The sequence below is a fragment of the Acinetobacter genomosp. 33YU genome (assembly GCF_001990725.1).
Classification (GTDB): Bacteria; Pseudomonadota; Gammaproteobacteria; order Pseudomonadales; family Moraxellaceae; genus Acinetobacter; species Acinetobacter seifertii.
Genome location: NZ_LFZQ01000017.1, coordinates 57,493 through 115,163, shown reverse-complemented (window position 1 = coordinate 115,163; position 57,671 = coordinate 57,493). Strand labels below are relative to the sequence as shown.

The window sequence follows — 57,671 nt, the reverse complement described above, 5'->3', positions numbered from 1 at the left end:
CTATGGCATAGAACATCCTAAATTAGGAAATGATTTTAAACAGTTGATTCAAGAACTTAAATTATAAATTTTGTAGCTCAACTTAAGTATTTGTAAAAAATAATGAATATTTGAGCTGTTCAACATATTCTCTTCCCATAATGGGAAGAGAATTCTATATAATATTAAAATCAGGTGTACAATGAAAATCGCGGTATTTGGAACCACCTTGCACGCTGGTGTAATGGCAGCGTTACTAGCTGAATATGGTAATCAGATCTATTGGTGTACAAGTGTCACCTGTGAAGAAAATATATCTGTACTTTCATATCAAGATCAAGAAGTTAATCATTATTTAAATAAACAAAGAAAGGCAGGTTTTTTAACAGAAAGTCCTTTTTCTGAAATTCCTTTAGATATTGAAGTCTATTTATTTTGTTTTAGCCCAACACAAATAGAACTTGCCTTAAAAACGGTTGAGAAGTTAAGTGAACGTCCAATTGTTCATCCAAAGTTAATGGTTAATGGATCTACTTTTGGTTTACATGGGACAGAAAAATTAAAGCAATATTTACCTAAAGATGAGTGGGTCTATTTTCCTGATGTAATTCAAGAAGGGAATGCAATTAATAGTGTACTCAATGTAAAGCATGTCATTGTTGGTGTTGAATCGAGTTATGCTCAAGATACGATGCAAGAATTACTACGACCATTCTTCCGTTTCAGCTATCAATATTTATTCATGCCGATTTTAGATGCCGAATTTACCAAGCTCAGTATTTCAGGTATGTTGGCAACTCGCATCAGCTACATGAATGATCTTGCTCTAGTTGCTGAAAAGCTGGGTATTGATATTGCCAATATAAAACACGGGCTTGCGGCTGATACTCGTATTGGCGCAGCATACCTATCTGCAGGCGTGGGTTTTGGTGGTGAAAATTTTTCACATGATATTTTAACACTCTCAAGTACAGTTTCTGAAACAGGTGTGAAAAGTCAACTTCTAGAACAAGTTTGGGCGATTAACGAACAACAAAAAGAAATTTTATTCCGTAAATTATGGAACTACTATCATTGTGATTTGAGTGGAAAAACTGTTGCAATTTGGGGAGCTTCATTTAAAGAGAATACTCCAAGTACACATAACTCACCTATTCATATTTTATTGGCTGCTTTATGGGCGCAAGATGTAAAGGTTCGGTTACATGACCCACAAGCTCTTAATGAAATTGCAGCTTTATATGGTACCCGTGAAGACCTGATTTTATGCGCTGATCAATATGAAGCAGCACAAGGAGCACATGCTTTATGCTTAGTTACGGCATGGAAGCAGTATTGGAGTCCTGACTTTAAACAGTTACAACAATTGATGCAGCATCCTCTTATTTTGGATGGGCGTAATATTTATGATCCAGCATATGTAAAATCTAAAGGTTTTGCTTATGAAGGAGTAGGTCGATTATGAGTAAATCTATCGAGAAGTTTCCCAAAGAGCTAGTTTCTCCTATCGCGCAGCTTCATTCTTTGGTTGAGAAAAATTCAAACTTACATATAAAAGAATTATTTGCATCAGAGTCTGATCGATTTCAGCAATATTCTGTAAAGTTCGATCAACTGGTTTTTGATTATAGTAAGCACCGTGTGACTAAAAGTGTGTTAGAGCAATTGGTGGCTTTAGCAAAAACTAAACAATTGACTCACTGGATTGAACGATTATTTTCTCAAGATAAAGTCAACTGTACCGAACAGCGTGCTGCAATGCATTGGGCTTTACGTTTACCATTAGAATATTCTAAATTTCCGGAATTAACTGAAAAGGTCCATAGCCAATTGCAGCGTATGTATGCGTTGGTTGAAAAAATCCATGCTGGACAATACCGTGGTGCCACAGGTGAAGTCATTCAAGATGTCGTTAATATTGGGGTAGGAGGATCTGATTTAGGACCTCAAATGGTAACCCATGCATTATCGGATTTTAAAGTAAAAACAGCTAAAGCACTCAATGTTCATTTCGTATCAACAATGGATGGTAGCCAGTTATCGGAATTGCTTCATCAGCTGCGTCCAGAAACAACGTTATTTATTATTTCTTCGAAGTCATTTGGCACTATTGATACTTTATCCAATGCACAAACTGTTCGTCAGTGGCTTGAGAAAGCTTTAGGGAAACACGAACGGGTGGTAAGAAGCCATTTTATTGGTGTTTCTACAAAAGCTAACAAAATGTCAGAGTGGGGGATTGCTCCTGAAAATCAATTATTACTTTGGGATTGGGTTGGTGGACGTTATTCTCTATGGTCATGTATTGGTTTACCTATCGCATTATCAGTTGGGATTGATGGTTTCCAACAGCTTTTAGCTGGTGCCCATGCTGTTGATGAGCATTTCCAAAATACAAGTTTTGAGCAGAATATACCTGTACTTATGGCATTATTAGGAGTCTGGAATAATAACTTTTTAAATATTCAGACCCATGCTGTATTACCTTATGATGGCCGTTTAAAATATTTTGCAGCTTATTTGCAACAGCTCGAAATGGAATCTAATGGTAAATCGGTACAACGAACAGGACAAAAAGTTGAATTAGATACTTGCCCAATTGTATGGGGTGAAGTTGGGCCAAATGCTCAACATGCCTTTTATCAGTTACTCCATCAAGGAACTCAGGCAGTAAGTTGTGATTTTATTGCCCCTATACAACGTTACAATGCAGATCATTTTACTTATGTAGAAAATGCTGAGGCATTAGTTGAGCAACATCATCTTGCGCTTTCAAACTGTTTGGCACAATCACGTTTATTGGCTTTTGGTAACGAAGCTCTAGATACAAAAGAACTAGAGATTTTGCCTATTTATAAGCAATATGAAGGAAATCAGCCAAGTTCAACATTACTTTTAAAAGAGCTTAATCCTTATAGTTTAGGGATGTTGATTGCTTTATATGAGCATAAAGTATTTGTTCAATCTGTGATCTGGAACATTAATCCCTTTGATCAGTGGGGAGTGGAAAAAGGTAAGCAGATCGCTGACCAGTTACTCCCGATTTTAAATGGTGTTCAAAACGATCTTTCAACACTCGATGCTTCAACGCGTGGATTAATTAAAATTTTATTAGGAAAAATAGATGGCTAAAATTCTGGTTACTGGTGGTGCAGGCTATATTGGTTCACATACTTGCGTAGAGCTTTTGAATGCAGGTCATGAAGTCATTGTTTTTGATAATCTTTCAAATAGTTCAGAAGAGTCTTTAAATAGAGTTCAAGAGCTCACTCAAAAAAGTTTAACTTTTGTAGAGGGAGATATTCGGAATGCAGATGAACTTGACCAGGTATTTCAAAATCATACAATCGATGCAGTGATCCATTTTGCAGGTCTAAAAGCGGTTGGTGAAAGCCAGGAAAAACCCCTTATTTATTTTGATAATAATATTGCAGGTAGTATCCAACTAGTTAAGTCAATGGAGAAAGCAGGAGTCTATACACTTGTGTTTAGCTCATCTGCAACAGTATATGATGAAGCGAATACGTCTCCTTTAAATGAAGAAATGCCAACAGGTATGCCAAGTAATAATTATGGTTATACTAAATTGATTGTTGAGCAATTATTACAAAAATTATCTGTTTCTAATTCTAAATGGTCGATTGCTTTACTTCGTTATTTTAACCCAGTAGGTGCACATAAAAGTGGACGTATTGGCGAAGATCCACAAGGTATTCCAAATAATTTAATGCCTTACGTTACGCAAGTTGCTGTTGGTCGCCGTGAAAAACTTTCTATTTATGGCAATGACTATGACACCGTAGATGGAACAGGCGTACGTGATTATATCCATGTTGTTGACTTAGCGAATGCACATTTATGCGCTCTCAATAACCGTTTAAAAGCACAAGGTTGCCGTGCATGGAATATTGGCACAGGTAATGGTTCATCGGTATTACAGGTTAAAAATACCTTTGAACAAGTTAATGGTGTAGCTATTGCTTTTGAATTTGCACCACGTCGAGCGGGTGATGTAGCTACTTCTTTTGCAGATAATGCTCGTGCCGTTGCTGAGCTGGGTTGGAAACCACAATACGGCTTAGAAGATATGTTAAAAGATAGTTGGAATTGGCAAAAACAAAATCCGACAGGGTATAAAAATTGATTATTTAATTTTTCTAAATATCAGTTATATATCTTTCTTAAAGTCAGATAGTATTCTTTTCTAAAAAGAGGCTACAGTTGTTGTGACTACTTTCATGTTAGTATTCGCCACAATCCCCTGTTAGCCTCTTTTTTGTCGTCATGGTTTTTTTACGTCAACAGCTGTTATTTATCTTTATTGCCTTTTTATCCACCTGCGTAGGTGTATATGTTGCATGGGATATGAACTTGACATGGGATAAGTTTTATAGCTATTTGATTTCAGAAAAAGCTATTTTTTCAATTCTCTTTAACTATGCAGTAATTCAACTATTTTTTATTATAGTTGGCCGAAAGTATACAGCTCTTTTTTTAAGCCAATTATTCGTTATATTTTTAAATTTTATTAATAAAAAGAAGCAACAATATTTATTTAGTAATTTAAGTCCGGAAGATATTTTTTTACTTCCAGAGGCTATGAAGGCAACGCCTTGGCACTTACAACTTATCTTTTTTACTCTGATTATTTTCTTTCTTATTGTACTCCTGATTGCCATACGTAAAGAGAGTAAAGCTACTTTTCATACCTATGTTCCCAATATTATTATTTTTGGATTGCTTGGGAGTGGTTTAGTTTACTTAAATTTTATTAAAAACCCTACGGGAGCGTGTTTTTCAGAAAACAAACCCATGATTTGTGCTAGCTTACAGGAATTTCCAAATACGAGAAATGACTGGATTGGAGACTATCGAAAAATTCAAGATTATGGCTTCGTGACTTTTTACGTATCTAAGGTATTGGATAATGTAACCAGTGTTTTATTACCTAACCGTAAAGTATCTGAGCAAGAGATACAGCAGATTTTGCAACAACATCATTCTGTTCAATCTTTAGAAGACAATGAGAAGGAATATCCTAACATTGTTATTGTGATGGAAGAATCTTTTTGGGATTCTCATCATTTAGATAGTGGTTTACCAAAAGACGTACTATCTTTTGTTCATAAAAATCAAGTGTCTAATTTATTGTCTCCTTCTTTTGGAGGGGGTACTGCAAATGTCGAGTTTGAAGTACTTACGAGCCTCAACACAACTTTTTTCCCAAATGAGTTGTTATATGTCTCCAAGTTGAAAAAGCCAATTTATGCTCTGCCTTATTATTTAAACTCAATTGGTTACCAAACGATTGCAATGCATAATAACTATGGATATTACTATAATCGGAATAAGGTATATCCAGATTTAGGCTTCGATAAATTTATATCACTTGAAAATATGATTGCCCAAAAAGATCAGTCTACGGTCTTTAATTTAGGAGGATGGGCCACAGATGATCTTATTTTTGATTCGATTAAGTCTACTTTAGAAGAGAGTGAGCAACAGCCAAAGTTTATTTATGCGATTACTGTTGAAAATCACCCAATGTATAATGATGATCGTTTTGGTAAGCAAAATTATAAATTTAACAAAGAGCTGTCTGAAAATGAAAAGCAAAAATTAAGTACTTATACTGCTGGAACTGCACGTGCTAACCAAAAGCTAACAGAGCTCGCTGAATATTTAAAGACAGTAGATCGACCAACAATTTTAGTGGCTTTTGGCGATCATTTACCGAATCTACAAGAAGTTTATGAGAGTTATGGATTTTTTAAAGATGATCCTGAGCGGACTAATTTAAAAAATTATCAGACACCGTTTGTAGTGTGGAGCAATTATAAATTAGATAAGAAGCCCTTGAATCAGCCTTATATTTCTGCAAGTTTCGTTGCTCCAAAACTATTAAAGTTGGCAGAGTTGCCTTTGTCTGATTACTATCAATTTGTTGATGATGTATCGAGTTGTTTTAGTGCCATTCACCAAAAATTTATTAATGAAAATCAAACGTGTAATTTTGATAAAAAAGCGCTGTTGAAAGGTTATGAAAATCTAAATAAGGATGTATTAGATGGACATAATCATACTTATAGAATTATGCAGAATAGCCAAAAAGAGATGGAACAATAATGTTCCATCTCTTTGAGATGAGCTCTATTAAGACTGAATTAGTCCAGTCAATTCATCTACATAATGCTGCATTGGCTGAGCTTGACGGTCTGTACGGCTTTCAATGTTGAGACGCAGTAAAGGCTCAGTGTTTGAAGCACGTACATTAAAACGCCATGCACCGAAGTCGAGGCTTACACCATCGGTACGGTCAATTTCTGGGTTTTGCTCGGCATAGAAGTCAAAAATCTTTTGAATAGTGATTTGTGTATCAGCTACTTTAAAGTTGATTTCACCACTACAAGGAAATTTGGTAATCATATTTTCAACGAGGGTTGAAAGTGATTGTCCTGTTTCAGAAAGTAGAGCAACAGTAAGTAACCACGGAATCATGCCGCTGTCGCAGTAAGCAAAGTCACGGAAATAGTGATGGGCACTCATTTCACCGCCATATACCGCATTGTGTTCACGCATAACGTCTTTAATGAACGCGTGACCAGATTTTGACTGTACAGCAACACCTTTATATTCATCTACGATATCAAATGTGTTCCACACTAAACGTGGGTCATGCACAATTTTCTCACCTGATTGTTTAATCAAGAAAGCTTGAGCCAGTAGACCAACAATATAGTAGCCTTCAATAAACTGACCTTTTTCATCGAACAAGAAACAGCGGTCAAAGTCGCCGTCCCATGCAATACCCATATCTGCGTTATGCTCAAGAACAGCATTTCGGGTACTGTCACGGTTTTCAATTAAAATTGGGTTAGGAATTCCATTTGGGAAAGTACCATCTGCTTCATGATGAATTTTAATAAATTCAACCGGTACATTCAGCGCTTTAAATTTTTCTTCAATGGCATCAATCACATGACCAGCTGCACCATTTCCCGCGTTTACCACTAACTTTAATGGACGAATTTTTGCTGGTTCGATATAGGTAATTAAGTGATCAACGAACTCAGGCAAGATGTTATAGCTTTGAGTTGTGCCTTTTTGGCTAACTTCTTCAAAATTATTGGTTTCTGCTAAAGCCTGAATTTCTTTTAAACCAGTATCGGCACTAATTGGACGAGCATTTTCTCGAACCAATTTCATACCGTTATAGTCCATTGGGTTATGACTTGCAGTAACTTCTATACCACCTTGTACATCTAAATGAAAAGCAGCGAAATAAACTTCTTCAGTCCCCGTCATGCCCAAATCAAGCACATTGACACCCGCATCATTTAACCCGCGGATGGTCGCTTGTTTTAGGGCCTCACTGCTTAGACGAATATCACAACCTACAACCACGGTCTTTGGTTTATAGATTTGTCCGTATGCGCGGCCAATTTTATAGGCGATTTCTTCATTCAATTCGGTGCCGAGTTTGCCTCGGATATCATAAGCTTTAAAACACGTTAAAGTAGTCATTATTCAATTCAATACATGTGGTTTGAGTTGTGTGCACATTATACATAGATCATGAAACAGGTATGTTTATAGTTTTTATATTCAAATTTTTCACTTCATTTCGGTAATTCATATCTAAATTTATAAGAAAGATTTTTACGACTTTAGTCTAATAAATAAATTTATAAATTAGAAATAGCTTTATTTTTCTTAGTTGTATTGGTCATACCAATTAAGATGTCAATTTAATTATTGATCTTGCCAATATCTGTGTTTATGATGCGATCTGTGGTTTGAGGAACAATATTTGCACTTAAATTTAAATTGGTAATACCAATTGTGCTAAATGTTTAAACTTTTAAAGTACAAAAAATTTCGCCTCGGCATTTCAAGGAGATGACAATGCTCAATATGTGGCAACAACTTTATGACCCTTTAAATAATATTTGGCTGTCCAGTGCGGTTGCACTAATCCCGATTATTTTCTTCTTTTTAGCATTGGCTGTTTTTCGTTTAAAAGGCAGTATCGCGGGTACAGGCACAGTCATTATTGCACTATTGATTGCGCTCTTTTTCTATCAAATGCCGGGTCAAATGGCCTTTGCGTCAATCATTTATGGTTTCTTCTATGGTCTATGGCCAATTTCATGGATCATTATTGGGGCAGTTTTTCTATACAAAATTTCAGTAAAAACAGGCCAGTTTGAGGTTATTCGTTCAAGCATTTTGTCAATTACCGAAGACCAACGTCTGCAAATGTTATTGGTTGGTTTTGCATTTGGTACTTTCCTTGAAGGTGCTGCTGGTTTCGGTGCTCCTGTCGCAATTACTGCTGCACTCCTTGTTGGTTTAGGCTTTAAGCCACTTTACGCAGCTGGTTTATGTTTGATTGTAAATACAGCGCCAGTGGCATTTGGTGCAATGGGTATTCCCATTATTGTGGCAGGGCAGGTGTCAGGCGTAGACACTATGGAAATTAGCCAGATGGTAGGTCGTCAGTTGCCATTCTTAACGCTAATTGTGCTGTTCTGGATTATGGCAATTATGGATGGCTGGCGTGGTGTTAAAGAAACTTGGCCTGCGGTAGTCGTTGGTGGTGGTTCGTTTGCGATAGCCCAATATCTTACATCTAACTTCATTGGTCCTGAGTTACCAGACATTACCGCTGCAATTGCGTCATTGGTTAGCTTGACTGTGTTGTTCCGTTTCTGGAAACCAAAACATATTTTCCGTTTTGAACCTGAAGCTGGTCAAACTTTGACTCAGCAACCTACTACGGTTCAACGTTACAGTATTGGGAAAATTGCTAAGGCGTGGTCTCCATTTGCAATTTTAACGGTAATGGTGACGATCTGGAGCGTTAAGCCATTTAAAGCATTATTTGCAAAAGATGGTGCTCTTGAGCACTGGATTTTTAAGCTTGAAGTGCCGTATTTGCATAAATTGGTCGAAAAAATGCCGCCAATTGTGGCAGAGATGAAACCATACGAGGCGATTTATAAGTTTGACTGGTTCTCTGCAACAGGTACGGCAATTTTTATTGCTGCAATCATCACCGCTATTTTCTTAAAAATGAAAGCAAGTGAGGCAGTAACGACTTTTGGTGAAACACTCAATGAGTTGAAAACACCGATTTACTCGATTGGTATGGTGTTGGCGTTTGCTTTTATTGCGAACTATTCAGGTTTATCTGCTACTTTGGCTTTGGCTCTATCGCATACAGGTCATGCGTTTACTTTCTTCTCGCCATTTTTGGGCTGGCTTGGTGTGTTCCTTACGGGTTCAGATACCTCCTCAAACGCTTTGTTTTCGGCATTACAGGCGACTACAGCACAGCAAATTGGTATTCCAGAAGTGTTGCTTGTGGCTGCAAATACCAGCGGTGGCGTGACAGGTAAGATGATTTCTCCACAGTCGATTGCGATTGCGTGTGCAGCGGTAGGCTTAGTTGGAAAAGAGTCTGACTTGTTCCGTTTCACGGTAAAACATAGCATCATATTCACTGTCTTTGTTGGCATCATTATTACGGTTCAGGCTTATCTGGTTCCGTGGATGATTCCATAACTCCAGTGAAGGAAACGCGATGAGAATCTCCGATCAAGTGGTCATGAAATTGCAGGCATTAATTGAAGAGCGTCATATGAAAAAAGGTGACCGTTTGCCTGCCGAACGCCAGCTTGCAACTAGCTTAGGAGTTTCTCGTCCGTCTTTGCGTGAAGCAATTCAACAGCTCAATAGTCAAGGGGTGCTTAGCAGCCGCCGCGGTGATGGGACTTATATTCAGCAGTTACCTGAACAGTGGCCACAGCAACTGATTGTGAACCCAATTAGTAACTTGATTGAAGAAGATCCACTTTACCGTTTTGATGTGCAAGAGGCGCGGTTATTACTTGAAGGTGGCACGGCATGGTATGCCGCATTGCGCTCAACGCCTGAAGATCGCGCCAAAATTCATCATTATTTTAATGAAATTAGTCGCCATCAAAATGTAGGTGACTCAGCACAGGCTGCGGTGGCAGATGCTGAATTTCACTTAGCAATTGCAGAAGCATCTCACAATGTTGTGCTGATTCAAATGATGCGTAGCCTGTTTGATTTGTTGCAATACAACGTCTTGTTAGGGCGTAAAAAAGTTTATAACGACCCCGTAAATGGTGACTTGCTGAGCGAGCAGCATTTTCAGGTGATGGATGCTATTGATCGTAAAGATCCCGAGGCCGCACGCCAAGCTGTCTGCGGTCATATTGAATTTGTGATTAATCATGTGCGTTCTCTGGATGAAGATGAAGCTCGCCAGAAACGTGCAAATCGTTTAAATAGAGTTGATTCAAAATGATTATTTCTTCTGGCAATGATTATCGTGCTGCGGCACAACGTCGCTTACCTCCATTTTTATTTCACTACATTGATGGTGGAGCGTATTCGGAATATACCTTAAAGCGTAACGTACAAGATTTGTCAGAAATTGCATTGCGTCAACGTGTGCTCAACGACATGTCGGCGTTAAGTTTAGAGACAAAACTGTTTAACGAAACATTGTCTATGCCGGTTGCATTGGCACCTGTAGGTTTAACAGGCATGTATGCACGTCGTGGCGAAGTACAGGCAGCGATGGCAGCCGATAAAAAAGGTATTCCATTTACGCTTTCAACGGTTTCGGTATGTCCTATTGAAGAAGTTGCACCTGCAATTAACCGTCCGATGTGGTTCCAGCTTTATGTATTACGTGACCGTGGGTTTATGCGTAATGCTTTAGAACGTGCAAAAGCAGCAGGCTGTTCAACACTTGTGTTTACCGTAGATATGCCTGTGCCGGGTGCACGTTACCGTGATGCCCATTCGGGTATGAGTGGGCCAAATGCTGCGATGCGCCGCTATATGCAGTCAATGTTCCATCCGCATTGGTCGTGGAATGTCGGTTTAATGGGCCGTCCGCACGACTTGGGTAATATCTCTAAATATTTAGGTAAACCGACTGGGCTTGAAGACTATATTGGCTGGTTAGGCTCGAACTTTGACCCATCGATTTCATGGAAAGACCTTGAGTGGATTCGTGAATTTTGGGATGGCCCAATGGTAATTAAGGGTATTTTAGACCCTGAAGATGCCAAAGATGCTGTACGTTTTGGTGCGGATGGGATTGTGGTATCGAACCATGGTGGTCGTCAGTTAGATGGCGTGATGTCTTCTGCTCGTGCGTTGCCTGCAATTGCTGATGCGGTGAAAGGTGATTTAGCAATTTTGGCTGACTCTGGTATTCGTAATGGTTTAGACGTGGTGCGTATGTTGGCGCTCGGTGCCGATACAGTGTTACTTGGCCGTGCCTTTGTGTATGCCTTGGCAGCAGCAGGTGGACAAGGGGTTTCGAACTTGCTTGATTTGATTGATAAAGAAATGCGTGTTGCGATGACACTGACAGGTGCTAAGTCGATTTCGGATATTAATGCGGATTGTTTAGTACAGGCGATGAAACAGGGTTTTTAAGAAATAACTTTTTAAGTAAAGCAATAAGCACAGCCTCAAAATTTGGTGATTTGCTAATGTTTTACGTATAGGCATTTGTCACTTTTGAAAGGTCAAAAGTAACCAAAAACCTTTTGTTGAGCAAACCGTACTTCCTTGTACAGTTGCTCAACAGGCGGCATCCCTGCCGCCAATCACGATAGTAAATATAGGGCTGATTCGAATTAGAGAATGAGCTAATTAAATTATAAATTACAAACAGTAAGACACCTCGTGTTGGTCTAATTTGATAAATGGATGACCAAAAGGAAACCATCATGCAAACATTTTCTCCTCAAGCAGTGATTGAATGCTTACAAAATATTGTAGGGCGTTCGCATGTTTTGACCGATGACCAAAGCACGCGTCAGTATCGTCAAGGTCGTCGTTTTGGTGAAGGGAAAGTGCTTGCTGTAGTGGTGCCGGGCACATTGCTAGAGCAATGGCAGGTGCTTCAAGCTGCTATTGAGGCAGACTGTATTGTCATTATGCAGGCGGCCAATACAGGGCTTACTGGTGGTTCAACCCCATATGGTGATGATTATGACCGTCCTGTTTTAGTCATGAGTACGCGCCGTTTAAAGGGCATTCAAGTTATTCATGACGGTAAGCAAGTGATTTGTTTACCGGGCGCGACTTTAGATAATTTAGAACAAATTTTAAAAGGCTACGACCGTGAACCACACTCAGTAATTGGTTCATCGTGTATTGGTGCATCGGTACTTGGCGGTGTGTGTAATAACTCAGGCGGTGCTTTGGTACGCCGTGGTCCTGCATATACTGAACTAGCGTTATATGCTCAGGTGAATGTTGCTGGACAGTTAGAACTGGTGAATCACTTAGGGGTGAATTTAGGTTCGACTCCTGAAGAAATTTTGACTCGTTTAGAGAAACGGCAATACCAAGCCGTAGATATTTTAGATGATAGTGAAAAACAGGCATCTGACCATCGTTATGCCCACGATGTGACTCAAGTTGATGAAGATACACCTGCTCGTTTTAATGCAGACCCGTCACGTTTGTTTGAGGCATCGGGTTCGGCAGGTAAAGTCTGTGTGTTTGCGGTACGTCTTGATACTTATGAAAAAGTAGAAAGTAATGTTTTTTATATTGGTACGAATGATGCCGATGATTTAACAGCGATTCGTCGTTATTTACTGACCTCATTGCCAAGTTTGCCAATTGCAGGTGAATATATTCACCGAGATGCTTATTTGATTGGTGAAAAGTACGGGAAAGACACGTTTTTGTTTATTGAGAAATTTGGCACAGCCAATGTTCCAAAAGCTTTTGCGATGAAAGATAAAGTTGATGGCTTCTTAGAACGATTTAAAATTAAAGGCTTAACGGATCATATTTTACAGGCGATTACCTTCTTTTTACCGAGTCATTTACCGAAGCGTATGACTGAATATCGAGACAGTTATGAGCACCATTTAGTACTGCGTGTTGAAAATAATTCAAAAGCTCAGACCGAGCAGTTTTTAAAAGAATATTTTGCAGTGCATAAGTCAGGTAGTTATTTCGTATGTAGTGAAGAGGAAGGTCGAAAAGCATTCTTACACCGTTTTGCGATTGCGGGGGCGGCAATTCGTTATCGTGATACACACCGTAGTGAAGTTGAAGATATTGTGGCGCTTGATATTGCCTTACGTCGTAATGACCGCGAATGGGTAGAGCAACTACCAGTCGAGATGGAAAAGAAAATCATCCATAAACTCTATTATGGGCATTTCTTTTGTCATGTATTTCATCAGGACTATATTCTTAAAAAGGGCAATGACCCTTTAGAAATGGAACATCAAATGTGGAAATTACTCGATGCGCGCCGTGCTGAATATCCAGCAGAGCATAATGTTGGGCATCTTTACATTGCCAAACCTGCATTGGCCAATTTCTATCAAAAACTCGACCCAACCAATAGCTTTAATGTGGGGATTGGGCATACCTCAAAACTGAAATATTGGGGCAAAGCTAAATCGTAATATCGAGACATAAAAAAAGGCGCCGAAGCGCCTTTTTTAGTAGATGTCTTATGCAGCTTCTACAGATTTAGCAAGTACTTCAGCCATCGCTTTTGCAACAGTGTAAACATTGTTCATGTTTAAGCCTGCTACACAAATACGGCCACTACGTACTAAGTAGATTGCATATTCTTCACGCAAGATATCAACTTGTTCAGCAGTTAAACCTGTGTAGCTGAACATACCTTTTTGGTTTACAAGGTAGCTAAAGTCACGGTCTGGTAATGCTTTAGTGAGTTCGTCTTTCAAGATGCTACGCATTTTAATAATACGCTCACGCATCTCTTTCACTTCACCTTGCCATTGTTGGTTAAGTTCAGCGTCATTTAGCACTTCATCAACTAACCAAGCACCTGTTGTAGGAGGGCTAGAGTAAATACGACGTACAGTCGCTTTTAACTGACCGAATGTGCACTGAGCAGCTTCTGCATCGTCACATACGAAAGTTAAGCCGCCAACGCGCTCGCCATATAAAGAGAAGATTTTAGAGAACGAGTTGCTCACAATGAAGTTTAGACCCGCTTGGTCTAAAGCACGGATTGCATACGCATCTTCTTCCATACCGTCACCAAAACCTTGGTAAGCAATGTCTAGGAATGGGATAAGGTTACGGTCTTTTAATACTGCAATTACTTGGTCCCACTGCGCTGGGTTTAAGTCAGCACCCGTTGGGTTGTGGCAGCATGGGTGCAACAACACAATGCTTTGCTCAGGCAAAGTTTTAAGTGTAGACAACATACCGTCAAAATCTACACCACGTGTTTCGTTGTCGAAATATGGGTAGAAATGAGTTTTGATGCCAGCGCCATTGAAAATCGCAACGTGGTTGTCCCAAGTTGGTTGGCTTACCCAAACGTCTGAATTTGGGAAATAAGTTTTTAAGAAATCCGCACCAACTTTCAATGCACCTGAACCACCAAGCGTTTGGATAGTTACAGCACGGCCAGCTTTAACTGCTGGGCTGTTTGCACCAAATAAAAGGGCTTGAATTGCTTCACGGTAAGGTTTGAAGCCTTCCATTGGCAAATAAAGTTTGGTTTTACCGTTCTTAGGCTCAATACGCTTTTGCGCCTCGATAATGGTCTCTAACTGAGGAACAATACTGTCTTCGTTATAGTAAAGACCAATACTCAAGTTTACTTTTTCAGAACGAGTATCAGCATTGAACTGTTCCATTAAAGAGAGAATTGGATCGCCTGCGTATGGGGGGATATGTTGAAACATCAAAAAAGTCCTTTCATTCAACAATATGCATAGTGCTGGGTTTTTTCTGTCTCGAAAAATACGCCACAACTATGTCGATGTTCAATAATGTATCAATAAAGCTACCGTGAAGCACCTGATAATTTCACTAATATCGATATTTTCTGGCTGAAAATAATAAAAAGTTTTAAAAGAAATTACGGTAAATAGATACTAATTTATAACTCATGATTTCATTCAAGCAGATTGTCTACAATCTTGCTGTAATACATTGGTTGTAGACTAAAGTTTGAAACAAAAGTTTAATGACTAAAAAGTAACTAAGAAAGAGTCATAAAACTATAGATAAATTGAAGCTAAATTATTGTTTTATAAATATTAAATTGCAGTTGGTTTAATGCTTTAAATATAAGGTGAAATGTCAGTCCTAACGATAAAAATTGACCTGATGCGTTCTGTAAAGTGTCAACAATCACCTTGATTTTTTTCATTCATACCGCTATAAAAGCCATAATTGATTAAAAATTGTCGACAATATGCAAGATTTGACCTTCGCACCAGAGCCACTACAAAGTCAGGGAAGAACACTGACCGAGAATGTATTTAAACAAATACAGACGGCGATTGTTTTGGGTCAAATTCCGGCAGGTAGCAAAATTTCTGAACCTGAACTGGCACGCACTTATGGCATTAGCCGTGGACCTTTGCGTGAAGCGATTCATCGCCTTGAAGGGCAACGTTTGGTTGAACGTACTGCACATGTTGGCGCGCGCGTGGTTTCGCTCTCACTGCAACAGTTTAAAGAGCTTTACCAGATTCGTGCGTCTTTAGAGGGTTTGGCTTGCAAACTTGCGGCACAGCATATTGATAAAAAGCAAATCTTGGCACTGCGTGATGTATTACGTATGCATGCTGAAGATGAAAACTTTAAAGCAGGTAAGGGATATTACTTGCAAGAAGGGCAGGACGATTTTCACTACTGCATTATCAAAAGTAGTGGCAATAAAACCCTAGAAAAAATGCTATGTGATGAGCTTTATCACCTCATTCGCATGTACCGAATTCAGTTTTCAAACACACCCGATCGACCGAGTAAAGCTTGGGACGAACATATCCGTATTTTAGATGCAATTGCAGAAGGTGATGGTGAACTTGCCGAGCTGCTGATGCATCGACATATCAATGCTTCTTACAAAATTATTGAGCAAACACTGCTACAAGCACAAGGAGAACATAATAATGGCTAAACAATCCGCAGGTCAGCTATTTCGCGATGCCGTAGCCCAAGAAAAGCCATTACAAGTGGTTGGAACCATCAACGCCAATCATGCACTTTTGGCAAAACGTGCAGGTTATAAAGCGATTTACTTATCAGGTGGTGGTGTAGCCGCTGGTTCTTTAGGCTTACCTGATTTGGGAATTAGTAACCTTGATGATGTGTTGACTGACGTACGCCGTATTACCGATGTATGTGATCTTCCATTATTGGTCGATGCGGACACAGGCTTTGGTGCTTCTGCATTTAACATTGCTCGTACTACAAAAGCACTCATCAAGTTTGGTGCTGCGGCAATGCACATTGAAGACCAAGTGGGCGCAAAACGTTGTGGTCACCGTCCGAACAAAGCCATTGTGACTCAAGAAGAAATGGTTGACCGTATTAAAGCAGCGGTTGATGCGCGTGGTGATGACAGCTTCGTGATTATGGCACGTACCGATGCACTGGCTGTAGATGGCTTACAAGCTGCAATTGACCGTGCGGGTGCCTATATCGAAGCGGGTGCAGACATGTTGTTCCCTGAAGCAATTACTGAGCTTGATATGTACAAGCAATTTGCTCAGAAGACTGGTGCACCGATTTTGGCAAACATTACCGAGTTCGGTTCTACACCACTGTTTACTACTGAAGAGTTAGCATCTGCCGATGTAAGCCTTGCGCTTTATCCGCTTTCTGCTTTCCGTGCTATGAACAAGGCAGCCGAAACTGTGTATGAAACCTTGCGTAAAGAAGGCACGCAAAAGAACGTGGTTGATATTATGCAAACGCGTAAAGAGTTATATGAACGCATTAACTACTATGCGTTTGAAGACTACTTAGACAACGCATTTGCTAAAAAGAAATAAACCAACCTTCTTTTAAAAGAAGGGGAAGCGATGGTCTTGGCTATCGTGAGGGCGGCATGGATGCCGCTACGTTGGACTGCGATATAGGGATATATCGTCAGCCCAACAAAGGATTTTTGCTTACTTTTCATCCGTGAAAAGTAAGGCGAACCGCAGGTTAATCAGAAAATTGGATGAGAACTCGGCAAGACGCTGTCGTGGTTTTATCCAAGTGAAAATTGAACAAACAACAAATTCAGATAGATAGGAAAGGAAAATCTTATGAGCTCAAATGAAACAACAACAGGCTTCAAACCAAAAAAATCAGTTGCACTTAGTGGACAAGTTGCAGGCAACACAGCACTTTGTACCGTAGGACGTAGCGGTAACGACTTGCACTATCGTGGCTATGACATTCTTGACCTTGCAGCGGGTAGCCAGTTTGAAGAAGTTGCTCACTTGCTCGTACATGGCAAATTACCAAACAAAGCTGAACTCAAAGCCTATAAAGCAAAATTAAAAGCACTTCGTGGCTTACCAGCAGCGCTTAAAACAGCACTTGAACAATTACCACCGTCTGCACACCCAATGGATGTGATGCGTACAGGTGTTTCAGTGCTAGGTTGTTTAACACCAGAACACGAAGACCATAACGAAGCGGGCGCAAAAGACATTGCTGATAAATTAATGGCAAGCCTAGGCTCAATACTGCTTTATTGGTACCACTTCAGCAACAACGGTCGTCGTATTGAAGTTGAAACGGATGATGACTCAATTGCAGCGCATTTCTTACATTTACTTCATGGTGAAAAACCATCTGAAGAATGGATTCAAGCAATGCATACATCTCTGATTTTGTATGCTGAGCACGAGTTCAACGCATCGACATTTACGTCACGTGTGGTTGCAGGTACAGGTTCTGACATGTACTCGGCAATTACAGGCGGTATTGGTGCGCTTCGTGGACCTAAGCATGGTGGTGCAAACGAAGTTGCATTCGTGATTCAACAACGTTATGACAACGCAGATGAAGCAGAAGCTGACATCCGTAAGCGTGTTGAAAATAAAGAAGTCGTGATTGGTTTTGGTCACCCTGTCTATACAGTTTCTGACCCACGTAACGAAGTCATTAAGAAAGTGGCGCATGACTTGGCACAAGCACAAGAGAACACCAAGATGTACCTCATCGCTGAGCGTTTAGAAGCAGTGATGAAAGAAGTGAAAAACATGTTCCCGAACCTCGATTGGTTCAGTGCGGTGAGCTATCACTTAATGGGTGTTCCAACTGCCATGTTCACACCATTGTTCGTGATTGCACGTACAGCAGGTTGGTCAGCGCACGTGATTGAACAACGCCAAGACGGCAAAATCATTCGTCCAAGCGCGAACTACACAGGCCCTGAAAACCTCGAATTTAAACCATTGGCGGAGCGTGGTTAATGAACACAAAATACCGTAAACCGCTGGCAGGAACCCAGCTTGAATATTACGACGTGCGTCAAGCCGTTGAAGATATTCAGCCAGGCGCATACGAAAAACTGCCTTACACCTCTAAAGTACTCGCAGAGCAATTGGTACGCCGTGCCGATGCCGAGAACTTAACTGCTTATTTAACGCAGTTAATTGAACGTCGTCAGGACTTGGACTTTCCTTGGTATCCTGCGCGCGTGGTGTGTCATGACATCTTGGGTCAAACTGCATTGGTTGACCTTGCAGGTTTACGTGATGCGATTGCCGACAAAGGCGGCGACCCATCTAAAGTTAACCCAGTTGTGCCGACTCAGCTCATTGTCGACCACTCTTTAGCGGTGGAATACGGTGGTGCTGACCCAGACGCTTTTGCAAAAAACCGTGCTGTCGAAGACCGCCGTAACGAAGACCGTTTCCACTTTATTGAGTGGACTAAAACAGCATTTAAAAATGTCGATGTGATCCCTGCGGGGAACGGTATCATGCACCAGATTAACCTAGAGAAAATGTCTCCGGTAATTCAGGCGCGTGATGGCGTAGCATTCCCAGACACTTGCGTAGGCACAGACTCACATACACCACATACAGACGCTTTGGGCGTAATTTCTGTGGGTGTTGGTGGCTTAGAAGCTGAAAATGTCATGTTGGGCCGTGCATCTTGGATGCGTCTGCCAGACATTATTGGTGTTGAGTTTGTAGGTCAGCGTCAGGCAGGCATTACTGCAACAGATATCGTGCTTGCCTTAACTGAATTCTTGCGTAAAGAGCGCGTAGTCGGTGCTTACCTTGAGTTCTTTGGTGAAGGTGCTGACAGCATGTCTGTGGGCGACCGTGCAACCATTTCGAACATGACTCCAGAATACGGCGCTACGGCTGCGATGTTCTACATTGACCAAAACACAATCGACTACTTACGCCTCACAGGCCGTGAAGATGCTCAAGTGGCTTTAGTTGAACAGTACGCAAAAGAAATCGGCCTTTGGGCTTCTGATATGACCAAAGCTGAGTACCCACGTGTACTACGTTTTGACCTATCGACAGTCACACGTAACATTGCTGGTCCATCAAACCCACATGCACGTGTTTCAACTGCGGACTTAAAAGAAAAAGGTATTGCGGGTGTTGTTGAAAACCGTTCTGATGGCTTAATGCCAGATGGCGCAATCATTATTGCGGCAATTACTTCATGTACTAACACTTCTAACCCACGTAACACCGTGGCGGCAGGTTTGTTGGCACGTAAGGCAAATGAGCTAGGTTTAGTTCGTAAACCTTGGGTGAAATCATCATTTGCACCGGGTTCAAAAGCGGCTGCACTTTACCTTGAAGAAGCAGGCGTTCTAAAAGACTTAGAGCAACTTGGTTTTGGTATTGTGGCTTACGCTTGTACGACGTGTAACGGTATGTCGGGTGCGTTAGATCCAGTCATTCAACAAGAAATTATTGACCGTGACTTGTACGCAACCGCAGTACTCTCTGGTAACCGTAACTTCGATGGTCGTATCCATCCATATGCAAAACAAGCATTCTTGGCATCTCCACCGCTTGTTGTGGCATATGCAATTGCGGGTACCATTCGCTTTGACATCGAAAAAGATGCATTAGGTCATGACAAAGACGGTAACCCAATTTACCTCAAAGACATCTGGCCATCTGACGCTGAAATTGATGCCTTAGTTAAAGAAGCCGTGAAGCCTGAACAGTTCCGTAAAGTCTACATTCCAATGTTTGACTTGGGCGAAGTTGAGCAAGCGAAGAGCCCACTTTACGACTGGCGTCCGCAAAGTACTTACATCCGCCGTCCACCATATTGGGAAGGGGCGTTAGCTGCACCACGTACTTTGGCGAACATGCGTCCGCTTGCGATTTTGGGTGACAACATTACCACCGACCATTTGTCGCCTTCAAATGCGATTTTGATGGACTCGGCTGCGGGTGAATACCTTCACAAAATGGGCGTACCAGAAGAAGACTTCAACTCATACGCAACGCACCGTGGTGACCACTTGACTGCACAACGTGCAACATTTGCTAACCCGAAACTCTATAACGAAATGGTGGTTCGTTCAGACGGTACCATTAAGCAAGGTTCAAAAGCGCGTGTAGAGCCAGAAGGCGAAGTGATGCGTATGTGGGAAGCGATTGAAACCTACATGAACCGTAAGCAACCGTTAATTATTATCGCGGGTGCTGACTACGGTCAGGGTTCAAGCCGTGACTGGGCTGCAAAAGGTGTACGCCTTGCAGGAGTTGAAGCGATTGTGGCAGAAGGTTTTGAGCGTATTCACCGTACTAACTTGGTGGGTATGGGCGTGCTACCACTTGAGTTTAAACCGGGTGTAAACCGCAAGACTTTAAAGCTAGATGGTACAGAGCTTTATAGCGTGATTGGTAATATCGCGCCGCGTTCGACTTTAACTTTAGTAATTGAACGTGCCACAGCGGATGGTAAAGAAGAGATTCTTGAAGTACCTGTGACTTGTCGTTTAGATACAGAAGAAGAAGTTTCTGTATATGAAGCGGGTGGTGTATTACAGCGTTTTGCGCAAGACTTTTTAGAAGGCCAAGTGGCTTGATATTTAGTCTATAACTAATTGAAATTTATTTTAAAAGACCCTATCTTGATGATGGGGTTTTTTAAATTTGGGGGAATAAAAGTGAGAATATTATTTTGCAATATTGGCTGGATGAGAAAATATAATGGAATGGATGGAGATATTTTAGAAAGAGGAGGGTCATATAATGATAATGAAATTGGTCACGAAGTATGTAATTTCACGAATATGGATGGCTCTGTTTTTGGATATGTGCAGTCTCCGGGAAAGATTAATATAACAAAGTTAGGAGCTAACAAGGATGATCTATATATTGATGGCGTAACGGTTGTCTGGACAGCAAGTTCTAAGAGCAATGGAACAGTTATTGTTGGGTGGTATAAGAATGCTACTGTATACAAAGAGGAAATTTACTTTGAATTTGCTTCGGAATTACATAAGCAGAATGGTGTTAAATCCTATCGAATAAAAGCTGATTTTGAAGATGCTTATTTGCTACCTATTGATGAAAGAGAGTTTGGAATTCCTCGTGCAAAAAAAGGTGGTATAGGGCAAAGTAATGTTTGGTATGCAAAGTTAGAAGAAACAAAACCTTTAGTTGAAAAAGTAAAAAAGTATATTGAAAAATACTGTCTAGTTAATGATTTACCTGATATTGATGACTTAGGAGTCACTGAGGGAAGTCTTAAAATCAGAAGGCACTTAGTTCGAGAAAGAAATTTAAGTATCATTAAACAAAAAAAGCAGAAAATATTATCTGATTTTGGAAAATTAGAATGCGAAGTTTGTCATTTTGACTTTGAAAAGAACTATGGAGAAATTGGTAAAGAATTTTGTGAGGTTCATCATCTGATTCCATTAAACCAGTCAGACAGTATAGTTAAAACCAATTTAGAGGATTTGGCTATAGTCTGTTCAAACTGCCATAGAATGCTACATAAAGGTCAACCATTATTAGAAATTCATGAGCTTAAAATGCTTCTAAATAAAGTGAATTAAATGTGAGTGACAAGTAAGAGCCTTAGTGTAGGTATCCCATAAAAAAAGCCCGACATCCTGTCGGGCTTTTTCGTATTTGGTTGCTAGATATGACTCCTGTCGTATCTCACGATCCTGATGCATGAACCTATTATTGTTGTTTTATGTTCCGGAACATCCTGTTCCTGTATGAACTCATCATAGAAAAAAAGCAGAGGATAACCAATCGGCTAAATCCCTAAATCTGTGTAAGATAAATCGTACAAATAACATTTTTTGCATTTATGCCATCATCATCGGGCGAAATGGACAATTGACATTCACTCTAACTGGGTTATATTCCTGTTTAATATATATACGATTATAGGAATGTAATCATGGTAACAGCTGGCGAAAAACCCGGAACAGGCTTCTATTTCTGTGCTCAGTGCGGACATAGAGTGTTTTTAGAAATTAATACCGACCCTTTACCACCTTGCACGAAATGCTACTGCACGCAATTTAAACGTTAAGAATGAAATAATATTTGCGTTCGCATTTAACAAAAAGCCCTGTCACCCGATGGGGCTTTTTGTTAGTTTAAAAATAAGACTTACATAACAAGACCCGTGATGGGCATGAAAAGGAAACCGTTATGGAAACAATATTGGGTTTATGTATTGGTGTGGGCCTGAGCGCTGCCTGCGGTTTTCGGGTGTTTGTGCCGCTACTGGTCATGAGCATTGCAACCATGATGGGATGGTTTGAGCCATCGAAAGGTTTTGAGTGGTTAGCTCTGCCATCGGTGTGTTTGGCTTTAAGCGTGGCAACGGTATGTGAAATTGCAGCCTACTACATTCCGTGGGTCGATAATGCCTTAGACACAGTCGCAACCCCTGCGGCGATGATCGCGGGTACATTAGCAACAATGGCGGTTAGCAGCGGAGAAATGTCTCAGTTTGCCAGTTGGGCAGCAGCGATTATTGTCGGTGGTGGCACGGCTGGTGTGGTGCAAATGAGTACCGTCGCTGCACGCGGTGTTTCAACTGCAACTACGGGTGGCTTGGGTAATTTTGTCGTTGCGACAGGTGAATGGATTGGAGCAATCTTACTTTCGGTTTCTGCCATGTTAGTGCCCGCGCTTGTGGCAATAGTGGTGCTGATTGCAGTTATTTGGGTGGTGCGTTGGATTCGCCATAAAAAGCAAGAACAGGCGCATACCCCGCTATAAGTGTATGCAAATATCAATTTTTAATAAGCATAAAAAAAGCCCGACATCCTGTCGGGCTTTCTTGTATTTGGTGATTAGATATGACTCCTGTCGTATCTCACGCTCCTGGTGCTTGAACGTATTATTGTTGTTTTATGTTCCGGAACATCCTGTTCCTGTATGACTTCATATTAGGAAAAAAGTAGGGTGTCGCCAATCCGCAAAATCCCTAAAAGTTTGTAGGATAAAACGTACAAGATTGCTTTTTAATTTATCATTATGTTCTCATGGTATTGTTTTAAATCGAGATATATTCATGCTGAGTGGTTGTGAAAAATGTGATGAATGCGGAAGCCAGTATTTAAAAAGTAAATCTAGCATGGCCTCGTTGTGTCCTGAATGTGCTTCTATAATTTATGGATATGCAAATTGTGAGCATGTTTTTAAAGAGGGACGCTGTATACATTGTTACTGGGATGGCAGCACAACCACTTATATTGAAGACTTAAAGAAAAACTCATAAATATTCAGATATAAAAAAAGCCCAACATCCTGTTGGGCTTTTTCGTATTTGGGTATTAGATATGACTCCTGTCGTATCTCACGTCCTGATGCATGAACCTATTATTGTAGTTTTACGTTCCGGAACATCCTGTTCCTGTATGACTTCATATTAGGAAAAATGCAGGATGTCGCCAATCCGCAAAAACCTTAAAAGCTTGTAAGAGAAATCTTACATTGAAGAATGATTCAGCCGTTTAAACCCTAAAATTTCCCAATATTCAGACATAAAAAAAGCCCGACATCCTGTCGAGCTTTTTCGTATTTGGGTACTAGATATGACTCCTGTCGTATCTCACGATCCTGATGCATGAACCTATTATTGTTGTTTTATGTTCCGGAACATCCTGTTCCTGTATGAGTTCATAATAGGAAAAAAGAGGGGTGTCGCCAATCCGCAAAAACCTTAAAAGTTTGTAGGATAAAACGTACAAGCCACTATTCGTCTTGAGGTAAAGGCCAAAGAATATCTTTGTTTTGCTTGAATTTTTTGTACCAATATTGGCTTATCAGCGCTTTATCATCTCTATCGAAATGATAAACGAATATATCTAAAGCTTCATTTAAGCCGAGGTCATAGCGAAACTTGGCAGTAGCTAAATGATCTTGTATTTCATATAACTGATTAAATATAGGTAAAGATTCTTCATAAGCTAACAATTGAATTTGTTGAAGAAGTTCTTTTATTTGAAGTTCATACGCATCTAAAACTCTTGCAAGATCAATCTTTACATCTCTATAGGTGATAAGTCTTTGCTCAAATTCATCCCATGTGTGGTTCATTCTAATAAATGTTTAAAAGTTGAATGTAAGCACAGCATAACTGGATTGGTTATAAAATTGATCTGATTTTTCAAAATGCTAATTCGGCAAATCAAACAACTTAGGCCTCTGTGCCACAACAGACTTTAATTTTTTGCACTGATTTAAAGTAAAACACCATTGCGATACAGAGATAAAGAGCTAAGCCAACGCTTAGCCCAGACTACTTTTGTCACACCGCTGCATGGTGTTCAAAAAAGTAGGGGCAAAGTCCTGTGGGAGAACAGGACTTTGCAAACTGACATATTCAAGGCGCTGCATCAGCTTGGCGGAGTAAACTTGCTCAAGTCGCTGGTAAATGCAGTCACAACTCGACTCGCTATGCCCACCTGACAGGCAAATTTTTTCAAACTCCTGATGAGTCTTTGGGTCGTAAACCGAAACGCCGTAGCTGCCTAGAATGAAACTTAAAGCCAAAAAGGGTTATAAATTTTCATATTATTCTCATGATTATTTATGCGTATAACTAAAATAAAAATATAATTACTTTGAGGTTTAAAATAATTTTATAAATAAAAGTTAATCCTCCTAAAAATACAGGAAAATAAAATAATTAAAATTTTAAAATAAAAATAGTTTATAAATTTAAAAAAATAAGGCGTAAAATCCCAAATTTTAAATCAATAAAATAGTTAAAAAACAGAGAAAATAAGATTAAAAAACGTCATGGTCAACTCCTTAAAAAATGGAGTCCTACCACCAGATTACCGCGAATTAATTTGGGTGGTAGAACGGAAAGGGGTTGACAGACTGGGATCCATGGAACCAGCACGCACGGGGCGTCCCCCATCCGTCCTACCGCAAAGAAAAGGGGACGCAAGGGTCTAACGACTTATAGATTGTACTATAACCCGCCGTGGATCAACGGTCTGTCAAAACCGACTGGCAATGTAGGCCAGCAACGAGATAATAATCGGTGATTTTAAATACGTCAATTTAATATTTAAAATATTTTTGATTTAATAATAAAACTAAATATTATTTTAAAATAAAAATATTATTATTAACTTTTTATTTATATTCGATGAGAAAAAATAATAAATATAGAAATATTTTGCCAGTTCCAAAAAAGAACTTGGTTGTTAAGATCTATTTTTGTCGTTTTTATAGAGATAAGAATGGAACGAGTTGTCATCACAGGTATGGGAATTAATTCCTGTATTGGAAATACATTAGAGACAGTAACCGAGTCCTTAAAAGCAGGCCGCTCAGGCATTCGCTATAACGATGTCTATGCAAAATTGAACTTTCGAAGTCATGTGAGCGCCACTGCCGAAATGAATTTTGAAAATATTGATCCAGAATTAAAAAAACACATGGGCGTTTGCGCGATGTATGCCTACAACTCGGCACTCAATGCACTACAACATGCCAAGCTTGAAGTAAATGACATTGCCAACAACTCAAAATATGGCGTGATTGGGGGAACAGGGGGCACTTCAACAGCGTCTATCATCGACATGTTGCATACCTTAAAAGAAAAAGGCGTCAGCGAAGTATCACCCGATTTAGCGCCACGCTACCTCACCAGCACCATTAGCTCTAACTTATCACACGCTTTCAATCTAAAAGGCGTATCCCAATCGGTTGCGAGTGCCTGCGCGACTTCAGCCGACGCAATCGGCTATGCATTTCACCTTATTGCTGCTGGTAAACAAGATCTTATGCTCGCTGGTGGCGGCGAAGAAGACCATTGGTCCCAAACCGCAATATTTGATGCGATGGGCGCCTTATGCTCTAAATATAACGATGCACCTGAAACTGCTTCACGCCCATATTCAGTAGATAACGATGGCTTTGTGATTGCTGGCGGCGGTGGCATGGTGGTTTTGGAGTCTTTAAGCCATGCCCAAAAGCGCGGAGCAAAAATTTTAGCAGAGGTGGTTGGGTACGCTGCCAATAGTGACGGTGTCGATATGGTAGCCCCGAGCGGTGAAGGCGCGACCCGTTGCATCAAACTGGCACTCGCAGAAGCCAAGCAAAACGGCTCTGAAACCATCGACTATATCAACACGCATGGCACTTCAACGCCAGCAGGAGACATTCCCGAACTATTGGCCATAGAAAGAGCTTTTGGCAGTGAAAAAGTCCCGCCACTGAGTTCGACAAAGTCCATGACTGGGCATAGTTTGGGGGCAGCAGGCGTACACGAAGCGATTTATTCTATTTTAATGCTGCAAAATAACTTTATTGCGCCGAGTATTAATATTACCGAACTGCGCGAAGAAGCTAAAAGGTTCGATATTGTTCAAACGAGCCGAGAAACCGAACTCAAAACAGTTATGAGTAATAGCTTTGGTTTTGGTGGGGTAAATACTTGTCTGGTTTTTAGAAAGTGGGAAGGGTAGTTTAAAACTCGAAATATATGGGCTTTAGAAAAAATAAATTCAAATAGTTAAGAAAAGCGTAATGGATTACGCTTTTTCTCTCATAAAACATAGTTTAAGCGGCTTGAATGGCTTCTCCACAAAGAGACACAGTTTCTTGTTTATGTTGGTGTAAGTACCAGAACTGCTCCGCAACTGTTTCAGGATGCACCGCGTAGGTTTTATCCTTCGCTTCAGGTGTTCCATCTACAAAACCATTTACAATCACTTGGCTCACATAAACATTTGAGTCAGCAAGACTATGAGCAAGTAAGTTGGTGGCCTTGTATTGAGCGGCAGCGGTGGTTGCTAACGATGAATATTCTTTGGCAACCAAGTCGATGCCCACTGCATCGAAAGCAAAAATTCCATTTGTCGATAAAATGCTACCGTGGTTCTTTTCTAAATCACCTAAGCAAGCTTGCACCGTCGCAATATAGCTTGAAACGCGAATATGAAAACTTTTGGTAAGCTCTAGTGGAGGGGTTTTTAGAATATTGCCTTCAATATCATGGAAAGCATTCCAATGAATATTTTTAATCTCTCCTAATCGATCTTTAATACGTTGAATAAGGTTTGGTATATCTTCAAGAACCGCTAAATCACATGTAAAAGCATAAGCTTCAATACCTTGTGCCTTAAGTTCTAAGATGGCTTTTTCAAGTTTTTCAGCATTACGCGCCACTAAACCGATTTTATAGCCTTCTTTACCAAACTTATGTGCCACGGCTTTGGAAATACCTGTTCCATAACCAAAAATTATAATATTGTTGTTCATTATAAAGTTCCAAAAAACCAATTATTTGGTTAGAAATAATTTATAATATGTTTTTATAATGTATTCAAGCGAAAAAATTAAATCTAAAAATAATGCAGAAAGAACAAGACAAAAATATGAAAAACATTAATTAAGTCAGTTGGTTTTGAATGGTCTGGATGGGATACTTATTTAGAGAATAAGAGAATGAAAAATTTATCTTTTTTCATTATAGCTAAAAGTAAGGTTAAGAATATTATGAGTGTAGGTGTTTGTAGATGAGGATTATTTTCTTATATTTTTTATTAGTTTTTCCTAGTCTTTCTTTTGGTAATACTGTGGGTGAGTTTTTTTCAAAGTTTCAAGCAAGGAATAATTATTATATTTATAAAGATAAACCAGAGAAATGGATCTATGACTGTACTCTAGAGGCGAATAAGAAAGAAAGCTCTACGAATATTAATTCTGTAAGTTTTGATCAAAAGAATCAGTCCATTAAATTCTCATTTGATACCCCTGATCAACCATTTTATAAAGTAACTAAAACTTTGAAAATTAAGCCTAATGAGTATGAGGTGTATTTCCAAGATAAGAATATGGGAAGTAATTTTAACTTTGAGGTTATTTTAAAAAATAATGGTATTTCAGAGTGGTTTTTTCATACGCCTAATGAAGATACAGAAAACTTCACCGATAGAAGCTTTACCTTAGTGAGTTTCAACGAATCTCCAAAGTTTAATATAACGAATAAGTGTAAATAGCTGGAATGAAAAGTAGAGTTCTCTTGTGACCTAAACACAAGAGATTCTACATAGATAAATCATACTTTACTGGCGTTAGATTCTTTTTATAGTCTGGTGCTTAATTGCTCAAAACGGTTAATGCTTTGGTAAAATAAACCGAAAAATACAAATAAAGTGGAATTTAAATATAACTAATTATGGGTAAATGGGAATAAATTCTTTTAAATTTGGTTAATGACGTAAAAATTCCCAAAAATATTAAAAATTAGCTTTTCTTAGAAAAACAATCCCGCAGGGTGCTGGCTAAACTATATCTCAAGGGTGTGATAGGGATCGAAAAGAGTAGCATGCACCAAAACGTATAACGTTAGTGTGTACTCACCCAAAAGGTCTCGATTCGGCTTAGGACGCTATAGATCAAAAGTTTATAGGCAAAAGGTTCTAACTTACAAAGTTATAATTGTTGAAGTAAACCATAGATGTTTTCCCTTGACACCCTAAAAAATTCTCTATAATAAAAACGATACTTTACAAGAATATAATTTATGAATAAGCCCTATCTTTCTGCTTTACCTAGCGACAGCCAAATCTCATCTCAACTGAACAATGCTTACTTCCACGACTCGTGGAGTATTGTGCTGGGTCAGCCCGACCTGAATGTATTTCAACAACTTATTAAGTTATTTCAACACACTCCAGCGTGGATAGAGTGGAGCATGAATATGCGTAATAAAATTACTTCAAAAATTGGGCTTAAAGACTTAGGAAGTTTCAAACAGATTGATTCAAATAAAAAAGAAAATGAGTATGTTGCAGGCGACCGAATTGGAATTTTTACCTTAAGGCAACGTACCGAAAATGAATTAGTGATTGGAGACGATGACAAGCACTTAAATGTGACTTTATCTGTTTATAAGAATGAAAAGACTCAAGTACTCACCATAACCACAGTAGTACATATTAAAAATTGGCTTGGAAGACTGTACATGGTTCCTGTGATTCCTGCACATCGAAAAATAGTGCCAGCAACTTTACAAATATTGGGTTAAAGCATTCTTTTTATTTACGATGTTGTCACCTGAAATCACCTATATAATATCCTTATGATCATAATTGCGAGCTGTATAAAATGGAGAATAAAAACCAGTGTCGCCAATGCGCCGTATGCGGAAAGAATTTCCCGTTAAAAGATCTAGTTTCGGGTGAAGTCATTCGGAATGTGATTAGTGAGGAAATTATTCAAGATCATCCGGATTGGTCTTTCTCAAGCTTTATTTGTCGAGCAGATCTGGCAGATTATCGAATTAAATACGTTCAATCACTATTACGTTCCGAAAAAGGCGAGTTAACTAATTTAGAAAACGAAGTGATTGGTAGCATGCAACGCCATGAGCTGATTAGCCGAAATACCGAATCCGACTTCGATCAAAAATGGACGTTTGGGGAAAAATTAGCAGATAAGATCGCGACATTTGGTGGTAGTTGGGCTTTCCTGATTTGCTTTGCTATTTTTCTAATTGCTTGGATTATTCTAAATACAGTGGTGATGGTGGTACGTCCTGTCGACCCTTATCCATTTATTTTACTTAATCTGGTTTTGTCATGCTTAGCGGCAATTCAGGCGCCTATCATTATGATGAGTCAAAACCGTCAAGAAGCCAAAGACCGTTTGCGCTCTCAACACGACTATCAAATTAATTTAAAAGCCGAGCTTGAGATTCGTCATTTACATGAAAAAATGGACCATCTTTTATCGCATCAATGGGAAAGGCTTGCGCATATTCAAGAAATTCAGCTCGATCTTTTAGCTGAAATGAATAAAAAGCGATAAAGATTTTTCGAGTTTCACGTGGAACATGATGAAAGCTTATAGATTGTTTTGCGGTCGGTCTGAAATTTCTTTATGATTTGCCGCCATGCTCCATTGCTGTTTCTACGACCATGCCTTTAAACGACAACTTTGTTTACGCTCCACCACAAGATCCGCTTTCAATTTTATTTGAAGATGACGATTTGATTGTGGTTGATAAACCTGCGGGATTGTTGTCTGTGATGGGTCGCCTACCTGAGCATCATGATAGCGCTTATTTACGGGTGTTAGAAAAGTTCCCTTTGGCTAAAGTCACGCATCGTTTAGATATGGCGACGTCGGGCCTACTTATGTTTGCCAAGCACCGTGATGCAGAGGTTGCGGTAAGTAAAATGTTTCAGGCCAGAACAGTCAAAAAACATTATATTGCTTTGGTGCAAGGCCAAGTCACAGAAGAGGGCAGTGTTGAAGTTCCTCTCATTACTGACTGGGAAAATCGTCCAAGACAAATTGTACATTTTGAATTGGGCAAACATGCTAAAACCTTGTTTCAGCCTCTCACCTATGATGAAAAAACAGATCAAACGCGAGTGTTACTTGAACCAGTCACAGGCCGTTCGCACCAGCTACGTGTGCACATGATGCACATTGGACATCCGATTATGGGTGACAAGTTATATCATCCTGAACCTAAACGTTTTCACTTAAGCCGTATGGCTTTACATGCTGCCTATCTGGCGTTTCAGCATCCATTGAAAGGCACAGATGTAGTCATTCAATCCCAAGTGCCTTTTTAAAATTTACATACAATTAAAAATTCAATTTGATGCGACTGGGAACGGAATATATACCCAAACTGCAATAAAAGTCGGGTATTCTAAGTCCGAATAATATTAATACTGCGACAACAACAAGGATCACTTTATGACTCGTGACTACGAACAATTTCCAGATGACGATAACGGCAATGTACTTTGGCAAATGGCTGAAGATGGGGATGATTTAACCGAGCTGCATGAAATTGAATTTTCAATTGCATTTCAAGATCAAAAAAATGCAGAGCAATGTGCACTCTATTTACTTTACCAAGAACAAAAAGTTTCACTTTTCCAAGATGACTCTGTTGAGCCAAATGAGTGGGTGATTACCATCTTCGTGAACATGGAACCTGAGTATTCAGACATTGTTGACTTAGAGGAATGGTTTGCCAGCATCGCTGAAAAATTTCAGGGTGAATATGACGGATGGGGCTGTATGGCCTATGTCTTTGAGGAAGAAAGTGAAGAAGACGACCTCTTACAATAAGGTCTAAAAAGAGTAGGAGATACTCATGAACTTGTCTCAAAAACAAATTGCGGTACGGTTTTTAGAACTTGCCGCAGCAGGCGAAGTTGATGAAGCCTACAGCAATTACACTGCACCTAACTTCAAGCATCACAACCCTTATTATGCGGGTGATGCAACTTCGTTGAAGGAAGGTATGCGTGAAAGCGCGGCTGAAAATCCCAACAAAGTCTTTGATGTTCAGCATGTCATTGAAGATGGGACTTTAGTCGCTGTGCATTCGAAACTTGAAATGCAAATGAATGACAAACTTACCATTGTGGCTGTGGTTCATATTTGCCGTTTTGAAAATGGAAAAATTGCTGAGCTTTGGGATATCGGGCAAATGCAGCCCGAACAGTTTGTGAATGAAAATGGCATGTTCTAATAAAAAAGCCCGAAATAATTCGGGCTTTTTTATTTTATAGATGAATTAAAACTTCCACTGTGCCGAGATTGAAGCATTCAGTGGCTCACCCGGTTGAACCCATAAATCGCTGTAGCTTGAGACATAGTAGGTTTTATCAAATAGGTTGTTTACGTTCAGCTGATAACGTAAGCGGTCAGATGGAGCATAGTAAGCATTTAAGTTTACGAGGGTATAGCTTGGTAAATTAAAGCCATTATCAAGGTTATGTCCGCTACGTTCGCCCACATAAGTAAGGTTGGCACCTACACCTGCTTTTGTTGAGCCTTCTTGTAGAAACTCATAATTGGTACTTACAGCACCTTGGTGTTTTGGCACATTGCTCAGACGGGCACCTTTTGGCAAGTCTTGGTCTTTTTCAATTTGCGCATCGGTATAGCTATAGTTGGCATTGACGAACCAACGGTCAGTGATTTGACTATTTAAGTCAAACTCAATTCCTTTACTGCTCACTTCGCCTGCTGCAGTTTGAAAGTTACTGTCAATTGGGTCGGTTGTCAGTACATTTCGTTTTTTCATTTTAAACAAAGCGAGACTCAGCACACTTTGGTCATTCAATTTATATTTGGTGCCAACCTCGTAGCTTTCGCCTTTTTCAGGGGCAAAAGTCTGACCATTTCGGTTCATACCACTATTCATGGCAAATGAGCGGCCATAGTTGCTATAAAACGCCCATTGCTCAGAGGCTTTAAAATTTACTCCGAAACGCGGACTATTTTGGTGAAGCGTCTGGTTGCTTTCAGTCTGAGTTAGATGATTTTTAAAGTCTTGTTCGACCTGATCAAAACGATTGCCAAATAGCACACTCCATTGATCATTAAAGAAGATCTGGTCTTGAATATTGAGTGCAAAGTAACGCTGCTGTTCTTTGGTATTGGTAAACGGAGCTAAGTTCGGTACATATTTGCCATATTCAGGTTGGTAAATATCAATTGTGTTTGGTGAGCTTGTGCTGTGATTACGACGAAGCTGGTTTTGTTTATAGTCGAGTTGACCAAGTTCGGTTGAAAGCAAAATTTCATGGCGCGCCCACGAAGTATCAACCTTGCCAAGTAACTCTGTCTGAGCCAGAACATCTTGACTTGTATAATCACGATAGCGACGTTGACGCTCTAAAGTACGGCCATCGGCTTGCATACGACGAGGTTCGGTTGCAAAGCCGACCATTTTGGCATCTTTATAACTGACAGCACTATTTAGCTTCCAGTCAGGGTTAAATTCGTGACTCAGACGTAATTGGTAAAAGTAATCTTTTATTTTCAAATCGCCGTCGTCAGGTTCACCTGTAAAGGTTTTCGGGTCCATCACAAACTGGTGATTGACTGTGCTGACACCACGGTCAAAGGTTCCTTTATGTTCTGTAAATTCACTGTCAAAGTCGAGTTGTGTCTGGTCTGAAATTTTCCATGTGAACTGTGGTGAAAAGAACCAGCGTTCACTACTGACATGATCACGGAAGCTTTGGTTATCTTCGTGAGCCACTGCTACACGATAGGCCAGTTCATCGTTAATTGGCGCCGTGTGTTCTAGACTAATTCGATATTGTTCTTGGGTATTGGCACGTAGGTTAACTTCACTTTCGCTTTCCCACTGCGGTTTTTTACTGTTGAGGTTAAGCAAACCACCAGTTTCGCCGCGACCATATAGAGCAGCCATTGGCCCTTTTAAAAACTCTAAAGATTCAATATTTACGACATCTTTTGGCGCACTAATCCCTCGGTTGACACTCAAGCCGTTTCGAATCATAGAAGCACCTAAATTGGGATCGGTACTAAAACCACGGAAAGAGTAGTTATCCCAAAAGCCGCCACCAAAACTGTTTTGATGAAAAACCCCACTCACCAAGCTTAATGCGTCATCAATCCGTTGAACGTCTTGTTGTTCCATCATTTGTTTTGAAACATAAGCACGGTTAAAAGGAACATCTAAAACATCGTGAGTAAATTTAGTCGCCGAGCTATTTTGGCTCACACCTTCTTGGGTACTTTCAGCCTGAACGCGTATGGTCTCAAGTACTGTTGAGGTTTCGTCTCCCCAAGAGAATGTTGATATAAAAGATAACCCTAATGAAGACAACAATCCTAATTTGTGTTGCATAAATAATCAGCCATGAAAGACAAAAGAACTATAATGTAATAGTATAACGTTACATTATTTTGTTTATTACCGCTATGCCTATAGAAAAAAATATTGAACGTTTACAGTCGATTGATGCATTGCGTGGTTTGGTCATCCTGATTATGTTGCTCGACCATGTAAGAGAAACTTTCTATTTACATAAACAAGTTACCGATCCAATGGACGTAACAGTAACAGAACCAGCATTATTTGGCAGTCGATTATTGGCACATATTTGCGCTCCGGTTTTTGTACTTCTAACGGGTATTTCTGCATTTTTATTTCAGTCCAAAAAACAGGACTTACAACAAACGCGTGCCTTTCTATTAAAACGCGGCTTATTTTTAATTGTGTTAGAGCTTACCCTTGTGAATTTTGCATGGACAGCGACTTTTCCACCTGAAGTCATTTACTTACAGGTGATTTGGGCGATCGGTATTAGTATGGTGGTGCTGGCTTGCTGTGTAAGTTTGCCTTTGCCAGTTCTTGCTGGTGTAGCGTTAGTCATTATTTTTGGACACAACTTATTAGATTCTGTGCACTTCTCGCAAGGCATCCTACAGAATATATGGTTCGTTTTACATGAACGTGGCTGGCTTGAGTTTGCGGGTATTAAGCTTCGTACAAGTTACCCTGTTTTACCTTGGATTGGTGTGATCTTATTAGGCTATGTTTTAGGTCAGTTCTTTAGTTCAAAATATACAGCAAAGCAAAGAGACCGTGCTTTACTTAGCCTTGGTTTAGCAAGTATTGGGCTATTTGTTTTATTGCGTTTTATCAACGTCTATGGTGACCAACCGTGGCAGCATTTTGAGTCATTACAACTGACGTTAATGAGCTTTTTTAACCTCACCAAATATCCACCGTCTTTATTGTTTATTTTGCTAAATGTTGGGATCGGATTAATTGTACTGACTGCTTTTGAACGTATGCAGCAATATTCATTTCTAAAACCCTTGGTCGTGTTTGGCTCGGTGCCAATGTTCTTTTATTTACTGCATCTATATGTGTTGAAACTGATGTATGTATTTGTGCTCAGTGTGTGGGGAGCTAACTACGGAAACTATTTGTCGGTCAATCATGTATGGATGCTGTGGTTAATCACGATTGTGCTGTCTTTTGCACTCTATCCAGCGGTTAAATGGTTCTCTAAGTTCAAACATCAAAATAAGCACATTTCGATTTTAAAATATTTCTAATTTCAAAAATGTGAGTAAAGCGAGTTCAATAATGCTCGCTTTACTTGCTTACATCTAAATACAGAGTTTCTTTCACTTCTTCCATGACCACATAACTGTGTGAAGATGCCGAAGCGGGAAGTTTCTTTAAAAGATCTCCCAATAAGCGGCGGTATGCGCTCATTTCTTTTAAGCGCGCTTTTACAAGGTAGTCAAACTCACCTGAAATAAGGTGACATTCGAGTACTTCCGGAATTTCGACTAAGTCTCTGGCAACCTGATCAAATACATCGCCTGATTTGGCGGATAACTTAATTTCTAAAAAGACAAGCAAGTTACGGTCTACGTAGGCTGGGTTTAGCCGAGCGTAATAACCCATGATAATGCCATCGCGTTCGAGACGCTTTACACGCTCTGAACAGGGGGTGGTAGAGAGATTGACTCTCGATGCCAATTCACTAATCGCAATTCGTCCTTCACGCTGCAAAATGTCCAGAATCATGCGATCTATACGATCTAGGGGGCGCATAGATATTTCCTCTTTTTTTAAAATTCTCGTGAGAAAAACATAAATTTACCTAGATTATAGCCTGAAAAACAGTGAAATAAACTATTGAAGCAGAAATATACTAGTGAAATAAACTGGTGTGCGTGAGGGAATGGAAATGCGCGTAATTGTTTTAGGTAGCGGCGTTATTGGAGTGGCAAGTGCCTATTATCTAGCTCAACAAGGAGCTGAGGTCACTGTTCTTGATCGCCAGTCAGGTCCTGCTGAAGAAACAAGTTTTGGTAATGCAGGTCAAATTTCGCCTGGGTATTCGACTCCTTGGGCAGCACCAGGAATTCCTTTTAAAGCTGTGAAATGGATGTTCCAACACCATGCACCGCTTGCGATTAATTTAGATGGCAGCATGTGGCAATTACAGTGGATGGCGCAAATGCTAAAAAACTGTAATCCACAAAGCTATGCTGTAAACAAAGAACGTATGATGCGCGTGGCTGAATACAGCCGTGACTGCTTACGTGAACTTAGAAAAGATACGGGTATTCACTACGAAAACCGTGCGAAGGGTACTTTGCAGTTATTCCGTAAAGAAGCACAAATGGAAGCGGTTCAACGCGATATTAGCGTGCTACAAGAGTGCGGCGTAAGCTACGAATTATTAAATGGTAACGAACTTGGTCGTGTAGAACCAGCGTTGGCAAATGCACAAGATAAACTTGTTGGTGGTTTACATTTACCAAATGACGAAACAGGTGACTGTTATTTATTTACCAATGCTTTAGCTCAAATTGCTAAAGAGTTGGGTGTTAACTTCCAGTTTAATCAGAACGTAGAGAAATTGATTGTTGAAGGCGATCAAATTAAGGGCGTTCAGGTCAATGGTAAGGTCTTAACCGCAGATCGTTATGTACTAGCGTTTGGTAGTTATTCACGTGATTTCTTGAAACCACTCGATCTACAGTTACCTGTATATCCTGTCAAAGGTTACTCGTTGACGATTCCTATTATTGACCCTGCTTTTGCTCCGCAATCTACAGTGCTTGATGAAACCTACAAAATTGCGATTACTCGTTTTGACCAACGTATCCGCGTAGGTGGTATGGCAGAGTTAAGTGGCTTTAACTTAGGTCTAAACGAAGACCGCCGTGCAACCTTGCAAATGGTGACTCAGGACTTGTTCCCGGGTGGTGATATGGCACAGGCGTCTTTCTGGACAGGTTTACGTCCAATGACTCCAGACAGCACTCCAATTATTGGTGCGACTCGCTTCAAAAATCTGTTCTTGAATACAGGTCACGGTACTTTAGGCTGGACCATGGCATGTGGTTCAGGAAAATTAATCAGTGACATCGTATTGAATCATAAGACTGATATCAGTACCGATGGCCTTTCAATTCAGCGTTATTCACACGCACATGCTGCATAACGGACGTTAGGAAAGTAAATCATGCCTCGTCCTATTACCGCAGTCATCCACCGTCAAGCCTTACAAAATAACTTGGCGGTGGTACGCAAGGCCATGCCAAACAGTAAGGTCTTTGCCGTTGTAAAAGCCAATGCTTATGGACACGGCATTGAACGTGTTTATGAAGCATTTAAAGCAGCAGATGGCTTTGCCTTACTTGATCTTGATGAGGCAAAACGAATTCGTGCTCTAGGTTGGACAGGTCCAATTTTATTGCTCGAAGGAGTTTTTTCTCCTCAAGATTTATTTGATTGTGTGCAGTATCAGCTTAGTTTCACCATTCATAGTGAAGCGCAAATCGAGTGGGTAGAAAAGCATCCTTATGCGGCCCAATTTGATGTTTTTTTGAAAATGAACAGTGGAATGAACCGTCTTGGTTTTAAACCACAGCACTATGTTCAGGCTTGGGAACGTTTAAACAACTTGGCGAACGTATCCAAGATTACGCACATGATGCATTTTTCAGATGCAGATGGTGATCGTTTCGGCCAGCAAGGTATTGATTATCAAATCAATGCTTTTGAAGAAATTGTAAAAGATTTACCGGGTGAAAGATCGGTAAGTAATAGTGCGGCAATTCTGCGTTATCAAGACCAGCTCAAATCAGATTATGCCCGTAGCGGCATCATGCTCTATGGCAGCTCGCCAGATTACCCGACCCATAGTATTGCGGATTGGGGCTTACAACCGACCATGAGCTTACGCAGTGAAATTATTTCCGTTCAGCATTTAGAACCGAATGAAAGCGTCGGTTATGGCTCAAACTTTGTGGCAGAGCAACCCATGACGATTGGGATTGTCGCTTGCGGCTATGCCGATGGTTATCAGCGTATTTCACCCACAGGCACGCCTGTTTTAGTGGACTCTGTCCGCACTCGTACAATTGGCCGTGTCAGCATGGACATGTTGGCAGTCGATTTAACGGGCATTGAGAGTGCCAAAGTCGGCAGTGAAGTTGTACTTTGGGGCCAATCAAGTACAGGCGTCGTTTTACCTATTGATGATGTCGCAGTTTCATCCGGTACGGTGGGCTATGAACTGATGTGTGCCGTCACTGCCCGTGTTCAATTTATTAATCAGGTATAAGGAAATCCGAATGTCTAATTCAGATATACAAAAGATTAACACTAACGAAGTCATGAGCGCCGTGACTGTTTTTAACAAAGTGGTTTATTTGTCAGGTCAGGTACCTAAAAATACCGAGCAAGACGTGGCAGGCCAAACTCGTGAAATTCTTGCAACGATTGATGAACTTTTGGCACTTGCTGATACCGATAAATCTCGCTTGCTCTCTGCGCAGCTCTATTTAAAAAATCTTTCTGACTTTTCAACCGTAAATGCAATTTGGGTTGACTGGTTAAAAGGGTGTGTTGCTCCATCGCGTGCCACAATTCAGGCCGATTTGGTCAATCCAAATTGGTTAATTGAAATTGCCGTGACGGCAGCACAAAAGTAATTCGTTTTTACTCCAAAAATGATGATGTATCTAACAGAAGGAAGATAGATACGGTTTATCCAGTCATTTTTTGGTGAACAGATTCAGTGACCTATGGCATACGGTTCGATTTTCGCCATAGGTTGCTGATCTTAACAAAGGAATTCAAAAAGGAATTTTAATATGACAACGGCTCGTCATTCAGATGCAGAAAATTCTCCTGATCATCTGCAACGAAAACTGTCTAACCGTCATTTACAACTGATTGCTATTGGCGGTGCAATTGGAACCGGCCTATTTATGGGCTCGGGTAAAACAATCTCCCTCGCAGGTCCTTCAATCCTTTTGATCTATATGATTATTGGAGGCATGTTCTTTTTCTTAATGCGTGCAATGGGTGAGTTACTCCTTGCAAATCTGCATTACAAATCTTTTGTTGATATGGCTCATGACCTGATTGGTCCTTGGGCCGGTTACTATTTGGGCTGGACTTATTGGTTAGGTTGGGTGCTGGTCGGTATTGCGGACCTTTCAGCGGTCATTAACTATTTGAGCTTCTGGTTGCCCGATGGAGCAAGCTTCTCTCCAACACAACAAGCCATGATTAGTGCAGGCTGTGTATTGTTTGTGATGGGCCTTAACCTACTGACTGTACGCCTATTTGGTGAAATTGAATTCTGGTTTGCACTTATTAAGATTCTGGCGATTATTGGTCTGATCGGAGTGGGTGGCTACATGATTTTCAGCCATTTCCAAGCTCCACAAGGCGCTGTTGCAAGCATCAGTAATGTCTGGTCACACGGCGGTTTATTCCCGAAAGGTACAGAAGGCTTCTTGGCAGGATTCCAGATTGCTGTATTTGCTTTTGTCGGGGTGGAACTGGTAGGTACAACGGCTGCTGAAACCAAAGATCCACAGAAAAACTTGCCTAAAGCAATTAATGCGATTCCGGTACGTATTATTCTGTTCTATGTGTTGGCGCTATTTATTGTGATGTCAGTAACCCCGTGGGATCACATTCGTGCAGATAAAAGCCCGTTTGTTGAGTTATTCTTAAATGCGGGTATTCCAGTTTCTGCGATCATCATGAACTTGGTGGTACTGTCTTCAGTGATGTCTTCAATGAACAGCGGTGTGTTTTCAACCAGCCGTATGCTGTTCGGTTTATCAAAAGACGGTCAGGCTCCGGGTGCATTTGGTCGTTTATCAAAACGTGCCGTACCTTCAAATGGTTTAATCTTCTCATGTATTTTTATTATGGGCGGGGCAGTGCTTCAGTACTTTGTTCCAAACACCATGGAAGCATTTACTTTGGCAAGTTCACTGTGTGTGATTCTATTCATTAGTGTCTGGAGTCTCATTATGGTGTGCTATTTACGCTATCGCAAATTACGTCCTGAATTACATGAAAAATCGACTTTCAAAATGCCGGGTGGCGTTTGGATGAGTTATGTGGTTTTGGCATTCATGCTTTTTACTTTGGTTATCTTGGCGCTAGAGCCAGATACTTTAAAAGCTCTGTATGTCAGTCCAGTATGGCTAGTCATTTTAGGTGTTACCTATCATATGTTGTACAAACCACGTATGAAAAAGCTAGGACGTGAATTCGTCAACGATCATTAAGTTTTATTAAAAAGCCAATCAATCATGATTGGCTTTTTTTATTTTTATTGGATTTTTTATCGGAATAATATTGTTTATTTTTAACTCATCAGTGCAATTTGGAGGGTGTTGGCAAAGTACATATAGCATTATCACATGCTAAACTTCGGCTAATCTGGAGAATCCAGATATGTTAATTAAAATTGCCGTGAAGGCAGTACATAAATAATGTGACTTAAAAAAAACAGGACAAACGATTTATCAATTAAGGAAAAAATATACTTGAACATCTTGTCCTGAGGTATAGACTCAGCAACCCACGATATACGGTTCGTTTTTCTCCCTATAGGTTGCTGATTTTAAGTTAAGCAAAATATAAAAAGGACTTCTAATATGACAATGGTTCATCATTCCGATGAGGCAAGCTCCCCTGATCATTTACAACGGAAATTAAATAATCGCCACTTACAAATGATTGCAATTGGCGGTGCAATTGGAACCGGTCTATTTATGGGCTCGGGCAAAACCATCTCCCTCGCAGGTCCTTCAATCCTCGTGATTTACATGATAATTGGTGGCATGTTCTTTTTTCTGATGCGCGCATTGGGTGAACTACTGCTTGCCAACTTACATTACAAATCATTTGTCGATATGGCATATGATTTGATTGGACCATGGGCTGGCTATTATATAGGCTGGACTTATTGGTTAGGCTGGGTACTGGTCGGTATTGCTGACTTGTCTGCGGTCATTAACTATTTAAGTTTCTGGCTGCCTGAAGGCGCCAGTTTCTCACCCATGCAACAAGCCATGATTAGTACAGGCTGTGTACTATTCATTTTAGGGCTTAACCTTCTTACGGTGAAGTTGTTTGGTGAAGTTGAATTTTGGTTCGCACTCATTAAGATTTTGGCCATTATTGGCCTGATTGGAGTCGGTGGTTATATGCTCCTTACTCATTTTCAAGCTCCGCATGGTGAGGTTGTGAGTGTAAGTAATGTGTGGTCGCATGGCGGCATATTTCCAAAAGGCGTAAGCGGATTTTTGGCAGGTTTCCAGATTGCCGTATTTGCCTTTATTGGTGTTGAGCTGATTGGTACAACAGCTGCTGAAACCAAAGATCCAGAGAAAAATCTACCGAAGGCAATTAACGCGATTCCTGTACGTATTATTCTATTCTATGTGTTGGCACTCTTTGTGGTGATGTCAGTAACACCTTGGGATCACATTCGTGCAGATAAAAGCCCATTTGTTGAGTTGTTCTTAAATGCGGGTATTCCTGTTTCAGCCATCATCATGAACTTGGTGGTGCTGTCTTCAGTGATGTCTTCAATGAACAGTGGTGTGTTTTCAACCAGTCGTATGCTGTTCGGTTTATCGAAAGATGGTCAGGCGCCCAGTGCATTGGGACGTTTATCAAAACGTGCCGTACCTTCCAATGGTTTAATCTTCTCATGTATTTTTATTATGGGCGGGGCAGTGCTTCAATACTTTGTTCCAAACACCATGGAAGCATTTACTTTGGCAAGTTCACTCTGTGTGATTCTCTTTATTAGTGTATGGCTTCTGATCATGGCATGCTATTTACGTTACCGTAAGTTGAGTCCTGAGCTTCACGCAGCATCAACCTTTAAAATGCCAGGTGGCGTGTTAATGGCGTATGTGGTTATTGCATTTTTCTTGTTCACTTTAGTGATTTTGGCACTAGAGCCAGATACATTAAAAGCACTCTACGTTAGCCCGGTATGGTTGGTGGTTTTGGGCATTACCTATTATGCATTCTATAAACCGCGTATGAAAAAACTAGGCCGAGAAGTCTTTTAATAATCATTTCTCGATTTACCCAAAAAGCCAATCATGATTGATTGGCTTTTTTATTGAGATGTCTAATCAACCAGTAAGTGTTGATATTTATCGGCTTGTTTACGTAAATAATCCCAGACCAGTTTAATGCGTGGTTCGTGCTGTAAATCAACAAAGGTTAGCATCCAGAAGGTATGAGTAAAACGAACTTGCTGCTCTAACACCTCTTCGAGCTCAGGTTTATCGTCTGCTAGAAACTTGGGCAAAATCGCAAGCCCTGCACCAGCACTCACTGCAATTTGTTGGGCCAAAATGCTGCTACTGCGAAAGTTAGCATTCAGCTTTAATGGGAGCCGTTCTAAACAATACAACTCTGGGCTATACACCAGATCATCAATATAATTTACAAAGCGATGCTGAGTTAAATCTTCCAAACCGCGAATGGGTGGGTTTTGCGCTAGATAGTTTTGGCTGCCATAAATTTTTAAGCAGTAGTCTGACAAGCGAGTAATGATATAAGGCCCCGAGGTTGGGCGCTCAATCGACACGACAATGTCTGCCTCACGGTGGGAGAGCTTAATCATTTTTGGCACTGGAATCAGATCGATGGTCAGCAGTGGGTATTGAATAGAGAACTCAGCCAGTAAACGTGCTAAAAACGCAGTGCCAAAACCTTCAGGTGTGCCAATTCGCACACGACCTTGCAATGGTTGATGTGGTTTTTCAATTTGTAAGAAAGCTTGTTCCATTTGCTCAACTCGAGGAACAAGAGCCATGCCTTCGAGTGTCAGCTCATAGCCTGTTGCTTCACGTTTAAACAACGTTGTACCCAAAGCAAGTTCTAGAGCCTGAATTCGTCTAGCCACCGTACTATGCTCGACACCAATAATACGTGCAGCATTGGTTAAGGTTTTAGTGCGAGCCAAAACCAGAAAAAACTGTAGATGATCCCAATCCACTTTCATTTTTGTTATTGTCCCTGTGCATATTTGCACAACAATCGTGCATGAATTTGCGTTGGTGGTCAAAGCTTTCTTTGTTAGTCTCAAATGAAACCTGAATAAAGAAAATACATAGATCAGTATTTTCTAATAACTGAACACAATAAAAATATGGCCTACGGAGAGGTTATGAACACAATCCAAAAAATCGAATTGGAAACCGCTAAATTACTTATTAACGGACAGTTTATCGAATCTAAAACACAGGAATGGCAAGACATTGTTAACCCTGCGACTCAGGAAGTGATTGGTCGCGTACCATTTGCAACGGTTCAAGAAGTCGATGCTGCCATTCAATCTGCACAAGATGCTTTTGCTTCTTGGCGTCAAACCCCAATTCAGGCACGTATGCGCATTATGCTTAAGTTACAAGACTTAATTCGTGCCAACATGAAGGAAATTGCACAGGTATTGACTGCTGAACAAGGCAAAACTTTGGCCGATGCTGAAGGTGATATTCAGCGTGGTTTAGAAGTGGTTGAACATGCCTGTTCGATCGGCACTTTACAAATGGGCGAATATGTCGAAGGTGTAGCACGTGGCGTAGACACATATACTTTGCAGCAACCTTTGGGTGTCTGTGCTGGTATTACGCCGTTTAATTTCCCTGCCATGATTCCACTTTGGATGTTCCCAATGGCAATTGTGTGCGGCAACACCTTTGTTTTAAAACCATCAGAACAAGACCCGTTATCAACCATGATGCTGGTTGAACTTGCGATTCAAGCAGGTATTCCAGCAGGCGTACTCAACGTTGTGCATGGTGGCAAAGAAGTGGTTGACCGCTTGTGTACCCATAAAGACATTAAAGCGATTTCATTTGTGGGTTCAACTGCGGTTGGCACACATGTTTATAACCTTGCAGGACAACATGGCAAACGCGTGCAATCAATGATGGGTGCAAAAAACCATGTGGTTGTCATGCCAGATGCCAATAAAGAACAAACGCTAAATGCCTTGGTGGGTGCAGCATTTGGTGCTGCTGGGCAACGCTGTATGGCATTGTCTGTTGCAGTCATGGTTGGCGACAGCAAACAATGGATTCAAGAGTTAGTTGAAAAAGCGAAAACCTTAAAAGTAAACGCAGGCCATGAGCCAAATACTGACATTGGCCCAGTCATTTCAAAACGTGCTAAAGCGCGTGTGCTTGATTTAATTAATAGCGGTGTTGAACAAGGAGCAGAACTTCTGCTTGATGGTCGTAATGTGCAAGTACAAGGCTATGAGTCGGGCAACTTTGTAGGTGCGACGATTTTTAGTGGCGTAAATACCGACATGCGTATTTATAAAGAAGAAATCTTTGGTCCAGTACTTTCGATTATTTGTGTAGATACACTCGATGAAGCGATTGCGCTTATCAATGCCAACCCATTTGGTAACGGTGTAGGTCTATTTACCCAAAGCGGTGCGATTGCACGTACTTTCCAAAACTTAATTGATATTGGTCAAGTCGGTATCAACATTCCAATTCCTGTACCTGTGCCGTTCTTTAGTTTTACAGGTTCAAGAGGCTCAAAACTGGGTGATTTGGGACCATACGGCAAACAGGCTGTCCAGTTCTATACCCAGACCAAAACCATTACTAGCCGTTGGTTTGAAGATAGCCATGAAGTTGGCGGTGTAAACACAACCATTAGTTTACGTTAAGGGGATCACGGATGAATATCGCCTTTATCGGTCTAGGAAATATGGGCGGCAAAATGGCCCATAACCTACTAAAAGCCGGAATCAAAGTTTATGGTTATGACCTCAGTGAAGTTGCTATTCAGCACTTCGCCGAGGCAGGTGGCATAGTCTGCGACAGCCCACAGGCAGCAGCAAAACAAGCTGATGTGGTCATTACCATGTTGCCTGCAGCAAAGCATGTTAAAGACGTTTACTTGGGTGAAAATGGTGTATTGGAGGTGCTAAAAGCAGGTAGCTTATGCATTGATAGCAGTACCATTGACCCGCAAACCATCAAAGATATTTCGGCTGTTGCGCATAGCAAAAATATTAAAATCTGTGATGCACCAGTCTCTGGTGGAACCATTGGTGCTCAAGCTGGAACTTTAACCTTTATGGTAGGTGCCGATGATCAAACCTTTAACGAAGTAAAACCAGTGCTCAGCCACATGGGCAAAAATATTGTTCATTGTGGTGATGTCGGTGCAGGCCAAATTGCCAAAATCTGCAACAACCTGATTTTAGGTATTTCAATGGCCGCTGTTGCTGAAGGTATGGCGCTTGGTGTGAAGTTAGGCATCGACCCACAAGCATTGGCAGGCGTCATTAACACCTCAAGCGGTCGTTGCTGGAGTTCGGATGTATGTAATCCATGGCCGTATATTAATGAAAATGCGCCTGCGTCTCGAGGTTACCAAGACGGCTTTGCGACTCAGCTGATGCTAAAAGATTTAGGACTCGCTGTAGAGGCCGCGGGCCAAGTCAAACAGCCAGTGGTATTAGGTGGCATGGTGCAACAGCTCTATCAGCAAATGTGTATGCGTGGTAATGCCAATCTCGATTTTTCGAGCATTATTCAGCAATACCTGCCACAAGAGGCATAACGGTAAAGCCAAAGGATGGCTTTAAACCAATAAATCAAACCCTGTCGTGAATAACAACAAATCCGGACTGAGGGAAAAGATATGATGGATTATCAAAATGCTGTACAGGCTTTCGATTTGGAAAGTACTGCAAAACAGATGTTGTCAGGTTCACTCGATGCACTGAACGCTTGTTATGAATGCTGTGATCGACATGCAGATGGCGATAAAGTTGCGCTGTACTGGCAAGGAAAAGACGGACGAAAAGAGCAATATACCTTCCGTGAACTAAAAGAATGGTCGAGTCAGTTTGCTAACTTTTTAAAAGCAAAAGGTGTGAAAACTGGTGACCGTATTTCAGGTTTATTACCAAGAACACCTGAACTGATTGTAACCATTTTGGCAGCTTGGCGAATTGGTGCAGTCTATCAACCGTTATTTACTGCATTTGGCCCAAAAGCGATTGAGCATCGTATTCAGCTTGCACAAAGTAAGCTAGTGGTGACCGATATGGGTAACCGTAGCAAGCTTGATGAAATTGAATATTGCCCTGCAATTGTGACGGTGGCCGATGCACAAGGTACTCTGCTTAAAGCAGGTGATTTTAACTTCTGGAATGAGGTGAAGCAGCAACCCGATCAATGTGATCTAGTCATGCGTAGCATCCAAGATCCTTTCTTGCTCATGTTTACTTCAGGCACTACAGGGCCTGCAAAACCATTAGAAGTACCACTAAAAGCACTGATTGCCTTTGGGCGATATATGCAAGATGCCATTGGTTTAACAGAAGAAGACTCGTTTTGGAATATTGCCGATCCGGGTTGGGCATATGGTTTGTACTATGCGATTACTGGGCCGTTATTCTTGGGCCACGCTACTTTGTTCTATGAAGGTGGGTTCAGCACAGATAGCCTATGCCAAATTGTGAAAGACTATAAAGTTAACAACTTGGCAGGTGCTCCAACGGCTTACCGTATGATGATGGCAGCAGATCCAGCGCAAATGGCGCCGTTAAAGGGGCAGTTCCGTGTGGTGAGCAGTGCCGGTGAGCCGCTGAATCCAGAAGTCATTCGCTGGTTTAAACAAGTGCTTGATGCTCCGATTTATGATCACTATGGGCAAACTGAAGTCGGCATGGTGGTGTGTAATCATCATGGTTTAAAACATGAAATTCATGCTGGTTCAGCAGGTTTCCCAAGTCCGGGCTACCGCGTTGCGATTGTCAATGAACAAGGTGAAGAACTTCCCCCAGACACACCAGGAATTTTAGCGGTCGATATTAGCCAGTCTCCAATGATGTGGTTCGGTGGCTATAAAGAAAGCCGTAAATCGCCATTTGTTGGTCACTACTACTTAACGGGCGACACTGCCGAGTTACATGCCGATGGCAGTATGAGCTTTGTAGGACGCAGCGATGATGTAATCACCACATCGGGTTATCGGATTGGTCCATTCGATGTAGAAAGTGCTCTGCTTGAACATGATGCTGTCATTGAAGCAGCAGTGATTGGTGTACCTGATCCCGACCGTACCGAAGTGGTTAAGGCATTCGTGATTTTATCCGCGACTACTCAACCATCAGAAACACTTGCTGAAGAACTCAGTCAATTTGTTAAAAGACGACTTTCTGCTCATGCTTACCCACGTTTAGTTGAATTTGTGAGTGAATTACCTAAAACTCCAAGTGGCAAAATTCAGCGCTTTTTATTGCGTAATCAAGAAATTGCTAAACAACAAGCTAAAGCAGGGTAAAGGAAATAATAATGCAATTTACCGAAGAACAATTACTTATCCGTGACATGGCGAAAAGTTTCGCCCAAGAACAAATTAAGCCTAATGCCAGCGATTGGGACCGAGACGGAACTTTCCCAAAAGAGACTCTGGCTCAAATGGGCCAACTCGGTTTTATGGGTATGCTTGTTTCAGAGCAATGGGGCGGTTCAGACACGGGTAACTTAGCCTATGTACTGGCACTCGAAGAAGTTGCGGCGGCAGATGGTGCAACCTCGACCATCATGAGCGTACATAACTCGGTTGGTTGTGTACCTATTTTAAAGTTTGGTACCGACGAGCAAAAAGAACGCTTTTTAAAACCTCTGGCACAAGGTGAAATGATCGGCGCTTTTGCCTTAACTGAGCCGCATACAGGATCGGATGCGGGAGCCATTAAAACCCGAGCGGTGAAAGATGGCGACGATTACATTTTAAATGGTGCTAAGCAGTTTATTACCTCGGGTAATAATGCCGGTGTCATTATTGTGTTTGCCGTGACCGATCCGAGCGCGGGCAAAAAAGGTATTAGTGCCTTTTTAGTCCCACGCGAAACACCGGGCTATGAAGTGATTCGTGTAGAAGAAAAACTCGGTCTGCATGCGTCAGATACCTGCCAGATTGCCCTGACAGATGTGCGCATCCATAAAAGCCTGATGCTGGGTAAAGAAGGTGAGGGCTTGAAAATCGCTCTTGCCAATTTAGAAGGTGGACGTATTGGTATTGCTGCACAAGCAGTCGGTTTAGCACGTGCGGCGCTCGAAGAGGCGACCCGTTATGCCAAAGAGCGTATTACTTTTGGAAAACCAATTTTTGAGCATCAAACCATCGCATTTCGCCTTGCCAGTATGGCAACTGAAATTGAAGCAGCGAGACAACTGGTTCACTACGCTGCGCGTTTAAAAGAAGCAGGTCAACCGTGTCTCAACGAAGCTTCAATGGCCAAGTTATTTGCTTCAGAAATGACTGAGCGCGTGTGCTCGAGTGCGCTACAAGTCTTTGGTGGCTATGGCTATCTCAGAGATTTCCCAATTGAACGCATTTATCGTGATGCGCGTATTTGTCAAATTTACGAAGGCACAAGCGATATCCAACGTTTAGTGATTGCACGTAGTCTATAAAATCAGAACAAGGAATAAATAATGCAGTGGCAAAGTATTTTATTAGAAAAGCGTAATGGGGTTGGACTGATTACATTAAATCGCCCTCAAGCGCTCAATGCTTTAAATAGCGAATTAATTAGTGAAATTAATCAGGCATTAGATCAGCTCGAAAAAGACCGCGAAATTGGTTGCATCGTATTGGCAGGTTCTGAAAAAGCTTTTGCCGCAGGTGCCGACATTAAAGAAATGGCTGATTTAGCATTTCCTGATATTTATTTTGATGACTTTTTCCATCTTGCAGACCGTATTGCGCAGCGCCGTAAACCTTTAATTGCAGCGGTGAGTGGCTATGCATTAGGTGGTGGCTGTGAACTAGCACTCATGTGTGACTTTATCTATTGTGCTGACAATGCCAAGTTTGGTTTGCCTGAAGTCACCTTAGGAGTAATTCCTGGTATTGGTGGTACACAACGCTTAACTCATGCTATTGGTAAAGCCAAAGCAATGGAAATGTGTTTTACCGCTCGTCAAATGGGTGCTGTAGAAGCAGAGCAAAGTGGTTTAGTCGCACGTGTGTTTAGCAAAGAAGAATTACTTGAACAAACCTTGCAAGCAGCTGAAAAAATTGCGGCACGATCTTTAACTGCAAATATGATGCTCAAAGAAACCATTAACCGAGCTTTTGAAGTGAATCTGACTGAAGGCTTGCGTTTTGAAAGACGTATGTTCCATTCAATATTTGCAACATTTGACCAAAAAGAAGGAATGCAGGCGTTCGTTGAAAAACGAAAACCAAATTTTAAAAATCAGTAAGAGATCAATAAAATGAATACAGAAAATCACTTAATGATTGAGCGACAAGGTAAGTTGGGCATTATTACCTTAGACCGTGTGACTCATCTCAATGCATTGTCGCTAGATATGATCAAAAGTATTGGTGCCCAATTGGAACTGTGGCGAAATGATGCTGCTATTCAGGCAGTATTAATTAAGTCAAATAGCCCAAAAGCCTTCTGTGCAGGTGGAGATATTCGCTATCTCTACGACAGTTATAAAAATGGCACGGCCGATTACAAAGGCTACTTTAGTGCCGAATATAAAATGCTAGATATACTGCGTGAATATGCAAAGCCAGTCATCGTCTTGCTTGATGGCTATGTTTTAGGTGGCGGATTTGGCTTGGCTCAAGCTTGTCACATTGTTGTGAGCAGTGAAAAGTCCAGATTTGCTATGCCTGAAACAGCGATTGGCTTTTTCCCAGACGTTGGCGCAACGCATTTCCTGTCTCGCCTTGATGATATTGGCGTTTATATGGCAATTACGGGCGAGCAGATCAGCAGCAGCGATGCGCTCTATCTCGATTTAATTGACTACCATGTGCCAAGCGAGCAGTTACAAGCTTTGCAAGATGCTCTTGTTGAGGCACCAAGTTTAAGTAAAGAGGGAATTGAACGCATCATTACCCGATTTATTACTCGCCCTGCCGAAAGTGAACTCAAACAATTGGCCGAAGGCATCCGTAAACACTTCGGATATCAGCATTTAGATGAAATTGAGCAAAGTCTTGAAAATGAGCAAGATGAAAGCTTAAAGACTTGGGCAAGTAAGATGCTCAGCATTTTGCAGCAGCGCTCATTTATAGCCAAACAAACCAGTTTGAAACTGCAACATTTAGGCCGTGGGCTTTCGCTACAGCAGTGTATGCAGCTTGAACGTGATTTACAGGACATTTGGTTTGAGCATGGTGACTTTATTGAAGGTGTCCGTGCTCTCATTGTCGATAAAGACAAACAACCACAGTGGCAAGAACGTAATTCGAAATTTGAGCCAATTTTAGAAAAATTGAGCTAAGCCTTATTACGCAACTCTAAAAAACTTAAGGAGATAAAGCGAGACCTGAAAATGCTTATGGTCAGGGCTGGTCATAAGCATAAAAAAGATAAAACAAGAAAATCTAAAAAGGATATTATGATGCAATCAATACATGGAAACGGTTCACATCCTAAAAAGTCGTCACATCGATTAGCAGGCATCTCTAGCATGGTCGGCACTACCATTGAGTGGTATGACTTTTTTATCTATGGTGCGGCGGCAGCGCTGATTTTTAACAAGCTATTTTTTCCTAACTTAGACCCACTTACAGGTGTACTTGCGGCATTCGCTACCTATGCCGTTGGTTTTATTGGCCGTCCACTTGGTGGTTTAGTCTTTGGTCATTTTGGTGACAAGATTGGCCGTAAATCGATGTTACTACTTACTCTGATGCTCATGGGAATTCCAACCGTACTGATTGGCTTATTACCAACTTACGAATCAATTGGTTACTGGGCTGCAATTTGTTTGGTTGTCTTACGATTCATTCAAGGGATGGCAATGGGCGGTGAATGGGGCGGTGCGGTGCTTATGGCCGTTGAACATGCTCCCGAAGGCGGTAAGGGTTTTTGGGGAAGTTTGCCACAAGCCAGTACGGGTGGTGGCTTAATGCTAGCCTCGATTGCATTAGGACTGGTGTCGTTATTACCTGAGCAAGCATTGTTTAGTTGGGGGTGGCGTTTACCATTTCTTGCCAGCATTATTTTACTCGCAGTAGGTTGGTACATTCGGGTGAAAGTACCAGAGTCACCAGATTTCGAAAAAGTAAAACAACAGTCTGAAGAAGTCAAAGTTCCTGCCTTACAGGTTTTTAAAAACCATCCAAAGCAACTCATCACCATTATTTTGGCTCGCGCTGCCGAAAATGCATGGTTTTATATTGCTTCAACTTTTACATTGGCTTATACCACTGCACAACTTGGGATCGCACGCCAAGATATTTTGTTTGCTACCATTTGCGGTGCAATAGTCATTTTATTTATGACACCGTTATGTGGGCATTTGTCAGATAAAGTCGGTCAACGCAATATGTTCATGTTTGGTTTATGCGTATTGGCACTTTATTGCTATCCATTTTTCACCATGCTCAACACAAAAGATCCAGTATTAGTCTGGACCGCAATTGTTTTAGCAGTTGGCGTGGTCTTTCCAATTATGTATGCGCCGCAAGCTCAGCTTTTTGCACGTCAATTTCCAGCAGAAATTCGTTATAGCGGAATTTCAATTTCGGTACAGTTGGCTGGGGTGCTTGGTGGTGGTTTAGCGCCGTTAATTGCGACCAAACTTTTAAGTATCGGGCAGGGTAATCCATATTTAATTATGATTTATATTGGATCTATGGCTATCGTTGCGATTATATCGACTTCATTTATGCCACGTGATTGGCAGACTAAAACTGATGAGGCTTACCATAAAAAATCAGAATTAAATTTGAAAACCAAAATTACTGAGCAGTCTTAATATTAAGTTTGAGTCTTTCAAATTTCAAAAGCCCTAATCTTTTGACTAGGGCTTTTGAAATTTGGCGAGTGAAACGAGATTGCCGCTTAAGACCATCATCTTTGCAATGTCACCAATATTCTTAGACTTTGATTTAACCAATTACACTTCAATCAAGCATGCAAACATAGCATATCCATCAATCGTGATTGGTGGGCCTGCACGATGGGCACGAAACCCAGCAGCGCGTAGTAACCGCTCTACCCCAAGAGGAGAGGTGGTAATAAGTTGTTTGGCACCTTGTTCTCTTGCAAAGTTAATTGCTTCTTGCAGAATGGCAATCGAAACAGGTGATGATACTGCTTGAGTCGCTGTGGTAGGTGGATTCGAGAAATCTACGGCAGAAAACCTTGAGAGTTCCCAAATTTCTGGTGAGCAGGGAATAGGCATTCCATTCATTAATTGAGGAAATATTTCACCTAGTAAATACGGTTGAGTTGTAGGTAGTAATCTGGCACAACCAATAATATTGGACTCTCTATCTTGAGCGACGACATAAGCTGTATCGACTTTATCAAATTGATCTAATTCTTCATTATGTGGACAGTTTAACTCCCATCCCAAATGTTCAACAAACACCTTGTAGCGGTAACTTTTAAATTTGGTATATAAGCCTTCTGAAAAATTGTTTTGAAATCCAGCAATAATATTCATTACAAGTGCTTCCACTTATTTTTGATGTGACTTTACTGAACAGCTAGGAAGGCGGTAACTGTAAAAATTTACAGGTTGCTAGGAGAAATTAGGGCTCAATTTAGACTTTGCTAATCTTGTATTGATTTGGGCATAAATGAACTGTTCCCAGAACAGGCTGTCGATTTTCTTCTCGATTAATGATCCAGTCACATCAAATCCAATATCTGTACCAGATACATCAACGATCATGATATTGCTTCGAGGTAAACCAACTCGTTTTAAGCTAGCGGACCCATTTTGCTCAATGAATACCCAGTCCCATCCAGTACTTAAAGCAGGGGTCTTTAGTGTTGCCCATTCAGTAAAACCATAATAGAAAATTTGTGAATCTTCGATTTGTATTGATTCAACAATGGATAAGATGTGTCGGAGAGGGTGGTTCATAAGCTGGTTTTCATTCATCCGAATAAAACCATCTGCTGAGATTGGAAAGTGAGTGGGTATGCTGACCATGCTACCTGTTTAAGTAACCTAAAATGGAATTCTACTGATAAATAACATAAATTATTGCCAATGAAATACTGTCATATTTAACAGGTTAAAGATAATTCCATGGCCTATATCGTTAAGCTGACCTTATTAGAGGGGTGCTTGGATATTAAGATTTACTTATATGAGAATAGAGTAACTTTAGTTCTTTAGTCGAAAATAACTTGTTGAAATTTACGAAATCATACGACCGATGATGAACTTTATATGGATTATCTATTCTCATTATTGAAAGGATAATCATAAGCAATACAGATTATGGTGTAATTATTTGATTTTTTAAATTATTGTAGATGCTTTTAGTTTCTATATATAATAAATGGTAAAATTTCATAATTTTAGGTGTTGTTAGAAGTTATTATTAAATTAAATTAATAAAAATATCTCATTGATAATAAGTAGTGGAGTCTTAGTGTTTATTTAAAAATAATTATTTTTTGGAATAAAATGCATCCTATAAAAAATTTTTTTCAAGCATAATCTGCACCTGAAATATAACAACCTTAAAAGCTTTTAGAAATTTAGTTTATCTGAAGAATTTGCACCCATTTAGGCTTAAAAGTGTTGTTAATTGAATGATGAATTCAAAATCTGCAATTGAGAAATCAATAAAAGAGGAATAGGTGTTCAAAATATTTTAGTACCTAAAAATCTTTTAGATTCTCGCAGCGCTTTATTGGAATAAGGGTAAAAGATAAGGCCTATACTTCAATTTGATTGCTTGGATTCATAAGATGAAACTGAACAAAAAATGATTTTTGGCCGGAGTCTAATGAGAGCAAATGGAAAGTTGGCAAGAGGATTTATTATCAGCATTTTTGATCGTGCAAGATGAATACCAATTATTTGAAGTCGTCAAATCGACAGCATTAAAGCTTGGATTTGATTATTGTGCTTATGGTATGCAGTCACCATTATCTATTGCTGAACCAAAAACAATTATGCTGAATAATTATCCTCAAGCATGGCAGCAACGCTATGTGGAACAGCAGTATGTTAAGGTCGACCCAACTGTTCAGCACTGTATGGTTTCACTGAAACCTCTTGTCTGGTCAAGTCAATACACTCATACACAAGTAGAGAAAGACTTCTGGGAGGAAGCGCGTTCTTATGGTTTAAATGTTGGTTGGGCACAGTCAAGTCGTGATTTCATTGGGACACGTGGAATGCTAACTTTGGCAAGATCCAGCGACCAATTATCTGAAAAAGAACAAAAGGCACAATATACAAATATGTATTGGCTAACTCAAACTGTACATTCCAGCATTGCTAAAATTGTAAATGATGTTGAGTTCTCTCAGTTTAATCTATATTTAACGAACCGAGAAAAAGAGGTACTACGTTGGACGGCTGAGGGTAAAACGTCAGCTGAGATTGCACAGATTCTTGGAGTAAGTGAAAGAACCATAAATTTCCATCTGAGTAATTCAATGCAAAAACTAAATGTGAATAATAAAATTTCAGCAGCAATTCGTGCTGTAATGTTAGGACTATTGTAAAACTAAGTTTATAATAAAAATAATATTAAAGTTAAATAGTTGTGATGTATATTTTAAATTAAATTTAAAAAATTATTTATTTTAATAAAGATAAATAATTTAATTTTTGTTTGAGATATAATAATTATCAAAATTAAAATGTTCTTTTTAATATGCTTAATTTTAATTTAACTTTTATTTTATGGTCAGAAAGTAAGATAAATTTTACAACCTATGTGTATATTTATTTTTAAGTATTTAATCAAAGTTTAAGTATAATTAAATTAAGATTTTTATTGGTGTCAAAAGTTCTGGAATTAAATGTGGTTTTTAGTTAGATTGTATATAACCAGTAAAATCATAAATTTTATCTAAAATACGAACCTAAAGTTAAGAAAAAATGAAAATTCAAACTCAATATGTTTTGTGGTTTAGATAAACTTAATAATATTAGCTTGACATTTCCTAAATCGAGGCTATTAGGGTAGCTTTTTAAGTTTAATTAATTACAAGAATTTGTAATCTTTAACTGAATAAAAATGATTATAAAAGAGAACTAAGCTCTTAATTTTAAATAAAAGTTGCCTAACCTGTTAACACTTACAGGTGTAATAAAAAACACCCGCACATAAAATATAATGTGAATTTATATTTTAAACAAAAAGTATATTCATTTTTATTAAAACCCCCAGCTAGAAGTTGAATTTCTGAAACAACAGGTTTCTTTGAAGGGTTAATTATAATTAATCGGAGTAAGTTATGGCTGTAATGTGTACGGATAATATCATTGCAACTTTGGAATCCCACGCGAAAATAAATGGAGCTAAGACCGCTTTCGAGTATTTGGGACGCCAGTCGGGTGGTATTCAAGCTTTGACGTATGCAGATCTGAACGAGCGAGTTCAATATCAAGCTCAGATATTACTAAACCTTGTAAATAGTGGCGATCGTGCAGTATTGCTATTTGAACCTGGTCTAGACTTTATCGTTTCGTTCTTTGCTTGTCTAAAAGCTAAAATCATCGCAGTACCAGTCAGCTTACCGTTTAATCGTAATGGTTTTTCTAATATTTTGAATATTATGAATGACTGTGAGCCAAAGATAGTACTCACAACAAAAAAGATTCTTGAGCTATCAGGTCTGATCACATTAAAGGCTCAAAATGAAAGCTTAATATTACATGCCGTTGATGCCCAATTGCAGCGTGATGTAGTGGAAAAAGATTTTCCGCTTATTGATGAAGATGATGTTTGTTTCCTTCAATACACTTCAGGATCAACAGGTTGGCCTAAAGGGGTGATCGTTACCCATAAAAATATTATGGCAAATGAGGTCATGATTGCCGAAGCCTTTTGTACGCAGCCGGATGATATTGGCCTGACATGGTTGCCTGTTTATCACGACATGGGATTAATTGGCTCAGTTTTACAGACCGTTTATGTGGGACTGACCTGTTATGTTATGTCGCCGCTGGACTTCATTCGAAAACCGCTGAAATGGCTACAATTCATTAGTGAAAAAGGCGTCACGATCAGTGGTGGGCCAAACTTTGCTTATGAGTTGTGCTTGCATCGTATCTCTGATGAGGACGCTGCAGCGCTTGATCTGAGTCGCGTTCGTGTAATGTTTAACGGTGCTGAGCCAATCAAAGCTCACGTTATGCAGCGCTTCATGGAGAAGTTTAATACTCAGTCGAAATTGAAGCTGGATACTTTCTTGCCATGTTATGGCTTGGCAGAAGTCACGCTTTTAGTCAGTGGTGTAACCGGTCCTCTGAATGCCATTTCACTTGATCGTGATAAATTAAATGCCCACTTGGTAGAAATCAGTCAAGACCAGAATGCTGTACAAGTGGTGAGCTGTGGCAAGATCTCTGCACACATCGATTGCCGTATCGTCAATCCGCATACCCATCAAGAAGTAGCTGCTCATGAAGTCGGTGAAATCTGGTTGGCAGGTGAGAGTGTCACTGCGGGTTATTGGCAGAAGCCAGAGGTCAATCGGGAAACTTTTGCCGCGACTATTGTCGATGACTCGGGTCAGCCTAGCCAATTGCCTTACTTAAGAACGGGAGATATGGGCTTTGTCAAAGATGGAGACCTATATGTGACTGGTCGCCTTAAGGATGTGATTATCATCCGTGGCAAGAACTATTATCCACAAGATATCGAGTGCTCTGTTGAAATGGCGCATCCTGCTGTTCGTAAAGGCTGTGTTGCAGCAGTGAATGTTGCTGATTCTGACGGTGTTACGGTTGTACTTGAAATCAAGAAGAAGTCACTAGACAAGACTCTCAATTTTGAAGCTATTAGAACTCAGGTCAAGGAACAAGTGACAGCTGAGATTGGCTTGCCTGTAGAAGGTGTCTTTTTACTGCATCAAGGCCGAATAAATAAGACCACGAGCGGCAAAATTAGAAGAAGAAAAATTAAAGAGCAGATCGAACGCGGTCAATTGGTCTGTTTAACCCATCCAAACCGTAGAACGGTGATTGCTCGAAACTATGTCAAGAACGGTTTAGAAGTCATCCGTGATCGTGAGCAGCGGGGGCAGCTGATTCGTTATAGCTCCAATCTACTCAACTCAATGATCAAGGAACGTGAAGTGCGCAAGCTGATTTTTAATCGTCTGAAAAGTGCTTTGTTTTAAACCCTTACCCTTTAATCATTTGAGTGAAAATTCATGTCACTTACGTCCAATTTGCGGCAGTTTCAATCTGCTGCTCGTCTGGAGCAAATTTTAGGCTCCGTACATGATACTAACAACGACTTTTCTTGGTCCGCTGCCATCGAACGTGATGAGAAAGAACAGTACCCTCAGCGTGCTGTTGATTTTCTGAATGCGGTAGGTATGAACCGTTTCTATGTACCTTCAGAGCTTGGAGGTCGTATGGAAATTGGTGAAGAATTGCTATATCTACATCGCGTGCTGGCACGACGTGATTTAACTATCAACTCGACCTATAGCACGAATGCTTGGTCTGTGATTGTCTGGATCGGCGGTAATGCGAATCAATGCCAAAACATCGCTAGTCGAATTTTGAGTGGCGCTGCTCCAGCACTGGCTTATAGCGAGAAAGCCCATGGCGCCGACCTGCTATCGAGTGAAGTGACAGCGCAATCTACCGAGAGTAAATATGTTTTAAATGGCGAAAAATGGTCAATTAACCGTGCCACTTTAGGAGACTCTTTAAGCCTAATCGCTAAAACATCGGACGATCGTGGACCACGTAGCCTAAGCGCATTCTGGCTCGATAAGCGTCATATGGCCTCAAAAGGAACATATAGCCTGAACCGACTACCAACAGTGGGTA

The 57,671-nt window shown here is 40.4% G+C and carries 50 protein-coding genes (2 of these 50 only partly in view); 39 read left to right on the top strand and 11 right to left on the bottom strand.

Annotation, left to right across the window (positions count from 1 at the left end):
* The 5 genes from galU to AC056_RS18050 form a co-directional block, all read left to right on the top strand.
* On the top strand, positions 1–67 hold the 3' portion of the coding sequence (gene galU, locus AC056_RS18070; protein WP_002050531.1) for a UTP--glucose-1-phosphate uridylyltransferase GalU. 809 nt of this gene lie to the left of the window's left edge; only the last 67 of its 876 coding nucleotides appear in the window; its start codon lies off the left edge, out of view; it ends in the stop codon at positions 65–67.
* Positions 68–181: 114 nt separating this feature from the next.
* Positions 182–1,444 (top strand): nucleotide sugar dehydrogenase, encoded by a 1,263-nt coding sequence (locus tag AC056_RS18065; RefSeq protein ID WP_039255131.1) that lies wholly within the window; start codon positions 182–184, stop codon positions 1,442–1,444.
* A complete protein-coding gene (gene pgi, locus AC056_RS18060; RefSeq protein WP_039255130.1) occupies positions 1,441–3,111 on the top strand; it encodes a glucose-6-phosphate isomerase in 1,671 nt (556 codons plus the stop codon). The genes AC056_RS18065 and pgi overlap by 4 nt, the downstream gene beginning before the upstream one ends.
* Positions 3,104–4,123, top strand: a complete 1,020-nt coding sequence (gene galE, locus AC056_RS18055) for a UDP-glucose 4-epimerase GalE (RefSeq protein WP_039255128.1) — start codon at positions 3,104–3,106, stop codon at positions 4,121–4,123. The genes pgi and galE overlap by 8 nt, the downstream gene beginning before the upstream one ends.
* A gap of 320 nt (positions 4,124–4,443) precedes the next feature.
* Complete coding sequence (locus tag AC056_RS18050) at positions 4,444–6,105, top strand: LTA synthase family protein (protein ID WP_077164420.1); 1,662 nt, start codon at positions 4,444–4,446, stop codon at positions 6,103–6,105.
* A 27-nt stretch (positions 6,106–6,132) separates the two neighbouring features.
* Here AC056_RS18050 and AC056_RS18045 read toward each other — a convergent pair whose 3' ends face one another.
* Complete coding sequence (locus AC056_RS18045; protein WP_077164391.1) at positions 6,133–7,503, bottom strand: phosphomannomutase; 1,371 nt, start codon at positions 7,501–7,503, stop codon at positions 6,133–6,135.
* Between the two features lie 375 nt (positions 7,504–7,878).
* Here AC056_RS18045 and lldP point away from each other — a divergent pair, with 375 nt between their 5' ends.
* From lldP to dld, 4 genes are all read left to right on the top strand, one after another.
* Positions 7,879–9,546, top strand: a complete 1,668-nt coding sequence (lldP, locus tag AC056_RS18040) for an L-lactate permease (RefSeq protein ID WP_171262131.1) — start codon at positions 7,879–7,881, stop codon at positions 9,544–9,546.
* Positions 9,547–9,565: 19 nt separating this feature from the next.
* Complete coding sequence (gene lldR, locus AC056_RS18035; RefSeq protein ID WP_004795436.1) at positions 9,566–10,318, top strand: transcriptional regulator LldR; 753 nt, start codon at positions 9,566–9,568, stop codon at positions 10,316–10,318.
* Positions 10,315–11,466: an FMN-dependent L-lactate dehydrogenase LldD gene (gene lldD / locus AC056_RS18030; RefSeq protein WP_004706043.1), complete on the top strand. Its 1,152-nt coding sequence runs from the start codon at positions 10,315–10,317 to the stop codon at positions 11,464–11,466. Before lldR ends, lldD begins: the two co-directional genes overlap by 4 nt.
* Before the next feature lie 296 nt (positions 11,467–11,762).
* Complete coding sequence (gene dld, locus AC056_RS18025) at positions 11,763–13,469, top strand: D-lactate dehydrogenase (RefSeq protein WP_213033516.1); 1,707 nt, start codon at positions 11,763–11,765, stop codon at positions 13,467–13,469.
* Positions 13,470–13,517: 48 nt separating this feature from the next.
* On the opposite strand, the gene AC056_RS18020 is transcribed toward dld, so the two are convergent.
* Positions 13,518–14,732 (bottom strand): aromatic amino acid transaminase, encoded by a 1,215-nt coding sequence (locus AC056_RS18020; RefSeq protein ID WP_004706039.1) that lies wholly within the window; start codon positions 14,730–14,732, stop codon positions 13,518–13,520.
* Between the two features lie 335 nt (positions 14,733–15,067).
* Positions 15,068–15,202 carry a hypothetical protein gene (locus AC056_RS18015; RefSeq protein WP_077164388.1) on the bottom strand — a complete coding sequence of 45 codons (135 nt, stop codon included), beginning with the start codon at positions 15,200–15,202 and terminating at the stop codon, positions 15,068–15,070.
* Positions 15,203–15,247: 45 nt separating this feature from the next.
* Between AC056_RS18015 and AC056_RS18010 the strand changes: the two genes are divergently transcribed.
* The 7 genes from AC056_RS18010 (at position 15,248) to AC056_RS17980 (ending at position 23,027) form a co-directional block, all read left to right on the top strand.
* Positions 15,248–15,958 (top strand): GntR family transcriptional regulator, encoded by a 711-nt coding sequence (locus AC056_RS18010; protein WP_001153627.1) that lies wholly within the window; start codon positions 15,248–15,250, stop codon positions 15,956–15,958.
* Complete coding sequence (prpB, locus tag AC056_RS18005) at positions 15,951–16,835, top strand: methylisocitrate lyase (protein ID WP_004706036.1); 885 nt, start codon at positions 15,951–15,953, stop codon at positions 16,833–16,835. Before AC056_RS18010 ends, prpB begins: the two co-directional genes overlap by 8 nt.
* 261 nt (positions 16,836–17,096) lie before the next feature.
* Positions 17,097–18,254, top strand: a complete 1,158-nt coding sequence (prpC, locus tag AC056_RS18000; protein WP_077164387.1) for a 2-methylcitrate synthase — start codon at positions 17,097–17,099, stop codon at positions 18,252–18,254.
* Entirely contained in the window at positions 18,254–20,860 is a 2,607-nt protein-coding gene (gene acnD / locus AC056_RS17995) for a Fe/S-dependent 2-methylisocitrate dehydratase AcnD (protein ID WP_068550917.1), read from the top strand. The genes prpC and acnD overlap by 1 nt, the downstream gene beginning before the upstream one ends.
* Before the next feature lie 48 nt (positions 20,861–20,908).
* Positions 20,909–21,838, top strand: a complete 930-nt coding sequence (locus AC056_RS17990) for an HNH endonuclease (RefSeq protein WP_228144370.1) — start codon at positions 20,909–20,911, stop codon at positions 21,836–21,838.
* Between the two features lie 356 nt (positions 21,839–22,194).
* Entirely contained in the window at positions 22,195–22,329 is a 135-nt protein-coding gene (locus AC056_RS19730) for a zinc ribbon-containing protein (protein ID WP_001983336.1), read from the top strand.
* A 122-nt stretch (positions 22,330–22,451) separates the two neighbouring features.
* The gene (locus AC056_RS17980; RefSeq protein ID WP_077164386.1) at positions 22,452–23,027 is read left to right on the top strand and encodes a DUF4126 domain-containing protein; all 576 of its coding nucleotides are present in this window, start codon (positions 22,452–22,454) and stop codon (positions 23,025–23,027) included.
* Between the two features lie 978 nt (positions 23,028–24,005).
* Here AC056_RS17980 and AC056_RS17970 read toward each other — a convergent pair.
* Both AC056_RS17970 and AC056_RS19980 read right to left on the bottom strand, forming a co-directional pair.
* Entirely contained in the window at positions 24,006–24,350 is a 345-nt protein-coding gene (locus AC056_RS17970) for a hypothetical protein (RefSeq protein WP_077164384.1), read from the bottom strand.
* 192 nt (positions 24,351–24,542) lie between these two features.
* Positions 24,543–24,806 carry a hypothetical protein gene (locus AC056_RS19980; protein ID WP_077164383.1) on the bottom strand — a complete coding sequence of 88 codons (264 nt, stop codon included), beginning with the start codon at positions 24,804–24,806 and terminating at the stop codon, positions 24,543–24,545.
* A gap of 701 nt (positions 24,807–25,507) precedes the next feature.
* On the opposite strand from AC056_RS19980, the gene AC056_RS17960 reads away from it, so the two are divergent.
* Positions 25,508–26,737: a beta-ketoacyl synthase N-terminal-like domain-containing protein gene (locus tag AC056_RS17960; protein ID WP_077164382.1), complete on the top strand. Its 1,230-nt coding sequence runs from the start codon at positions 25,508–25,510 to the stop codon at positions 26,735–26,737.
* A gap of 94 nt (positions 26,738–26,831) precedes the next feature.
* On the opposite strand, the gene AC056_RS17955 is transcribed toward AC056_RS17960, so the two are convergent.
* Positions 26,832–27,533, bottom strand: coding sequence for an SDR family NAD(P)-dependent oxidoreductase (locus AC056_RS17955; protein WP_045124640.1), 702 nt, complete (start codon positions 27,531–27,533; stop codon positions 26,832–26,834).
* 257 nt (positions 27,534–27,790) lie between these two features.
* Here AC056_RS17955 and AC056_RS17950 point away from each other — a divergent pair, with 257 nt between their 5' ends.
* The 6 genes from AC056_RS17950 (at position 27,791) to AC056_RS17925 (ending at position 31,776) form a co-directional block, all read left to right on the top strand.
* Positions 27,791–28,273, top strand: coding sequence for a hypothetical protein (locus AC056_RS17950; protein ID WP_077164381.1), 483 nt, complete (start codon positions 27,791–27,793; stop codon positions 28,271–28,273).
* A gap of 527 nt (positions 28,274–28,800) precedes the next feature.
* The gene (locus tag AC056_RS17945; RefSeq protein ID WP_039252820.1) at positions 28,801–29,304 is read left to right on the top strand and encodes a DUF2867 domain-containing protein; all 504 of its coding nucleotides are present in this window, start codon (positions 28,801–28,803) and stop codon (positions 29,302–29,304) included.
* 80 nt (positions 29,305–29,384) lie between these two features.
* Positions 29,385–30,086, top strand: coding sequence for a DUF1003 domain-containing protein (locus AC056_RS17940; RefSeq protein ID WP_139344676.1), 702 nt, complete (start codon positions 29,385–29,387; stop codon positions 30,084–30,086).
* A gap of 110 nt (positions 30,087–30,196) precedes the next feature.
* A complete protein-coding gene (locus AC056_RS17935) occupies positions 30,197–30,862 on the top strand; it encodes an RluA family pseudouridine synthase (protein ID WP_049064652.1) in 666 nt (221 codons plus the stop codon).
* Positions 30,863–30,989: 127 nt separating this feature from the next.
* A complete protein-coding gene (locus AC056_RS17930; RefSeq protein ID WP_019457956.1) occupies positions 30,990–31,370 on the top strand; it encodes a ribonuclease E inhibitor RraB in 381 nt (126 codons plus the stop codon).
* A gap of 25 nt (positions 31,371–31,395) precedes the next feature.
* On the top strand, positions 31,396–31,776 hold the full coding sequence (locus AC056_RS17925) for a nuclear transport factor 2 family protein (RefSeq protein WP_077164380.1): 381 nt from the start codon (positions 31,396–31,398) through the stop codon (positions 31,774–31,776).
* Between the two features lie 45 nt (positions 31,777–31,821).
* Here the strand turns inward: AC056_RS17925 and AC056_RS17920 are convergent, their stop codons facing one another.
* On the bottom strand, positions 31,822–33,912 hold the full coding sequence (locus AC056_RS17920; RefSeq protein WP_213033515.1) for a TonB-dependent receptor: 2,091 nt from the start codon (positions 33,910–33,912) through the stop codon (positions 31,822–31,824).
* 74 nt (positions 33,913–33,986) lie between these two features.
* Here AC056_RS17920 and AC056_RS17915 point away from each other — a divergent pair, with 74 nt between their 5' ends.
* On the top strand, positions 33,987–35,132 hold the full coding sequence (locus AC056_RS17915) for a DUF1624 domain-containing protein (RefSeq protein ID WP_077164379.1): 1,146 nt from the start codon (positions 33,987–33,989) through the stop codon (positions 35,130–35,132).
* A gap of 40 nt (positions 35,133–35,172) precedes the next feature.
* Here the strand turns inward: AC056_RS17915 and AC056_RS17910 are convergent, their stop codons facing one another.
* Positions 35,173–35,640, bottom strand: coding sequence for an Lrp/AsnC ligand binding domain-containing protein (locus AC056_RS17910; RefSeq protein ID WP_001247568.1), 468 nt, complete (start codon positions 35,638–35,640; stop codon positions 35,173–35,175).
* A 136-nt stretch (positions 35,641–35,776) separates the two neighbouring features.
* On the opposite strand from AC056_RS17910, the gene AC056_RS17905 reads away from it, so the two are divergent.
* The 5 genes from AC056_RS17905 to AC056_RS17885 all read left to right on the top strand — a co-directional run bounded on the left by AC056_RS17905 (position 35,777) and on the right by AC056_RS17885 (position 41,942).
* Positions 35,777–37,042, top strand: coding sequence for a D-amino acid dehydrogenase (locus AC056_RS17905; protein ID WP_077164416.1), 1,266 nt, complete (start codon positions 35,777–35,779; stop codon positions 37,040–37,042).
* 21 nt (positions 37,043–37,063) lie between these two features.
* Positions 37,064–38,167, top strand: coding sequence for an alanine racemase (gene alr / locus AC056_RS17900; protein ID WP_077164378.1), 1,104 nt, complete (start codon positions 37,064–37,066; stop codon positions 38,165–38,167).
* A gap of 10 nt (positions 38,168–38,177) precedes the next feature.
* Positions 38,178–38,537 carry a RidA family protein gene (locus AC056_RS17895; protein ID WP_049064657.1) on the top strand — a complete coding sequence of 120 codons (360 nt, stop codon included), beginning with the start codon at positions 38,178–38,180 and terminating at the stop codon, positions 38,535–38,537.
* 162 nt (positions 38,538–38,699) lie between these two features.
* The gene (locus AC056_RS17890; protein WP_077164377.1) at positions 38,700–40,139 is read left to right on the top strand and encodes an amino acid permease; all 1,440 of its coding nucleotides are present in this window, start codon (positions 38,700–38,702) and stop codon (positions 40,137–40,139) included.
* A gap of 372 nt (positions 40,140–40,511) precedes the next feature.
* Positions 40,512–41,942 (top strand): amino acid permease, encoded by a 1,431-nt coding sequence (locus AC056_RS17885; RefSeq protein WP_077164376.1) that lies wholly within the window; start codon positions 40,512–40,514, stop codon positions 41,940–41,942.
* Between the two features lie 62 nt (positions 41,943–42,004).
* Here AC056_RS17885 and AC056_RS17880 read toward each other — a convergent pair whose 3' ends face one another.
* Positions 42,005–42,886, bottom strand: a complete 882-nt coding sequence (locus AC056_RS17880; RefSeq protein ID WP_032010330.1) for a LysR family transcriptional regulator — start codon at positions 42,884–42,886, stop codon at positions 42,005–42,007.
* Between the two features lie 165 nt (positions 42,887–43,051).
* Between AC056_RS17880 and AC056_RS17875 the strand changes: the two genes are divergently transcribed.
* The 7 genes from AC056_RS17875 to AC056_RS17845 all read left to right on the top strand — a co-directional run bounded on the left by AC056_RS17875 (position 43,052) and on the right by AC056_RS17845 (position 51,656).
* Positions 43,052–44,569: a CoA-acylating methylmalonate-semialdehyde dehydrogenase gene (locus tag AC056_RS17875; protein WP_077164375.1), complete on the top strand. Its 1,518-nt coding sequence runs from the start codon at positions 43,052–43,054 to the stop codon at positions 44,567–44,569.
* A gap of 11 nt (positions 44,570–44,580) precedes the next feature.
* The gene (gene mmsB, locus AC056_RS17870; RefSeq protein ID WP_077164374.1) at positions 44,581–45,471 is read left to right on the top strand and encodes a 3-hydroxyisobutyrate dehydrogenase; all 891 of its coding nucleotides are present in this window, start codon (positions 44,581–44,583) and stop codon (positions 45,469–45,471) included.
* An 81-nt stretch (positions 45,472–45,552) separates the two neighbouring features.
* A complete protein-coding gene (locus AC056_RS17865; protein ID WP_077164373.1) occupies positions 45,553–47,202 on the top strand; it encodes an AMP-binding protein in 1,650 nt (549 codons plus the stop codon).
* An 11-nt stretch (positions 47,203–47,213) separates the two neighbouring features.
* Positions 47,214–48,341 carry an acyl-CoA dehydrogenase family protein gene (locus AC056_RS17860; RefSeq protein WP_002118030.1) on the top strand — a complete coding sequence of 376 codons (1,128 nt, stop codon included), beginning with the start codon at positions 47,214–47,216 and terminating at the stop codon, positions 48,339–48,341.
* 21 nt (positions 48,342–48,362) lie between these two features.
* The gene (locus AC056_RS17855; protein ID WP_005309095.1) at positions 48,363–49,136 is read left to right on the top strand and encodes an enoyl-CoA hydratase; all 774 of its coding nucleotides are present in this window, start codon (positions 48,363–48,365) and stop codon (positions 49,134–49,136) included.
* 12 nt (positions 49,137–49,148) lie between these two features.
* Positions 49,149–50,174 carry an enoyl-CoA hydratase/isomerase family protein gene (locus tag AC056_RS17850; RefSeq protein ID WP_077164372.1) on the top strand — a complete coding sequence of 342 codons (1,026 nt, stop codon included), beginning with the start codon at positions 49,149–49,151 and terminating at the stop codon, positions 50,172–50,174.
* 120 nt (positions 50,175–50,294) lie between these two features.
* Entirely contained in the window at positions 50,295–51,656 is a 1,362-nt protein-coding gene (locus tag AC056_RS17845; RefSeq protein WP_081410812.1) for an MFS transporter, read from the top strand.
* Positions 51,657–51,797: 141 nt separating this feature from the next.
* Here AC056_RS17845 and abaI read toward each other — a convergent pair whose 3' ends face one another.
* Complete coding sequence (gene abaI, locus AC056_RS17840) at positions 51,798–52,364, bottom strand: acyl-homoserine-lactone synthase AbaI (protein ID WP_077164371.1); 567 nt, start codon at positions 52,362–52,364, stop codon at positions 51,798–51,800.
* 63 nt (positions 52,365–52,427) lie between these two features.
* The gene (locus AC056_RS17835) at positions 52,428–52,844 is read right to left on the bottom strand and encodes a DUF4902 domain-containing protein (protein WP_077164370.1); all 417 of its coding nucleotides are present in this window, start codon (positions 52,842–52,844) and stop codon (positions 52,428–52,430) included.
* Positions 52,845–53,662: 818 nt separating this feature from the next.
* Here AC056_RS17835 and abaR point away from each other — a divergent pair.
* The 3 genes from abaR to AC056_RS17820 form a co-directional block, all read left to right on the top strand.
* A complete protein-coding gene (gene abaR / locus AC056_RS17830; protein ID WP_077164369.1) occupies positions 53,663–54,379 on the top strand; it encodes a LuxR family transcriptional regulator AbaR in 717 nt (238 codons plus the stop codon).
* 738 nt (positions 54,380–55,117) lie between these two features.
* The gene (locus AC056_RS17825; RefSeq protein WP_077164368.1) at positions 55,118–57,007 is read left to right on the top strand and encodes a fatty acyl-AMP ligase; all 1,890 of its coding nucleotides are present in this window, start codon (positions 55,118–55,120) and stop codon (positions 57,005–57,007) included.
* A 51-nt stretch (positions 57,008–57,058) separates the two neighbouring features.
* Positions 57,059–57,671, top strand: the 5' end (the start) of a protein-coding gene (locus AC056_RS17820; RefSeq protein WP_077164414.1) for an acyl-CoA dehydrogenase. It continues 1,163 nt past the right edge of the window; 613 of the gene's 1,776 nt are visible here — the first part of the coding sequence; it begins with the start codon at positions 57,059–57,061; its stop codon lies beyond the right edge, outside the window.

What these genes read in the sequence shown, in the direction of transcription:
- AC056_RS18065 (WP_039255131.1), top strand. Translation starts at nt 182, where the DNA reads ATGAAAATCGCGGTATTTGGAACCACCTTGCACGCTGGTGTAATGGCA.
- pgi (WP_039255130.1), top strand. Translation starts at nt 1,441, where the DNA reads ATGAGTAAATCTATCGAGAAGTTTCCCAAAGAGCTAGTTTCTCCTATC.
- galE (WP_039255128.1), top strand. Translation starts at nt 3,104, where the DNA reads ATGGCTAAAATTCTGGTTACTGGTGGTGCAGGCTATATTGGTTCACAT.
- AC056_RS18045 (WP_077164391.1), bottom strand. Translation starts at nt 7,503, where the DNA reads ATGACTACTTTAACGTGTTTTAAAGCTTATGATATCCGAGGCAAACTC.
- lldP (WP_171262131.1), top strand. Translation starts at nt 7,879, where the DNA reads ATGACAATGCTCAATATGTGGCAACAACTTTATGACCCTTTAAATAAT.
- lldR (WP_004795436.1), top strand. Translation starts at nt 9,566, where the DNA reads ATGAGAATCTCCGATCAAGTGGTCATGAAATTGCAGGCATTAATTGAA.
- lldD (WP_004706043.1), top strand. Translation starts at nt 10,315, where the DNA reads ATGATTATTTCTTCTGGCAATGATTATCGTGCTGCGGCACAACGTCGC.
- dld (WP_213033516.1), top strand. Translation starts at nt 11,763, where the DNA reads ATGCAAACATTTTCTCCTCAAGCAGTGATTGAATGCTTACAAAATATT.
- AC056_RS18020 (WP_004706039.1), bottom strand. Translation starts at nt 14,732, where the DNA reads ATGTTTCAACATATCCCCCCATACGCAGGCGATCCAATTCTCTCTTTA.
- AC056_RS18015 (WP_077164388.1), bottom strand. Translation starts at nt 15,202, where the DNA reads ATGAAAAAAATCAAGGTGATTGTTGACACTTTACAGAACGCATCAGGT.
- AC056_RS18010 (WP_001153627.1), top strand. Translation starts at nt 15,248, where the DNA reads ATGCAAGATTTGACCTTCGCACCAGAGCCACTACAAAGTCAGGGAAGA.
- prpB (WP_004706036.1), top strand. Translation starts at nt 15,951, where the DNA reads ATGGCTAAACAATCCGCAGGTCAGCTATTTCGCGATGCCGTAGCCCAA.
- prpC (WP_077164387.1), top strand. Translation starts at nt 17,097, where the DNA reads ATGAGCTCAAATGAAACAACAACAGGCTTCAAACCAAAAAAATCAGTT.
- acnD (WP_068550917.1), top strand. Translation starts at nt 18,254, where the DNA reads ATGAACACAAAATACCGTAAACCGCTGGCAGGAACCCAGCTTGAATAT.
- AC056_RS17990 (WP_228144370.1), top strand. Translation starts at nt 20,909, where the DNA reads ATGATGGGGTTTTTTAAATTTGGGGGAATAAAAGTGAGAATATTATTT.
- AC056_RS19730 (WP_001983336.1), top strand. Translation starts at nt 22,195, where the DNA reads ATGGTAACAGCTGGCGAAAAACCCGGAACAGGCTTCTATTTCTGTGCT.
- AC056_RS17980 (WP_077164386.1), top strand. Translation starts at nt 22,452, where the DNA reads ATGGAAACAATATTGGGTTTATGTATTGGTGTGGGCCTGAGCGCTGCC.
- AC056_RS17970 (WP_077164384.1), bottom strand. Translation starts at nt 24,350, where the DNA reads ATGAACCACACATGGGATGAATTTGAGCAAAGACTTATCACCTATAGA.
- AC056_RS17960 (WP_077164382.1), top strand. Translation starts at nt 25,508, where the DNA reads ATGGAACGAGTTGTCATCACAGGTATGGGAATTAATTCCTGTATTGGA.
- AC056_RS17955 (WP_045124640.1), bottom strand. Translation starts at nt 27,533, where the DNA reads ATGAACAACAATATTATAATTTTTGGTTATGGAACAGGTATTTCCAAA.
- AC056_RS17950 (WP_077164381.1), top strand. Translation starts at nt 27,791, where the DNA reads ATGAGGATTATTTTCTTATATTTTTTATTAGTTTTTCCTAGTCTTTCT.
- AC056_RS17945 (WP_039252820.1), top strand. Translation starts at nt 28,801, where the DNA reads ATGAATAAGCCCTATCTTTCTGCTTTACCTAGCGACAGCCAAATCTCA.
- AC056_RS17940 (WP_139344676.1), top strand. Translation starts at nt 29,385, where the DNA reads ATGGAGAATAAAAACCAGTGTCGCCAATGCGCCGTATGCGGAAAGAAT.
- AC056_RS17935 (WP_049064652.1), top strand. Translation starts at nt 30,197, where the DNA reads ATGCCTTTAAACGACAACTTTGTTTACGCTCCACCACAAGATCCGCTT.
- AC056_RS17930 (WP_019457956.1), top strand. Translation starts at nt 30,990, where the DNA reads ATGACTCGTGACTACGAACAATTTCCAGATGACGATAACGGCAATGTA.
- AC056_RS17925 (WP_077164380.1), top strand. Translation starts at nt 31,396, where the DNA reads ATGAACTTGTCTCAAAAACAAATTGCGGTACGGTTTTTAGAACTTGCC.
- AC056_RS17920 (WP_213033515.1), bottom strand. Translation starts at nt 33,912, where the DNA reads ATGCAACACAAATTAGGATTGTTGTCTTCATTAGGGTTATCTTTTATA.
- AC056_RS17915 (WP_077164379.1), top strand. Translation starts at nt 33,987, where the DNA reads ATGCCTATAGAAAAAAATATTGAACGTTTACAGTCGATTGATGCATTG.
- AC056_RS17910 (WP_001247568.1), bottom strand. Translation starts at nt 35,640, where the DNA reads ATGCGCCCCCTAGATCGTATAGATCGCATGATTCTGGACATTTTGCAG.
- AC056_RS17905 (WP_077164416.1), top strand. Translation starts at nt 35,777, where the DNA reads ATGCGCGTAATTGTTTTAGGTAGCGGCGTTATTGGAGTGGCAAGTGCC.
- alr (WP_077164378.1), top strand. Translation starts at nt 37,064, where the DNA reads ATGCCTCGTCCTATTACCGCAGTCATCCACCGTCAAGCCTTACAAAAT.
- AC056_RS17895 (WP_049064657.1), top strand. Translation starts at nt 38,178, where the DNA reads ATGTCTAATTCAGATATACAAAAGATTAACACTAACGAAGTCATGAGC.
- AC056_RS17890 (WP_077164377.1), top strand. Translation starts at nt 38,700, where the DNA reads ATGACAACGGCTCGTCATTCAGATGCAGAAAATTCTCCTGATCATCTG.
- AC056_RS17885 (WP_077164376.1), top strand. Translation starts at nt 40,512, where the DNA reads ATGACAATGGTTCATCATTCCGATGAGGCAAGCTCCCCTGATCATTTA.
- AC056_RS17880 (WP_032010330.1), bottom strand. Translation starts at nt 42,886, where the DNA reads ATGAAAGTGGATTGGGATCATCTACAGTTTTTTCTGGTTTTGGCTCGC.
- AC056_RS17875 (WP_077164375.1), top strand. Translation starts at nt 43,052, where the DNA reads ATGAACACAATCCAAAAAATCGAATTGGAAACCGCTAAATTACTTATT.
- mmsB (WP_077164374.1), top strand. Translation starts at nt 44,581, where the DNA reads ATGAATATCGCCTTTATCGGTCTAGGAAATATGGGCGGCAAAATGGCC.
- AC056_RS17865 (WP_077164373.1), top strand. Translation starts at nt 45,553, where the DNA reads ATGATGGATTATCAAAATGCTGTACAGGCTTTCGATTTGGAAAGTACT.
- AC056_RS17860 (WP_002118030.1), top strand. Translation starts at nt 47,214, where the DNA reads ATGCAATTTACCGAAGAACAATTACTTATCCGTGACATGGCGAAAAGT.
- AC056_RS17855 (WP_005309095.1), top strand. Translation starts at nt 48,363, where the DNA reads ATGCAGTGGCAAAGTATTTTATTAGAAAAGCGTAATGGGGTTGGACTG.
- AC056_RS17850 (WP_077164372.1), top strand. Translation starts at nt 49,149, where the DNA reads ATGAATACAGAAAATCACTTAATGATTGAGCGACAAGGTAAGTTGGGC.
- AC056_RS17845 (WP_081410812.1), top strand. Translation starts at nt 50,295, where the DNA reads ATGCAATCAATACATGGAAACGGTTCACATCCTAAAAAGTCGTCACAT.
- AC056_RS17835 (WP_077164370.1), bottom strand. Translation starts at nt 52,844, where the DNA reads ATGGTCAGCATACCCACTCACTTTCCAATCTCAGCAGATGGTTTTATT.
- abaR (WP_077164369.1), top strand. Translation starts at nt 53,663, where the DNA reads ATGGAAAGTTGGCAAGAGGATTTATTATCAGCATTTTTGATCGTGCAA.
- AC056_RS17825 (WP_077164368.1), top strand. Translation starts at nt 55,118, where the DNA reads ATGGCTGTAATGTGTACGGATAATATCATTGCAACTTTGGAATCCCAC.